Annotated in this window: 45 protein-coding genes (1 of these 45 running past the window's edge); 12 read left to right on the forward strand and 33 right to left on the reverse strand. The window is 63.2% G+C overall.

Annotated features, from left to right (window positions below; translation table 11 throughout):
• The 29 genes from flgD to NKI73_RS20235 form a co-directional block, all read right to left on the reverse strand.
• Positions 1-153 carry the 5' end (the start) of a flagellar hook assembly protein FlgD gene (flgD, locus tag NKI73_RS20095; RefSeq protein WP_352632652.1) on the reverse strand. It extends 255 nt beyond the left edge of the window, so the window shows 153 of its 408 coding nt (coding positions 1-153); the start codon lies at positions 151-153; its stop codon lies off the left edge, out of view.
• Positions 153-596 (reverse strand): flagellar biosynthesis repressor FlbT, encoded by a 444-nt coding sequence (flbT, locus tag NKI73_RS20100; protein WP_352632653.1) that lies wholly within the window; start codon positions 594-596, stop codon positions 153-155. Before flbT ends, flgD begins: the two co-directional genes overlap by 1 nt.
• Positions 593-940 carry a flagellar biosynthesis regulator FlaF gene (flaF, locus tag NKI73_RS20105; protein ID WP_352632654.1) on the reverse strand — a complete coding sequence of 116 codons (348 nt, stop codon included), beginning with the start codon at positions 938-940 and terminating at the stop codon, positions 593-595. Before flaF ends, flbT begins: the two co-directional genes overlap by 4 nt.
• A 31-nt stretch (positions 941-971) precedes the next feature.
• On the reverse strand, positions 972-2,015 hold the full coding sequence (locus NKI73_RS20110; protein WP_352632655.1) for a flagellar hook-associated family protein: 1,044 nt from the start codon (positions 2,013-2,015) through the stop codon (positions 972-974).
• A gap of 3 nt (positions 2,016-2,018) precedes the next feature.
• A complete protein-coding gene (gene flgK, locus NKI73_RS20115; RefSeq protein WP_352632656.1) occupies positions 2,019-3,473 on the reverse strand; it encodes a flagellar hook-associated protein FlgK in 1,455 nt (484 codons plus the stop codon).
• 27 nt (positions 3,474-3,500) lie between these two features.
• Entirely contained in the window at positions 3,501-4,760 is a 1,260-nt protein-coding gene (locus NKI73_RS20120; protein WP_352632657.1) for a flagellar hook protein FlgE, read from the reverse strand.
• A 79-nt stretch (positions 4,761-4,839) separates the two neighbouring features.
• Complete coding sequence (locus tag NKI73_RS20125) at positions 4,840-5,508, reverse strand: response regulator transcription factor (RefSeq protein WP_352632692.1); 669 nt, start codon at positions 5,506-5,508, stop codon at positions 4,840-4,842.
• Positions 5,509-5,729: 221 nt separating this feature from the next.
• On the reverse strand, positions 5,730-6,317 hold the full coding sequence (locus NKI73_RS20130) for a transglycosylase SLT domain-containing protein (RefSeq protein ID WP_352632658.1): 588 nt from the start codon (positions 6,315-6,317) through the stop codon (positions 5,730-5,732).
• Positions 6,247-7,626 carry a flagellar hook-length control protein FliK gene (fliK, locus tag NKI73_RS20135; protein ID WP_352632659.1) on the reverse strand — a complete coding sequence of 460 codons (1,380 nt, stop codon included), beginning with the start codon at positions 7,624-7,626 and terminating at the stop codon, positions 6,247-6,249. Before fliK ends, NKI73_RS20130 begins: the two co-directional genes overlap by 71 nt.
• A gap of 55 nt (positions 7,627-7,681) precedes the next feature.
• The gene (locus NKI73_RS20140) at positions 7,682-9,109 is read right to left on the reverse strand and encodes a MotC family chemotaxis protein (protein WP_352632660.1); all 1,428 of its coding nucleotides are present in this window, start codon (positions 9,107-9,109) and stop codon (positions 7,682-7,684) included.
• Positions 9,106-10,446 (reverse strand): MotB family protein, encoded by a 1,341-nt coding sequence (locus tag NKI73_RS20145; protein ID WP_352632661.1) that lies wholly within the window; start codon positions 10,444-10,446, stop codon positions 9,106-9,108. The genes NKI73_RS20140 and NKI73_RS20145 overlap by 4 nt, the downstream gene beginning before the upstream one ends.
• Entirely contained in the window at positions 10,443-11,069 is a 627-nt protein-coding gene (locus tag NKI73_RS20150) for a hypothetical protein (RefSeq protein ID WP_352632662.1), read from the reverse strand. Before NKI73_RS20150 ends, NKI73_RS20145 begins: the two co-directional genes overlap by 4 nt.
• A gap of 3 nt (positions 11,070-11,072) precedes the next feature.
• A complete protein-coding gene (gene fliF / locus NKI73_RS20155; protein ID WP_352632663.1) occupies positions 11,073-12,719 on the reverse strand; it encodes a flagellar basal-body MS-ring/collar protein FliF in 1,647 nt (548 codons plus the stop codon).
• Positions 12,720-12,848: 129 nt separating this feature from the next.
• The gene (locus tag NKI73_RS20160) at positions 12,849-13,913 is read right to left on the reverse strand and encodes a flagellin N-terminal helical domain-containing protein (RefSeq protein ID WP_352632664.1); all 1,065 of its coding nucleotides are present in this window, start codon (positions 13,911-13,913) and stop codon (positions 12,849-12,851) included.
• Positions 13,914-14,178: 265 nt separating this feature from the next.
• Complete coding sequence (locus NKI73_RS20165; RefSeq protein WP_352632665.1) at positions 14,179-15,165, reverse strand: flagellin N-terminal helical domain-containing protein; 987 nt, start codon at positions 15,163-15,165, stop codon at positions 14,179-14,181.
• A 235-nt stretch (positions 15,166-15,400) separates the two neighbouring features.
• Complete coding sequence (gene fliP, locus NKI73_RS20170) at positions 15,401-16,132, reverse strand: flagellar type III secretion system pore protein FliP (RefSeq protein WP_352632666.1); 732 nt, start codon at positions 16,130-16,132, stop codon at positions 15,401-15,403.
• Positions 16,129-16,623, reverse strand: coding sequence for a flagellar basal body-associated FliL family protein (locus tag NKI73_RS20175; protein ID WP_352632667.1), 495 nt, complete (start codon positions 16,621-16,623; stop codon positions 16,129-16,131). The genes fliP and NKI73_RS20175 overlap by 4 nt, the downstream gene beginning before the upstream one ends.
• Positions 16,624-16,642: 19 nt before the next feature.
• The gene (gene flgH / locus NKI73_RS20180; RefSeq protein ID WP_352632668.1) at positions 16,643-17,353 is read right to left on the reverse strand and encodes a flagellar basal body L-ring protein FlgH; all 711 of its coding nucleotides are present in this window, start codon (positions 17,351-17,353) and stop codon (positions 16,643-16,645) included.
• Positions 17,350-17,931, reverse strand: coding sequence for a MotE family protein (locus NKI73_RS20185; protein WP_352632669.1), 582 nt, complete (start codon positions 17,929-17,931; stop codon positions 17,350-17,352). Before NKI73_RS20185 ends, flgH begins: the two co-directional genes overlap by 4 nt.
• 9 nt (positions 17,932-17,940) lie before the next feature.
• Complete coding sequence (locus NKI73_RS20190) at positions 17,941-19,182, reverse strand: flagellar basal body P-ring protein FlgI (protein ID WP_352632670.1); 1,242 nt, start codon at positions 19,180-19,182, stop codon at positions 17,941-17,943.
• On the reverse strand, positions 19,179-19,730 hold the full coding sequence (gene flgA, locus NKI73_RS20195) for a flagellar basal body P-ring formation chaperone FlgA (RefSeq protein WP_352632671.1): 552 nt from the start codon (positions 19,728-19,730) through the stop codon (positions 19,179-19,181). The genes NKI73_RS20190 and flgA overlap by 4 nt, the downstream gene beginning before the upstream one ends.
• A gap of 3 nt (positions 19,731-19,733) precedes the next feature.
• The gene (gene flgG, locus NKI73_RS20200; protein ID WP_013529795.1) at positions 19,734-20,522 is read right to left on the reverse strand and encodes a flagellar basal-body rod protein FlgG; all 789 of its coding nucleotides are present in this window, start codon (positions 20,520-20,522) and stop codon (positions 19,734-19,736) included.
• A gap of 11 nt (positions 20,523-20,533) precedes the next feature.
• Positions 20,534-20,854, reverse strand: a complete 321-nt coding sequence (gene fliE, locus NKI73_RS20205; protein WP_352632672.1) for a flagellar hook-basal body complex protein FliE — start codon at positions 20,852-20,854, stop codon at positions 20,534-20,536.
• On the reverse strand, positions 20,854-21,270 hold the full coding sequence (gene flgC / locus NKI73_RS20210) for a flagellar basal body rod protein FlgC (protein WP_352632673.1): 417 nt from the start codon (positions 21,268-21,270) through the stop codon (positions 20,854-20,856). The genes fliE and flgC overlap by 1 nt, the downstream gene beginning before the upstream one ends.
• A gap of 2 nt (positions 21,271-21,272) precedes the next feature.
• Positions 21,273-21,653, reverse strand: coding sequence for a flagellar basal body rod protein FlgB (flgB, locus tag NKI73_RS20215; RefSeq protein ID WP_109659404.1), 381 nt, complete (start codon positions 21,651-21,653; stop codon positions 21,273-21,275).
• Positions 21,654-21,733: 80 nt separating this feature from the next.
• The gene (locus tag NKI73_RS20220; RefSeq protein ID WP_352632674.1) at positions 21,734-22,411 is read right to left on the reverse strand and encodes a hypothetical protein; all 678 of its coding nucleotides are present in this window, start codon (positions 22,409-22,411) and stop codon (positions 21,734-21,736) included.
• Positions 22,398-23,801, reverse strand: a complete 1,404-nt coding sequence (gene fliI, locus NKI73_RS20225) for a flagellar protein export ATPase FliI (protein WP_352632675.1) — start codon at positions 23,799-23,801, stop codon at positions 22,398-22,400. The genes NKI73_RS20220 and fliI overlap by 14 nt, the downstream gene beginning before the upstream one ends.
• Before the next feature lie 3 nt (positions 23,802-23,804).
• On the reverse strand, positions 23,805-24,527 hold the full coding sequence (flgF, locus tag NKI73_RS20230) for a flagellar basal-body rod protein FlgF (protein WP_352632676.1): 723 nt from the start codon (positions 24,525-24,527) through the stop codon (positions 23,805-23,807).
• A 7-nt stretch (positions 24,528-24,534) separates the two neighbouring features.
• Positions 24,535-25,656, reverse strand: a complete 1,122-nt coding sequence (locus NKI73_RS20235) for a DUF1217 domain-containing protein (RefSeq protein ID WP_352632677.1) — start codon at positions 25,654-25,656, stop codon at positions 24,535-24,537.
• A gap of 148 nt (positions 25,657-25,804) precedes the next feature.
• On the opposite strand from NKI73_RS20235, the gene motA reads away from it, so the two are divergent.
• The 6 genes from motA to NKI73_RS20265 are packed head-to-tail and all read left to right on the forward strand — an operon-like array spanning position 25,805 to position 30,683.
• Positions 25,805-26,680, forward strand: a complete 876-nt coding sequence (gene motA / locus NKI73_RS20240; RefSeq protein WP_352632678.1) for a flagellar motor stator protein MotA — start codon at positions 25,805-25,807, stop codon at positions 26,678-26,680.
• 32 nt (positions 26,681-26,712) lie between these two features.
• Positions 26,713-27,660 (forward strand): FliM/FliN family flagellar motor switch protein, encoded by a 948-nt coding sequence (locus NKI73_RS20245; RefSeq protein WP_352632679.1) that lies wholly within the window; start codon positions 26,713-26,715, stop codon positions 27,658-27,660.
• Between the two features lie 17 nt (positions 27,661-27,677).
• Positions 27,678-28,064 (forward strand): flagellar motor switch protein FliN, encoded by a 387-nt coding sequence (gene fliN, locus NKI73_RS20250; RefSeq protein WP_023761675.1) that lies wholly within the window; start codon positions 27,678-27,680, stop codon positions 28,062-28,064.
• 43 nt (positions 28,065-28,107) lie between these two features.
• Positions 28,108-29,118, forward strand: a complete 1,011-nt coding sequence (locus tag NKI73_RS20255; RefSeq protein WP_352632680.1) for a flagellar motor switch protein FliG — start codon at positions 28,108-28,110, stop codon at positions 29,116-29,118.
• A 9-nt stretch (positions 29,119-29,127) separates the two neighbouring features.
• Positions 29,128-30,210: a flagellar biosynthesis protein FlhB gene (flhB, locus tag NKI73_RS20260; RefSeq protein WP_352632681.1), complete on the forward strand. Its 1,083-nt coding sequence runs from the start codon at positions 29,128-29,130 to the stop codon at positions 30,208-30,210.
• Positions 30,207-30,683: a BspJ family T4SS effector nucleomodulin gene (locus tag NKI73_RS20265; RefSeq protein WP_352632682.1), complete on the forward strand. Its 477-nt coding sequence runs from the start codon at positions 30,207-30,209 to the stop codon at positions 30,681-30,683. Before flhB ends, NKI73_RS20265 begins: the two co-directional genes overlap by 4 nt.
• 5 nt (positions 30,684-30,688) lie before the next feature.
• Here NKI73_RS20265 and NKI73_RS20270 read toward each other — a convergent pair whose 3' ends face one another.
• On the reverse strand, positions 30,689-31,459 hold the full coding sequence (locus NKI73_RS20270; RefSeq protein ID WP_352632683.1) for a helix-turn-helix transcriptional regulator: 771 nt from the start codon (positions 31,457-31,459) through the stop codon (positions 30,689-30,691).
• Positions 31,456-32,166 carry a helix-turn-helix transcriptional regulator gene (locus NKI73_RS20275; protein ID WP_023761670.1) on the reverse strand — a complete coding sequence of 237 codons (711 nt, stop codon included), beginning with the start codon at positions 32,164-32,166 and terminating at the stop codon, positions 31,456-31,458. Before NKI73_RS20275 ends, NKI73_RS20270 begins: the two co-directional genes overlap by 4 nt.
• A 586-nt stretch (positions 32,167-32,752) precedes the next feature.
• On the opposite strand from NKI73_RS20275, the gene NKI73_RS20280 reads away from it, so the two are divergent.
• Complete coding sequence (locus NKI73_RS20280) at positions 32,753-33,946, forward strand: TMEM43 family protein (protein ID WP_352632684.1); 1,194 nt, start codon at positions 32,753-32,755, stop codon at positions 33,944-33,946.
• Positions 33,947-33,985: 39 nt separating this feature from the next.
• Here NKI73_RS20280 and NKI73_RS20285 read toward each other — a convergent pair whose 3' ends face one another.
• Entirely contained in the window at positions 33,986-35,017 is a 1,032-nt protein-coding gene (locus NKI73_RS20285) for a histone deacetylase family protein (RefSeq protein ID WP_352632685.1), read from the reverse strand.
• A gap of 23 nt (positions 35,018-35,040) precedes the next feature.
• On the reverse strand, positions 35,041-35,799 hold the full coding sequence (locus NKI73_RS20290) for a TetR/AcrR family transcriptional regulator (RefSeq protein WP_352632686.1): 759 nt from the start codon (positions 35,797-35,799) through the stop codon (positions 35,041-35,043).
• Between the two features lie 151 nt (positions 35,800-35,950).
• Here NKI73_RS20290 and NKI73_RS20295 point away from each other — a divergent pair, with 151 nt between their 5' ends.
• From NKI73_RS20295 to NKI73_RS20315, 5 genes are all read left to right on the forward strand, one after another.
• Positions 35,951-37,630, forward strand: coding sequence for an amidohydrolase (locus tag NKI73_RS20295; RefSeq protein WP_352632687.1), 1,680 nt, complete (start codon positions 35,951-35,953; stop codon positions 37,628-37,630).
• Positions 37,631-37,771: 141 nt separating this feature from the next.
• On the forward strand, positions 37,772-38,866 hold the full coding sequence (locus NKI73_RS20300; protein ID WP_352632688.1) for an ABC transporter ATP-binding protein: 1,095 nt from the start codon (positions 37,772-37,774) through the stop codon (positions 38,864-38,866).
• A 2-nt stretch (positions 38,867-38,868) separates the two neighbouring features.
• Positions 38,869-39,789, forward strand: a complete 921-nt coding sequence (locus NKI73_RS20305) for an ABC transporter permease (protein WP_352632693.1) — start codon at positions 38,869-38,871, stop codon at positions 39,787-39,789.
• Entirely contained in the window at positions 39,782-40,582 is an 801-nt protein-coding gene (locus tag NKI73_RS20310) for an ABC transporter permease (protein WP_352632689.1), read from the forward strand. The genes NKI73_RS20305 and NKI73_RS20310 overlap by 8 nt, the downstream gene beginning before the upstream one ends.
• Positions 40,583-40,604: 22 nt before the next feature.
• The gene (locus NKI73_RS20315; RefSeq protein WP_352632690.1) at positions 40,605-41,639 is read left to right on the forward strand and encodes an extracellular solute-binding protein; all 1,035 of its coding nucleotides are present in this window, start codon (positions 40,605-40,607) and stop codon (positions 41,637-41,639) included.
• The last annotated feature ends 139 nt before the right edge of the window (positions 41,640-41,778 follow it).

Here is a 41,778-nt window from a genome sequence, read left to right on the forward strand (position 1 = left end):
CTGCGTCGAGTCCATCGGCTTGGTCGGATCCTGGTTCTTCATCTCGGCGATCAGAAGCTTAAGGAAGGACTGGTAGTCGACCGCGGTCTTCGAAGTCGACGCGGTAGCCTGGTTGGCGCCGGTCGGTATCGTCGTCGTCATGTCCACGTTCATCAGTATCGTGCTCCCACAGCCAGCGGGCGCTCGGCACCCGGAACGTCGTCATTACCACCAAGCGCGCGGCGTTCGAGCGGATAAAGCGCGCGGATCGCCTTCAGCGCCTCGTAGATATGATCCTCACCGACCATGCGGTCGATCTGTTTCAGCGCGCCGCAGATCTGGTTGTCCTCGAAGCTTGCCAAAAGCAGCGGCAGCGAACGGCGGAACATATCGCGCGCGGCCGCCGCGCCGGCCGGATTCATCAGCATGACCTGCAGGATGAAATACAGCTGCTTGAGCGGCGTCGAGGCATCTTCGGCCTGGATCACGTGGCTTTCGAGCAGGAACTGCACGTCGTTCATCAATTCGACCGTGACCTTGCGGTCGACACGGATGACGGCGCCGTTGATGTAGATCTTTTCGTTCGGCTTGAGCGATATCTTCAGCGTGTTGGTCATTGAATGCCGTCCCTGATGATCTGGGACACTTCGATCAGCCCTTCGAAATTGTTGGTGCGGCCCTGGCGAACGTCTTCCGCCTCGCGCAGCAGCCACAGGCCGATGGAAATCAGGTTGGCCCGCAGTTCCTTGGGCAGGGCGTTGTCGCTGGAGCCGAGATCCTCGACGAAGGCGGTCCAGACGCGATTGGTGAAATGCAGCGCCTCGATCGCTTCCATCGAACCGTGGCCCGCCGCCGCCGCCGCCGCCAGCATGTCGATCGAGCGGGTCAAGAGTTCGCGCTCGCGGTCCTTCGCGTCGGCAACGGAGGTGCTCTGGATGTCGGCGTAGGAGAATTGGTACATCGTTGGGGCTCTACCGTTCCGTTTAGAGTTGTCAGGTCAGGTAATTCAACAGGCTGAGTTGCTGCAGGCGTGCGGTCAGCGCGAAGGATGTTTCGATGTGCTGTGTCAGGTCGGCGACCCGGGTCGCGGCTTCGGCCGGATCGACGGCTTCCAGATCGAGAATGTGCCGTTCGAAAAGATCGACCTGCGTTTTCATCCGGTCGTTTGCATCGGAAACCCGCTTCTGGACGATGCCGGTCTCGGACTGAACCTGGGCAATGCCGCTCAGCGCTTCGCCGACGATTGCCGTCGAGCGGCTGACGACCGTATTTTTCGCTGCCTGGCTGATGTTGCTGGACATCAGGCTGGAGACCATGGCTGCGGCCATTGCGAGCTTTTGAATGCCGTCGCTGTTGGCGCTGGTCGAGGTCGGTGTGGTTTCGTTGAGGGCGATGCGGCTGACGATCTGCTGGTCGGTGGCATTCGACCAGTTGCCTTGCCAGCCCGCGCCCATGAATTGCGGTACGACGTCGTTGGTGATGAAATCGTCCATCTGGGCGGCGGTGATGTCGGCCGCGAGCGGGTCGTCCTGGGTGAAACCGAAATTGGCGACGAAGGAAGCATCGAACGCCGCCTTGGCGGGCGAGCCGGCGGCGGTGAAGTCGTTGATCGGCTTGACGTCGGTGTTGGTGCCGGCGAACAGGTATTCGCCATTGACGCTGGTGTTGAGGATCGAGGTCAGCTGCTGGATGGTCGCCTTGCCGGAGGATTGGGTGAGACTGTTGGAAGAATCGCTTGATGAAGCGGTGGTCAGGGCGGACAGAAAGGTCTGCGCTGCGCTGGACAGCTGGCTAAGCGAGGTCTGCGTCGAGGAGAGCCGGGCGCCGACCAGGCCGTTTGAATCGATGATGACATTGAGCCGGTCGAGATCACGCGAGAATGTGACGGACTGGGCTGTGCGCCCTCCGAGAGCCAGGCCGACATCGGCGACCCTGCCGGTCGAGGCTTCCTTTGTGACTTTGACAAGTTCTGCCTGCATGCGCATCTGCTGGGAGCGCATCGCGTTCGATATGGCCGCTGACGAGACTGAAGTCATGGATTATCCCACCGCGTTGAGCAAGGCAGTCAGCATGTCGTCGACGGTTTTCATCATCCGGGCCGATGCCTGATAGGTGTGTTCGAGGTCGAGCAGCAGCGACATTTCCTGGTCGACATTGACGCCGGTTGCGTTGGACAGCGCCTCGGCGCTGCGCGAGGCCAGCGCTTCCTTGGCGTCGGAAGCGGTCGACGCCTGCTGACGCACGCCCTCGAACCAGCCGATCGAATTGGCGGCGTAGTCGGAAACGCTGGACGTTGCCGAAACCCCCGCGGCGGGGTCGAAAGTCATCGGCTGGTCGAGCCGGTCGCCATAGGCAACCAGAAGGGTGGAATAGGACGCGCCGCCGCCGGTGTTGGCGACATAGGCGGCACCATTGGCACCGCCGTCACGCAGCAACGTCGGATTGCCACCGCTGCTCGGGTCCATCGCCGCATTGACGCTGATGGACGCGGCAAGGCCGTTGACCAGCGTGCCCGCGGCCGGGATGGCCGGCGCGCCCGACCAGGTGAACAGGCCGGTTTTGTTAGGCTGCGATGGCGCCGTTTCGGCGAAGGCAGTGATCAGGCCACGCGCGGTCTCATCGAGCTGGCTCTGCATGGTCGAGGCGACGCCGTCGCGCAATTGCAGCAGGCCGGCGAGTGTGCCGCTGGCGCTGGTGTTGCCGCCGGCTCCCGCCGAGATCGGCACATTGTCGATATAGACGGCATTGCCGGCGGCACCCGCGGTATAGCCGGCCGACGCTGCGAAGGTGACCGTGCGCGGTATCGTCTCGAACAAAGTCGTGCCGTCACCGGTGGTGATGACCATGTCGTTGTCGCCACGCGTGAAGGTCGACACCGGGACATAGTTCGAAATCTTCTTCAAAAGCGCGTCGCGCTGGTCGAGCGCGTCGGAAACGTCGGTGCCGGAACGGGTTCCGGACATGACCGCGGTGTTGGCATCCTGGAACTGGCTGAGCAGCGAGTTCAAGTCGTCGACCGCCGTGGCGATCTGGCCGTCGGTCTGGGTGCGGAAATCCTGGACGGCCTTGGAGCCCTCATTGAGCGAGCGCACGACCTGTTTGGCTGCGTCGATGACGCTGGCGCCGAGGTTCTGGTTGGACGGCGAGGTGGCGTAGAGCTGCAGCGCCTGCTGCAGGTTGCCGATAGCGGTCGAGGGCGAGGACGCATTGTCGACGCCGTTGACCGCAACGCCCAGCTGATCCATGCCGCTGTAGAGCGCGTTCTGGCCGCTCCAGGTAGACAGCGCGGCGAGGTTCTGGCGGAACAAAAGGTCGTTGGTGGCGCGCTGGATATCAACCGAACGCGCGCCCGGCGCCGTGCTGGTGACGACGGCCTGGCGGCGCGAATAGTCCGGATTGGAGGCGTCGGCGACGTTGCGCGAGACGACGCTGGTCTGTCGCGCGGTGTTCATAAGCGCCGACTGGGCGATACTCAATGCGGTAGACAGTGACATGCGCGTCTTTCGCGGGCGGTGCCCGTCTTATCTCTTCAGGTTGACAAGGACGTCCATCAGATCGGAACCGGTCTGGAAGACTTTCGAATTGGCGGTGTAGCTGCGCTGCGCCGCGATCATGTTGGTCAGTTCTTCGGCGATATCGACGTTGGAATTCTCGAGTGCGCCGGAGATGATGGAGCCGAGCTTGCCCTCATTGGCAAAGCCGACACGGACTGCGCCGGATTCGGTGCCCTGCGAGTAGACATTGCCGGGCAGTGCGGTGAGCTGGTCCGGGCTCTGCACGTCGGCCAGCGGAATCTTGTAGAGCGGCTTGGTGGAACCGTCCTTGTACTGGGCGTAGATGGTGCCGTCCTTGCTGATCTGGACCTTATCGATGGTGCTCGGCGCGTTGCCGTTGACCTGGGCGTCGGAAACGGTGAAGCCGGTGCCGAGCTGGGTCAGCGCCGACAGGTCGAGATTGAGGCTGGCGCCGTTCGGCACGGTAAATGAAACGCCGGTGGGCGTGCCGGTGAGCTTGCCGGTGGTGGTATCGAAGGTCAGGTTGGCCGAGCCCAGAAAGCCGCCGGCGGTATAGGGGAACGATGTTCCGGGCGTGGCCTTCGACTGATCGAAGACCGCCACCTGCCAGGTGCCGGTGCCGGTGTTGGTGAAGTAGACGTCGAGCAGCTTCTTATTGCCGAGGTTGTCATAGGCGACCATCGAGGACTTCGACGTGTATTGCGCGGACGCAGCATTGGCGGCAGGCAGGTTGGCGGTCGCGACCGGTGTCGCGCCTGCCGGCAGGTTGCCGGCATAGCTAGCCTCGGTGCTCGGCGTTGCGGTCATTCCCTGGTCGGAGATGACAACCGGAACCAATCCCTCGAAGCCGTTGACCGTCGCTGCGGGCACGCCATTCTCGTAGCTATAGGCCATCAGCTGGAAGCCGGCCGAGTTGACCAGCCTGCCCTGCCCATCGGGAACGAAGGCGCCGGCGCGGGTCAGGTAGGGCGTACCGCTCGGATCCTGAACGACAAAGAAGCCATCGCCGCTGACGGCAAGGTCGGAGACCGAGGTCGTGTACTGAAGCACGCCTGGATCGCTGACCGCCTGACGGATCGTCGTGGTGACGCCGCCGGAATTGTAGGCACCGCCCGTCGACGGCATGACCAGCGTCGAAAATTCGGCGGAGGACCGCTTGTAACCGGTGGTGTCGGAATTGGCGATGTTGTCGGCGACCGTCGATAGGCGGTTCGCCTGCGCGTTCATGCCGGAAACGCCGGTCCGCATCATTCCGTAGAGGCTCATCGAAACGTCTCCGCTGTGTCCATGCCACTGGCTACGAGGCTACGCGTGTTTTCTTGCGCGAGGCTGGCGCGGCGCTGCATCAGAAGACGAGCCGGTAGCCAAGGAAACGCTTGGAATCGATCGGGTCGGTGCCCAGCTTTTCGCGCAGCTTCTTGCGCAGTTTGCTGATGTGGCTTTCCACCACGTTCTCCTCGACCTCTTCGTCGAAGATGCCGTAGATGGCATTGAAAACCTGGGTCTTGGTGACGCGACGCCCGCGATTGCTCGCCAGATATTCGAGGATGCGGCGCTCGCGGCGCGGCAGGGGCAAGGGCTGACCATCGATCTCGGGGTCGCGCCCGTCCATGAAGATACGCATGGCGCCGATCTCGGTGTAGGCGACGTCTTCCTGGGCGCGGCGGCGGATGGCGGTGATGCGGGCCAGGATCTCGCGGATGTGGACGGGCTTGCGAATGACGTCGTCGACGCCGCTCTCGAACAACCGCAGCGTGTTCTCTAGGGAATGCTGTTCGCTGAGCGCAATGACCGGAGCGCCGGTGCGGTCGCGGATCTGGCGGGGAGAGATGGAGCCTTCGCGGCAGTCGCCGATGAGGAAGGCTCGGACCGAGCGCAGATCGGTGTCGGCGGCCGAGCTCACCCACTCACCGAACTCGCCGGACGCAAAGCCCGCACAGGCGATGCCCTCACGATCGAAAAGTGAATTGTATCCCTCTGTTACGAGCTCGCGCTCGTCAACGATAACAATCATCGGCCCCGCCTTCCGAATCAAATCATTTGCCCCGTGAAGAGAGGCGTATCCGCTGGCGAGAATCCTGAACAACCGTCATTTCTTGTAGCTAGTTTCTTGGGAGTCTCGAATCGTATCGGTTGCATTAGCGTGCAGCCAGATACGCCTTCGGTGGCAAGTTTTGACCAAGTGAACCGACAATTCCGGGTTGTGCGGTTGCTTTATTAGAAGCGGAAATACGCTTATGGGTTGCAGAAGCCGCGGGCGTTCGCGGTCCATTTTCCAAAGCCGGTAGCGACCATATTGGCAATGACGCGGCAGACATAGATCTTCTGCGCCGGATCGTTGTCGGGACCGGCATGATAGCGGGCGACGGCCATCGACCAGGTCTCATGACGGGCATGGAGGCTGGCCAGGAAGCGCGCCGCATAGTCGACGTTCTGACGTGGGTCGAGCATGTCCTCGACGCTGCGAAAATGCGACGCGTGGTAGTGGTGGTTGATCTGCATGCAGCCCAGATCGATCAGCGTCTTGCCCTCGCGCCGCGCATTGGCGAAAGCGGCAAGGGCCTCGGTCCGGCTCTTCGGAAAGACTGCTTTTCCCTCTATATTCAAGGCGTTGGGCTGAAGGCTTCCCTTGTTGCCGGTCTCCGTCAAGCCAACCGCATAGAGGATGCCTGCGGGCACGCCATAGCGATCGGCGGCGCGCAGGATCTCCGGCTCGCAAGGGTTGGTCGCGGCTGCGGCAGCGCTTGCCGCGCTAGATAAAGATATCGCCGCCAGCGCGCTCGCGAGAAGGCGAAGTGCCGCGGCCGTAGTCCTGCGCGTCATCGTTGCGTTTCCCTGCGGATTGCTGACCCGGTTGCTGGCTGCCCGCTCCACCATTGCCGCCGCCCGAACTCCCCGGTTGGAAAGATGATGGATCGCGGCCTGTTGCCGCCGGCAAAGGGGCGGTTGCATCGGCGCGGGTTGCGGCAGGAATTGCAATCGAAGGTTGCAGGATTGTGACCTTGTCAACCTCGAAGCCGAGCCCGCGCAGCGATTTGATGATGGCCTCGCTGTCGGCGGACAACCGGCGGTAGGCGTCGTGTGTTTGAGGCTTCAGCTCAATCGAAAGTTGTTCTCCGGAGAGGCGGAGATGGGCCGTCACCATGCCGAGTTCGGCGGGATGAAGTTCGATCTTCAACACATGTGTCGGAACGGCAACAGGGCTGGCCAGCTGGGCGGCCGCGGATGAGGCCGAAAGCGCCTTTTGCGGGCCGCTTTCGGCGGCTATGGCGTTGATCACATTGAGGGCTGCCTGGCTGACGGGACTCTGCGGCGGTGCGGGAAAGCTCTGTTCGGACACCACGTCCATGCGCGCGGACAGGGACTGTTTTCCCGCTTCGGGCCGTATCGCGGACTGGACGTCCTCGATGCTTTTCATCGCCGGCCCGGCGTGCTTCGACTGTACCCCGGGCACGTCGGCAGCCGGGGCGTCCGGCAGCTTCAGGGCCGCCACGGTATTGTCGCGTTTCGGCGCGCTTGAGGCAGCGCTTGGCGGTTGACTGTCGAGTTCCGCCAGAGGCCCGTCGACGATCGAAGCCTGCTCCGGCTTCGACACGGTGTCGAGAGCCTCGCGTCCGGCCGTAGACTTCGACCGGTAGGTCTTTGGCAGTGGAGCCTGCCCGTCGAGTGCCGGGTCCGACGGGCTCTCGCCGGATGCCGCGTCGCGCCCGGATGCCTTGGCCGATGTCGAGAAATGGCGCAGGTCATGAAACGCGATCAGCAGCGGCAGGTCGTCCTGAAGCGGCACGGCATCGGCGTCCGGCGCCGCGTCTTCGGCGTCGACTTCGTCCTTGTGCGCCTTTGCTTCCAGGCCGTCCTTGCCGATTTTCACGGTCTGCGCTTTGGCTGAGATAACCTTTTCAGGCTCGGCCTTGCCGCCATGCCCGGCAAGGCCGGCGGCGAGCTTGCCCCAACGCTGCTCGCGCGATCCTGCCTCGGTCGTCGGCTGCCGTTCAGGGCGAGCAGGCGCCGTGTCGCCGCGCAGCATCTTGCCGAAACCGGCGTCATCGTTCCTGCCATTCGCGGCAGGTTGATCCGACGTCGCGCGCGCGGAGGCAAATCCCGGCAAGGCCGAGCCGAGGCTGGTGGTCATTTGGGGGCGGCTCCAAGCATCTGGTCGATCAAGTCGAGCTGTCGACGTGTTCTGGTCATGGCGGCGTCGGTCGGATCGGCGGGCTCCGGCCCGGTAGCGGGCGCCGGTGCCGAGGCCGGCATGACGGTCGCGGCGCCGGCCGCTTGCGCGGGCACCCCCCGCGCCGCCGGCGCACTGGTGGGGGGGCCCGCCGGCGGCCGGGGGCGGCGGGGCCGGGGCGGTTCTGCGGGGGCGGGCGCCGGGGGGTGGCCGCGCCCCCCGCGGCCGCGTCCGGCGCATTCGTGGCTGGTCCGCCGGAGGCCGCGGTGACGGCAGGTTGTTCCGAGATCGCGCCTTCGACCGGTGGCAGTCCGCTGTCATCGGCGCCTTGCGCCGTGGCGATCTCGGGCGCCAGAGGCTGCTCGGCCGCAGCAGGGACAGGCTTTTCCTCGGGAAGGGCGGCCGGCGGTGCGACGACTTCGCCGGCAATGGCCTGCGCGGCGTCGAGCAAGGCGCGGTCGCCTTCCGACAGCCTGCCGCGGTCGATCTTGCCGAGCCTGACGCGGACGTCCTCGATGGTGCCGGAGGTGACGGTGGAAAGGCTGGCATAGAGCAGGGCGCGTGGGTCGTCCTGGTTGGTGTTGCCGTTGCGACCCTGCTCGGCCCGCGCCGAAGCAAAGGCCGACAGGTCGTTCAGGCCGTCGATCGCGGCGCGGCGGGCGATGCGCAGATAGATTACCTTCTCGCGCTCGGGATCCATCATCGAGGTGATGTCGGCCAGCTTGTCCTGGCTGATCGACATGTGCAGCGCGATGACGCCGGAGACGAAAGAGTCGGCGAATTGGCTGGCATAGGGCGAGTAGAGGTAGCGCTCGACATACTGGGTGGAGGCAAGCGCAAAGCGTGCCGCGTCACCTTGCGCGACAGCAATGCCGACCGAACGGCGAAGTGCTGCTTCCTCGACCAGCGTGCCGGGGCTGAGCAATCTTGCCTCATCGAGCAGACCGAGTGCGGCCGCCGGCTGGTCGCCGGCAAGCAGCGAGCCTTTGACCAGGGCAAGGAAAGCGCCGAGATCGGGAGGCAGCACCATCGGATCTGTCAGCCTCAAGGCTTCGATCGCCTCGCCGGGCCGGCCGTTGAGGTAGTCGATCACGCCTTTGGCTATGGCAAGGCTTTGCGGGTCGGTCGTGGCGCGCGACGTGGCGGCCTCGACGGTCACCGGGTTGCCGCCGCTCATGCCGTAGACAAGCAGGGCGCGAAAGTTCTTTGGGTCCTTGTAGTCCTCGGCATCGGCCGCGCGCAGGCGCGCATCCGCCATCTCCAGCAGCTTGGCCTGCATCGGCAAGGCGGCATGATCACCGGCGGCTATGCGGTCCTGGATGAGCTGCAGCGAGCGCACCAGCTGATACGGCTGCAGTGCATCCTGGGCGAAGCCCGCCGACGGGTGTCCGCCGGCCAGCAGCAACAGGCCAATCAGCCGGCTGGTGACGGCCGCTCGCCTCATCCGCCGGTCGCCATCAGGATTTCGATGCGGCGGTTCACGGCCGCCAATGGATCCGCGGCGTCCTTCGGCTGGCGGTCGGCGAAGCCGGCGACCTCGGTGATGCGGCGTTCGTCGACGCCGCCACGCACGAGCATGTAGTAGGCGGAATGCGCGCGCGCCGTCGACAGTCGCCAATTGTCGTAGCTGTCGCTGCGGAACGGCCGGGCATCGGTGTGGCCGTTGATGCTGATGGTGCCCTTCTGGCTGTTGACGATGCGGCCGATCTTTTCCATCGCCAGCACAAGTTCGCGGCTCGGCAGCACCGAGCCGACCTCGAACATGCCGAAGTCGAACTGGTCGGTGATCGAGATGACGACGCCCATGTCGGTGGCTTCGACCGAGACGCCGTCGTGCAGCTTGTCGCCGGGTTTGAAGGCATCGGCCAGCTGCCGCTTGACATCGGCCGCGGCCTTGATAGCGGCGGCGGTCGGCGCCTTCTCCCCGGTGTCGGGCTTGGCGGCCTCTTGCGCCTCGGGCCCGGCCTTGGCCGCGTCCGCGGTTTTTGTATCGTTTGGCTTGATGTCGCCGGCCTTGGCCATTGCCGTGGCGGGGTTCGCGGCCTGCTTGCCGGCAGTGTCCTTGGCCAGCGGCTCGAGCGGTGCGGCCGCGACAGGCGGCACGGCTTTGACTTTGAGCGCTTGCGTTTCGGCGGTCTTGTCGCCGGGCTTGGCCGGATCGCCCTCGATCCTGGTGCGTTCGGCACTAGCCTCGGCGCCGGGCGCCGCCACCTGCTGCGACCAGAAATCAGGCTCGAAGGGATCGCGATAGGAGGCGCCGCCAGAGGCGCCTGTCGCCGGGCCGGCGGCCTGCACGCCGCCGTCGCCCTTCTGGCTGACATTCTGCATGACACCGGTGTCGGTGGCGATTTCCGAAAGCACCGCGTAGGGATCGGCGAACAGATGCTCGTCGGAGTGTTCCGCCTGCGGGAGTTCTTGCTTGTCCTGTTTGCGGTCCGCCGAGCCATCGCCGTCCTGGCCGGCCTTGTTGGTCGCCTTTTGCGGATTGTCGGCCGTCGTCCCGATCGCGCGCGGACCGTCGCCGAGGTCCTCCAGGCCCTTTCGGCTCGAATTGCGGTCTACCAGCTTGACCGGGTTGAAGTAGCTGGCGACGGCTGCCTTGGTCTGTTCGTTGGCGGCGTTGATCAGCCACATGACCAGGAAGAAACACATCATGGCCGTCATGAAGTCGGCAAAGGCGATCTTCCAGACGCCGCCATGGTGGGCCTCGTCGTGGTCGTCATGACCGCGCCGCACGATGATGATTTCGTGGGGTGTGTGTCCAGCCTCGGCGACGCTCATGCCAGGACCTCTGAAAGGGTCGTCGACCATTCGGCCATTCGCGTCTCGAACACCGCCTCGTCGATGGCGACGGTGAGGTCGAAGCCCGGTGCCTCGACGAAGTCGAGATTGGCGGTGCGGGGCCCGAGCGATGCCTTCAGTGTCTCGAACAGCGAGAGCGGCCCGCGCACGACGATGCGCACCGCTTCGGCATCGCCGACCGCCTCGCGTATCGCGCTGGCGAGCACCTCGATCGAGCGTTTCTGCAGATCGTCGCTGACGATGCCGCCGATGATGCGGGCGACCGTGGTGGCGACAAGCCCGGTCACACGCGCCTCCATGGCATCGATGCGCAACGAGACCGCCTTGCCGACATCGTCGCCGAGGCTTTCGAGAAATACCCTTGCCTCCTCTGCATGGGCCTGGCGTTCGGCTTCAAGCGCGGCTTCATGCGCGATCGACAGGCGTGTCTCGAGCGCCGCCTCGGCCTGGACGACCGCTTCCGCGATCAGCGTGCCGATATCTGCTTGCGGGGCAGGCGTCTCGGGTTTGTGTTGGGGATCGACTGCTGCCCGGGGCTGACCGGCACGTTGCGTGCGGGTACCGAAATCAGGCAGAAGGTCGAAGAGGGCTGCGGAGACCATGGTTTATACCGCGACTTCCTGGGCAGCCCATTTGCGCAGGATCTGCGCGGTGCGTTCCTCGTTGAGGTCGACCATTCGGGCAAGCCGATCCTGCGGCGCTGGCCTGATCTTCTGGCGAAGATCGTCGAGCGGTGTGGGACCCGGGCGCGTGCCGGGCAAGGCGGCAACCGAGGCACTCTCGGCGGCGGCGGTTGCTTCCGGCGTCGGTAGCGACCGCTGGACATCATCGAAGCTGGGGCCTGACAGAGCCGGTGTCGCTTTTGCCGTCAACGCCGACGCCATCGGCCTCAGGCCAAAGAAAGCGACCAGGAATACGACGACGATGAAGGCACCGGCGTTGATCAGGGTGCCGGCATGCTGGCCGATGGAATCGAGCATTCCCGCCTGCGGGATCGCCTCGCCATCCAGCCCGTCGATGAACTCGACCGCCGAGACATCGATGACGTCGCCGCGCTTTTCGTCGAAGCCGGTGGCGGAGGTCACCATCTTCTGGATGTCGGCGACGCGCTTGGCAATCTGCTCCGGCGTGGCGTCCTTGCCAAGGATGGCCGTCAGCCGCTGCTGGTTGACGACGACGGAGATTGACATCTTGGTGACGCTGTAGCCGTTCGAGACGGTGGCGATCTTCTTCGAATTGATCTCGTAATTGGTGATCTCTTCCTTGCGGTCGTTCTGCGAGGAGGATTGCGGACCATCGGTGGCGGTTGCCTGGGCCTCGGGCAGGTTCTGCTCGACGCTGGCCGGGGTGGAGGCCTGCTTCTGATTGTTGTTTTCGTTGGCGCGCACCGACTGCACCGAGCGCTCAACGCGGGAATTCGGATCGAAAATGGTTTCTTCGGTCTGACGGGTGTCGGTGTTGACCTCGGCCTTGACGCTGGCGCGGAAGTTGTCGGGGCCAAGATAGGCCGTCAGCGCACGGCGGATGTTGTCGCCGATCTGCGCCTCGACGGTCTGCTCGACGCCGAGCGTGCGGGCGGCGCTGGTGTTGGAAGGATCATCGCCCGCGGCCAGTAGATTGCCGCTGGAATCGAGCACCGTCACCTTGTCGGCCGACAGGCCGGGGACGGCGGCGGCTACGAGATGGCGGATCGACATAGCGCTCTTCTCGGCGTCGATGCCGGCGTAGCGGATGACCACCGAGGCGGAAGGCTGCTGCTCATCGCGGCGGAAATTGGCGCGTTCGGACATGACGATGTGGACGCGCGCCGCCTTGATGCCCGATATCGACTGGATGGTGCGGGCGATCTCGCCTTCCAGCGCGCGCACGCGGGTGATCTGCTGCATGAAGGAGGTGAGGCCGAGCGAGCCGACATTGTCGAACAGTTCGTAGCCGGCATTGGCGCTCGTCGGCAGACCCTTTTCGGCAAGCAGCATGCGCGCCTGTGCGGTGGTGCCCGCCGGCACCAGCACGGAGGTCCCGTCGGCGCCAACGTCGAAGCCGATGCCGGCTTCGCCCAGCACCAGCCCGATCTGGTTCACGTCGGCGCGGTCGAGCCCGACATAGAGCGTGTCGTAGGCGGGGCGGTTGAGATAGACCGAGGCGATGCCGATGACGCCCATCACCAGAACGGCGATGCCCGCCAGCATGGCAAGGCGCTTCACGCCAAACCCGCGGAGATTCGAGATGATGCTCTGGATCTGTTCCGGCACGGTTCAACGACTCCCAGCATGATTGTCCGCCGGAACAGTAGTCCTCGAAGCTTGTGCGAAAATGAAATCGGGCCGCGCTTGCGGCGCGGCCCGTCAATCGAGCAGGGATCGCGCCGATGGCGCCCGCGATCAGCTCTTGAACAGCGACAGGATCGACTGCGAGGCGCTGTTGGCGATCGACAGCGCCTGGATGCCGAGCTGTTGCTGAACCTGCAGCGCCTGGAGGCGGGTCGATTCCTTGTTCATGTCGGCATCGACGAGCTGGCCGACGCCGCGGTCGATGGAATCGATCAAGCTCTGGGTGAAGGTCTTCTGCAGGTCGATGCTGCTCTTGGCCGAACCGAGGATGGTGGCGGAATCGGTCAACTGAGCCATGACCTTGTCGATCCTGGTCACCATCTGCGTGATGATGTCGTCGGTTACGCCGGCCGCCGTGATGTCGAGGTTGTAGGCGGAAATATTGTCGACCTTGGCGACTGCTCCCGCCGCCGTCTGGCCGGCGGCGTTTGCGGCGATGTCCGTTCCTCCGCCCGCGATCGAGGCCGTATAGGCGGTGTCATAGAGGGTCTGGGCGGCTCCCGTGGCATAAATGGAGGTCTGGCGATCGAGGGTGCCTTGGTTCTTGACGTCGGTGGCCAAGCCGTAGTCGAAAAGCTTGGTGCCCTCGACATCGATATTGATCGTTCCGATCGAGATGGCGCCGGATGAGGAGCGATTGAACGAGGACACGATTTGGGAGTCGGCCTGGACGCCATCGTTGGCGGCGGCGACCTGCTTGGAGGTCACCGCGAGGAAATTCGAGCCCGAGAAGGTCGCCGCATCGGCAAATGACTTCATCTGCGCCTGAAGCGCCTTGATCTCGGTCTGGGTTTTTGCCTTGGCGGCATCCGTTTGACCGACCATGGACAGCACCTTGGTCTTGATCTGGCCGATCGTCGTCAGCACATTGTTCATGCCGGTATAGGCGGTATCGACTTTCGAGGCGCCGAGGCCGAGTGCATCCTGCACCGTCGACAGGGCCTGGTTGTCCGAGCGCATCGTGGTGGCGATCGACCAATAGGCGGCGTTGTCCGAGGCCTGCGAGACCCGGTAGCCGGTCGATATGCGGGCCTGCGTCTGCTCGAGCGATTTGTTGGTGGCGCTGAGGCTTTGAAGTGCGGTTAACGCCGAAGCGTTGGTCATGATGCTCGCCAAGAAAGTCGCTCCTTCTCAAAAGCCGACATGCTCAGACATGCCGGATAGGCCTGTTCAACGGGTGGCATTCTGCCGAGAGGCCGATTCGCCAACTGTCGTAAGCTATTGGTTAACCATAACTAGCGCGGCATGGTTAACAGCCTGTTAAAAGCTGGCTTTTGAGAGTTAAGGAACGAGGATTGCGCGAGGCTGGAGCAAACGCAAATCGGGCCGCGCTTTTGGCGCGGCCAGATTTTTAGTGCGAACTGTGGTTGAGCGGAAGCGATTAGCCGCGGAAGAGCGACAGGATCGACTGCGAGGAACCGTTGGCGATCGACAGCGCCTGGATGCCGAGCTGCTGCTGGACCTGCAGCGCCTGCAGACGGGTCGATTCCTTGTTCATGTCGGCATCGACGAGCTGGCCGATACCGCGATCGATGGAGTCCATCAGGCTCGAGGTGAAGGTCTTCTGCAGGTCGATCGAGCTCTTGGCGGCGCCGAGCTTGGTGGCGGCGTTCGTCATATCCTTGAGTGCGGCATCGACGACGTTCATCATCTGCTGGATCTGGGTGTCGCTGGCGGCAACGCCGCCCACGGAGATGGCCAGGCCGGCGACCGAATAGGTGTCAGTGGCCGCCGCGGCAGCACCCAACGTCGGGGCCGAGGCGGTGGCGACGGCAGCGCCGGTGGTGCCGAGGCGGGCCGTGTCGAGGATGCCCTTGGCGGTCGGCGCGGCGCCGGCATCATAGAGCTTGATGCTTTCCACGTTGACGTCGATTGTCGAGATCGAAACCGCACCGGTGGCGCTGCGGTTGAAGGCCGAAACGATCTTGATGTCTGCCGCCGTGCCCGAAGCCGTGGACACCGACAGCATGTTGGTGCCGGAGAAAGTGGCGCCGTCGGCGTAGGCCTTCAACTGCTTCTGAAGAGCGGCGATTTCGACCTGGGTCTTTTCCTTGGCGGCGTCGGTCTGACCGTAGGAGCCGGTCAGCTTCTGCTGGATCGCGTTGATGGTGGTGATCGCGCTGTCCATGCCGGTGTAGGCGGTGTCGACCTTCGAGGCGCCGAGGCCGAGCGCGTCCGAAACGGTGGACATAGCCTGGTTGTCGGAACGCATCGTGGTGGCGATCGACCAGTAGGCGGCGTTGTCGGAAGCCTGCGAGACCTTGTAGCCGGTCGAGATGCGGGACTGGGTGGCTTCGAGATTCTTGTTGGTGGAGTTCAGGCTCTGCAGCGCCGTCAACGCGGCGGTGTTCGTCATGATGCTGGACATGGCTACTCGTACCTTGATTTTACAGGTGTTCTTTTTACATACCGGGCTTCCCGGTATGACGGTGCGGCATCATGCCCATGATCTCTGAAATCGATCACCCGCCATCTGCGAGCGAATATGCGGGCAAGTCCCTACCAAAGGGATAAACCGGACGGTTAATCGAAAATATATTGCTTGAAATTCCGCGCCTGACCAGCGAGGCAGCGACCAGTTGCCAGGGATACGTTGCCGGCGGTCAGTTGAACGAGCGCACCAGGCTGCCGACAAGCAGATTCCAGCCGTCGATCAGGACGAAGAACAGGATCTTGAACGGCAGCGACACCACCGTCGGCGGCAGCATCATCATGCCCATCGCCATGGTGATGGTGGCGACGATCAGGTCGATGACCAGGAATGGCAGCACGATCAGGAAGCCGATCTCGAAGCCGCGCCGGATCTCAGAGATCATGAAGGCGGGCACCAGGACACGCAGGTCGACAGTGTCGCGCGAAACGGTCTGGCCGCGCTCGCGGGCGAGATCGGCGAAGAGGTCGAAGTCCTTGTCGCGCACATTGCGCAGCATGAAGGTGCGGAACGGATCCGAAATCTTGTCGAAGGCTTCGGTCTGGGTGATCTGGTTGTCCATCAGCGGCTTGACGCCGGTGTTCCAGGCCTGATCGAAGGTCGGCGCCATGACATAAAAGGTCATGAACAGCGACAGTGAAATCAAAATGAGGTTTGCCGGCGTCGACTGCAAGCCGATGCCAGCGCGCAGGATCGAGAAGGCGATGACGAAGCGAGTGAAGCTCGTCACCATGATCAGCAGGCCCGGCGCCACCGACAGCACGGTCAGCAGGCCGAACATCTGGATGATGTAGCCGACGGTGGTGCCATCAGCCTTGCCGATGCCGCCTAGATCGAGCTGCTGGGCCGTCGCGACGGATGTGGCGGCGGCGATCATCGCCGTGGCGAGAAGGAACTTTCTCATTCGAGCAGCAATGTCCTGATGAGAACCTGTTTGGCGTGACCCTGGCTGCGGATCGAGGCGCGTTCCTCGAGATCGGCCTTCAGGTGCTGGTAGCCGCTGGCGCCCTCGATCTGATGCATCTTCAAGGTGCGCACCAGAGCCAGAAGGTCCTGGTGGATATCATCCGACATAGCCTGTGGCTGCGGCTCGTCATAGACGACGGACACCTCCATTCTGATCCAGGTATCGGCAGGCGAGGCGATGTTGGTGGTGATCGGCGCCAGCACGACGAGCGTCGGCCCCACGCCTGGCTGCTCGGCCGAAGCCGGCTGCTCGGTCTTGCCCTCGTTCTCGGGCGCGACCGGTACCGACGGCGGTGCGTCGACGCCCTTGAGGTACCCGCCGGACATCCAGCCCATGCCGATGGCGGCCGCCGTCACAACCAGCAGCATGCCAGCCTGGATGGCGAGCGAAGGACCCTTGCGCGACTGAACCTGTTCGACATTTGCCACGGTGCCGTGTTCCCCAATCCTAGAACGGAAGAACCTGGTCGAGAATCTGCTGGCCGTAGGCAGGTTGCTGGACCTCGGTGATGCGGCCGCGTCCGCCGTAGGAGATGCGCGCTTCGGCGATGCGTTCGTAGGGGATGGTGTTCTCGGCGCCGATATCGGCCGGCCGCACGATGCCGGCGAGTGTCAGCACCCTGAGTTCGGCGTTGACGCGCACTTCCTGCGACCCCTTGATCATCAAATTGCCGTTCGGCAGGACATCGATGACGATGGCGGCGACATTGAGTTCCAGGGTTTCCGATCGCTTGATCTCGCCATCGGCCGTCGTGTCCGTGGTGGAGTTGAGAGCGCCAGCACCTTTGCCGGCGGTGCTGCCAACCTTGTCCCATTGCGCGCTGATGTCGAAACCGAGCTTGCGGTTGGCGGTGCGGCTCCTGTCGTTCTGGTTCTTGAAGTTGGCCCGGTCATTGATCTTGATCTTGACGGTCAGGATGTCGCCCTGGGACAGCGCCCGCGGGTCGGTGAACAGCCGGCTCTGGCGGTCATCCCACAACGAGAATTTCTTGGGCGGCGTCGGCGGCGTTTCTGGATAGCGATAGAGGGAGCCAGTGCTGGCGTCGTCGATGCCGGAGCCGACCGGTGACAGAGCCGGCTCCCTGCCGACTTCCTTCAGGTTGGTTCCGCAACCGGACAGCACGGCGACCGCGCACAGGACGAGCATTTTGCGGATCATGACGGATCTACCCTTCGGGCTGCGCTGGCCATGATGCCGGTGAGCGTCGCCGCAGCCTTCTGGTCCATTTCGTTGAGGATAACGCTCGCCTTGCGTGAATCGAGCTTCATCAATATGGCCGCCGCCAGATCGGCGTTGACGATGGCCAACCGCTCGGCGGCGGCGTCGGGTTTCATGCCGGCATAGATCTGGACGACGCCGTCTTCGGCCCGGGCCAGGAAAACCTCGCGCCGTTTCAGCCAGGTCTCGTATTCAGCTTTCTTTGCATCCAAGGCTTTCATGCGCTCGTCAATGCCGGCCTGGAGCTGCTTCAGTTCCTCCGCCTGCAAGACATAGCGGCGGTCGCGGGCGGCGTCGGCGATGTTGGAGCAGAAGCGCTCGATCTCGCTTTGGTCGGGTGCCTTTTCCCGCGTCAATTGCTGCGGCGCCGCCGCGACCGGTGCTCCCGGCAAGACCTGGCGGACCGTTTCCTCGCCGCGTGCGGTATCGCCGGCGAAGAGCAGAGCCGCGAGAACGGCGGTCGCGAGCAGAATCGCGGCGGGGCGATGTCTTTCATGGCGTGAGAAGGAGCGCGTCATCGGCATCGCCTATTGCAGAACCAGGTCGGCCTGCAGGGCGCCGGCCGATTTGATGCCCTGCAGAATGGCGATGATGCCGTCCGGCTTGACGCCGAGACGGTTGAGGCCGGAAACGAGGGTCTGGAGATCGGGTCCGTCAAGCACGGCGACGCGGGCATCGGGCCGGCTGGCTTCGATGGCGGTGAACGGTTCGACGGCGGTCTCGCCCTTGGAGAAGGGCTCGGGCTGGACGACGCGTGGTGCTTCGGTGATGCGCACGGTGAGCGTGCCGTGGCTGATGGCGACCCGCGAGATCTTGACGTCGTTGCCGATGACGATGGTGCCGGTGCGCTCGTCGATGACGACACGGGCCGGCGTGTCGGATTCGACCACCAGGTTCTCGATCTCGGCATAGAAGCGAGCCGCCGAAACACCCTTTGGCCTTCTGATCTGCACGGTGCGCGAATCGCGCTCGGCCGCCACCCGCATGCCGAAGCGCTGGCTGGTGTAGTCGTTGATGGCGTCGGCAATGCGGATTGCGGTCGAGAAATCGGGATTGCGCAGTTGCAGCGTCAGTGTCGCCTGGTCGTCGAACTCGGCCTGGACAGCTCGCTCGACAATGGCGCCGTTCGGCACGCGGCCGGAGGTCGGCACGCCTTGCGTCAACTGCTCGGCCTGGCCCTTGGCGGTGAAGCCGGACACGATGACCGAGCCCTGACCGACGGCATAAATTTCGCCGTCCGCCGCTTTCAAAGGCGTCATGATCAGCGTGCCGCCGGAAAGCGAGGTCGCGTCGCCCATTGAGGAGACGTCGATGTCGATCCGGGCGCCCGACTGCACGTAGGGCGGCATGTTGGCGGTGACGATGACGGCGGCGACGTTCTTGGCGCGCGCGCGACCGCCTTCGGTGGCTATGCCGAGATTCTCGAGCATCGCGCGGATCGACTGTTCGGTGAACGGCGAGTTGCGCAGACTATCGCCCGAACCGGCAAGGCCGATGACCAGGCCGTAGCCGACCAACTGGTTGTCGCGCGAACTCTGCAGCTGGGCGATGTCCTTGATGCGCGACGCGACCTGGCCCGGCGGCAGCGAACTCGGCCCGGACGAAACCCGGAACATGCGGCTGGTGGTGGCCGGATTATATTCGGGATCGTCGTAGACGCCGCCATTCTTGGCGGCGAGCTCGCGCTTGGCCTTCGGCGTCAGGCCGTCGGCTAGCGCCGGCTGCAGGCCAATCACGGCGGCCAATATCAGGGCAAGGCCGCGCATCATGAAGCGCTGACCTGGATGGTTCCGTCCGCCATCACCGTGCCGGACAGGATCTTGCCGCTGTCGATGTTGCGAACCTTGACGAGGTCGCCCGCTGCACCTGGCTGCAACGTCACGGCGGTTGCCGAGATCGTCAATCCGCCGGCGATGAAGAAGACCTGCACGGACGCACCCTGTTCGACCAGCCAGGCTTCGCGGATGGCGGTGGAAGGGATGTAGCGGCCGGGCAGCAGCGTGCGCTTGGCGATCTTGCCGTCGAGTTCCTCGGCCCGTGTGACGACCGCGTCCGGCTTGTGCTTGCCGGCGATGAGGGTCACCTGTTTCAGGGCTGTGAGCCCGATGGTCTCGCCGGGATAGATGACCCGGTTGGGAATCAGCACCACCTCGCCGACAGATTGATTGCTGGCGATCTGAGTGGCCGATTGGCTTGTCGATTGGGTTGTCGATTGGTTTGTCGATTCCTGGGCAAAAGCCGGCATGCCGCCGGTCACCAGCGCAAGGACGAGCGCGGTGCGGCGAAATGCGGACAGGAGGCCGGGCGTCGACATCATGCGTTACCGGATGTTCTTGGAGACGACAGAGGCCATATCGTCGGCGGCCTGAATGACCTTGGAGTTCATCTCATAGGCGCGCTGCGCCGAGATCAACTCGGTGATTTCCTTGACCGGGTCGACGTTGGAGGCTTCGAGATAGCCCTGCTGGATGGTGGCGAAGCCGGGGTCGCCCGGGACACCGACATTCGCCGGCCCCGAAGCCGTGGTTTCCTGGAACAAATTGTCGCCGAGCGGCGCCAGGCCTGCCTCGTTGGCGAAGTTGGCGATTTGAAGCTGGCCGAGGTTCTGCAGGTCGGTCTGGCCGTCGATGCGGGCGAAGACCTGCCCCGTCTTGTTGACGATGACCTCGACGGCATCGACGGGGACGTTGATGGCCGGAATGACGGCAGCGCCGTCGACCGTGACCAACTGGCCGGTGGCGTTGGTGTTGAGGGCGCCGGCTCGGCTGTAGAGCGTGCCGCCGTCTGCACCCTCGATCTGGAACCAGCCCCTGCCGGTCAGCGCCAGGTCGAAACTGTTGCCGGTGCTGGTCAGTTCGCCCTGCGTGTGCACGTTGCGCACGGCCGTCGTCTTGACGCCGAGACCGATCGACACGCCCTCCGGCACCAGCGAGGCGTTGGAGCGGTTGGGCACACCCTGCGTGCGATCGACCTGATAGAGCAGGTCGGAAAATTCGGCACGGGCGCGCTTGTAGCCGGTGGTGTTGATGTTGGCGATGTTGTTGGCGATGACTTCCAGATTTGTCTGCTGGGCATTCATGCCGGTGGCGGCGATGGCGAGTGCTTTCATGGCGGAATTCCTCAGATGCCCATTCGACTGACTTCGAGATAGGCGGAAACCACCTTGTCGCGGATGGCGACGGCGGTCTGAAGCGCCTGCTGCGCGCTCATCACGGCGTCGACCACCTGACGAGTGTCGGCGTCGCCCTTGAGCGCCTGCATCGACACCTGCTCGGCATTCTGCAGCGTGCTGACGGTCTTGGAGGCCGCCTGGCTCAGCGCCTCGGCGAAGGAGGTGCCGACATTGCCACCGGGTGTCGCGCCGCCCTGCAGCAGGCTTGTCACCGCGTCGTCACCGCCGATCGACGATTTGAACTGAAGGGCTCCGATGCCGCTGATCATTACTGGTTCCTCATCAGGTCGATGGTCATGGAAATCAGGTCGCGCGCCTGCTTGACGACCTGAAGGTTGGCCTCGTAGGAGCGGTTGGCCTCGGTCATGTCGGCCATTTCGATCAGCACGTTGACATTGGGCATCTTGACGTAGCCCTTCTCGTCGGCGGCCTCGTTGCCGGGCTGGAACTCGACCGGAAAGTCGCCTGGATCACGGTCGATCGAGTTCACTGCAACCGTCGAGCTGCCGGAGGTCCGATCGAGTTCGGAGACGAAGCTGATGGTCTTGCGACGATAGGGGTCGGAGCCGGGCGCGGTGCCGGTCGACTGGGCGTTGGCGAGGTTTTCGGAAACGACGCGCAGGCGCTCCGATTGGGCGCCGAGGCCGGACGCTGCGACTTTGAGGGCTGCGGTGAGCGCGTCCATGGTCAGCTCTTAACCGCCATCATCATCATCGAATGGAACGCCTTGACGATCGCCGTGTTGAGTTCGAAGGAGCGGCGCACCTCGCCGGCCTTCAGCAATTGGTCTTCCAGCACGACCGAGTTCTTGGACGGCATGACGACGCCGTCATCTTCCTGCGGCTTGATGGTGAAGCCGGCATTGGTCGCGGCGTTGCCGAGATGGCCGGCCTGCGTGGCCTGCAGCGATACAGCGGTACGGTCGAGCACCTTTTCGAACGGCTCGACGTCGTTTGCCGTGTAGCCCGGCGTGTTGGCGTTGGCGATGTTGCCGGCGACGGCGGACTGGCGCACGGCCAGCCACTGGGCTTGCTTGGCGGCGAGGTCGAAAAGGGAAACGGGCTCCATGAGAATCTCCGAGCAGGTACTCAGAGACTAGGCCGCGAGTCTTGCGCGGGCCTTGCGAACGACCAGAGGCCGGAGGGCTGTTATCGCGAAAGCTCGATCACCTGGTCGGTGCTGGTGACCATGACCCATTTGCCTTTGCGTTGCTCGATGGAAGACACCAGGCTGGAATCCGGCAGTATCGAGCCGCGCTGGACGATCCAGAGGCCGGCATCGTCCTCGATCATCGCGCGGCCATTGGCGACATGGACCATGCGAAATTTCGCGGCGTCGGCCGGAAAGGGTTGATCGTCGGGTGCCGACACGGGATCGGCATCGTCCTGCACCGCTCCCGTGGCGAGCAGATCGAGATTGGCGGCGGGAACGTCCTTCGCCGTCAGCGGCGCACTGCGTTGGGCGACCACACCGCCGCCCGCCCGTCCCGAATTGGTTCCGGAGCCGCCGAACTTCATTGCCTGGACGCCAAACTGTTCCTGGTTGAAGAAGATGTACCAGGGAAACAGGGCGCAGATCAGCCCGAGCGTGATGCCGAGCGCTGCAATGACGACATCGCTGCGTCGGTCGGACTTTTTCTTCAGCCTGGGAAACTGCGCCTTTGGCGGCTGCGGCCATTCGTGCCCGGAAGACTGCTGCCATTTCCGCGGCGAAAACAGGTCGTTGATGGCCGAGTCGCGGCTGGCCTCGGTCTCCTGGGCGGCCTTGGCTTCGGCGATCATGTCGCGCAGGACGCGCTCGGTGTACTGGCGTTCAGTCTCCGGCATCGGCGTTCAACTTGCTCTTGAGGTGGCGGGCGAGGTCGGAGAACGGATCGGCTGACGGGCGGTCCTTCGGCGATTGCGTCAGCGCTTCGTAGATCAGCGGCACCTGGCGCACGGCAATATCGAGTTCGGCGTCGACACCGCCCTGATAGGCACCCAGCAGGCGGATATCGCGCGTGTCCTCGAAGCGCGAGATCATCGACTTCAGCCTTGTCACCAGTGCGCGCTGTTCGGTGCTCCAGGCCTTGCCGGCCAGCCGCGATATGGACGACAGCGGATTGACCGGTGGGTAGCGGCCCTGTTCGGCGATGCTGCGATCGAGCACGACGTGACCGTCGAGGATGCCGCGCACGGAGTCGGCGACGGGGTCGTTGTGGTCGTCGCCGTCGACCAGCACGGAAATAATGGCTGTGATTGATCCTTTGCCTTCGGTGCCTGGTCCGGCGCGTTCAAGCAGCTTGGGCAGTTCGGTGAACACCGAAGCTGGATAACCGCGGGCGACCGGCGGCTCGCCGGTTCCCGTCGCCACCTCGCGCAACGCGTGGGCGAAGCGGGTGATAGAGTCCAGCACCAGGAGCACGCGATGGCCCTGGTCGCGAAAATGCTCGGCGACGCGCATGGCGGTGTCCGGCGCGCGCCGGCGCATCATGGCGCTCTCGTCGCTGGTGGCGACGACGGCGACGGTCTTGGCCATGCTGTTGCCGATCGTGTCTTCGAGGAATTCACGCACTTCGCGGCCGCGTTCGCCGATGAGCGCGACGACGACGGTGTCGAATGCGTCGGCGCCGGCGAGCATGGCGAGCAGCGTCGACTTGCCGACGCCGGAACCGGCGAAGACGCCGAGGCGCTGGCCGAAGCAGAGCGGCGTGAAGATGTCGATGACCTTGACGCCGGTCATGAAGGCGGTGCCGACACGCTGCCGCGCCATGGCGCCGGGTGTCTTCTGGGCGCCGCTCGACGCATCGTCACCCCTGACGAGCGGCATGCCGCCATCGATTGCCCGGGTGAGCGCGTCGATGGTGCGGCCGCGCCACGAGGCATGCGGCGCCACCGCAAGCGGACCGCGGCGGAACACGGCATCGCCGATGCCGGCATCGGCGCTGCGTTCAAAGGGGGCTACTACAACCTCGTCGCGGCTGATCTTGACGATCTCGCCGCGGCGCGTGCCGCCATGGCCGCGCTGCTCGACGATGTCGCCCAGCCTGGCGAAGTCGGAAAGGCCGTGCACCTTGTAGTGCGTGGGCGTGACTTCGGTAACGCGGCCGCCGCGCTTGAGCAGCGCCTCGGCGTCGGCGAAACGCCGCCATACGCGCTCCAACGCGGCAAGCCGGTCTTCCGGCGCCGGCTGGAGCTGTTTTTCGAGAGCGCGGATAGATGGCTGGCCGAGCGACATGGGCTATTTCGAGCCAAGCGTCTTGATGGCCTCGTCGGTGGAGGAGTCGGTCTGCCGCATCAGCGCGGCGGTGTTCTCGAAGGCGCGCTGAACCATGATCAGCCGGGTGATCTCCAGCACCGGATTGACGTTGGATTCTTCGAGAAAACCCTGGGCGACGCCAATATCGGAGCGATCGGTGACAGGCTCGGGCGTACGCGCCGGAACGATGCCGGAATTGCCGTAACGGACGAAATTCTCGCCCGGATCGAAATTGTAGAGGCCGATGGAGCCGACAAGCTGATCGTTCTGGCGCAGCGAACCGTCGGCCCCGGCCTTGGGCGGACCGTTGCGGGGGTCGAGTTGGATCGGCGAGCCGCCGGCGTCGAGCACCGGGTGACCCTCGATCGACATCAGCTCGCCGTTCTCGTTCATCGAAAAGCGCCCGTCACGGGTCATGACGGTGCCGACCGGCGTCTCTATGGCGAACCAGGCATCGCCCTGGATGGCGAAATCGAAGGGATTTCCGGTCTCGCTCAAAGCACCGTGGGCGCCGGAAAGATAGGTCTTGCCGGAGGACGCGAAGGACACCGATTTCTGCCCGATGCCGGAGACGACGTCCTCGAACTTCACGCCGGTGGCGCGAAAGCCGATCGTCGAGGCGTTGGCGACGTTGTCGGCGATCGTGTCGAGGCGGCGCTCGAGCGCGATCTGCGAGGAAAGGGCGACGTAGAGGCTATCCCGCATGATGTTCTCAGAACCTCAGTTTCTGCATGGCCATCATTAGGTCGGTGGAGATGCCGACCGTGATCGGCTGCGCGAAGAGCACGCTGACCGAGGTCACGGCCGATGAGGTCGGGTTGTTGATCTCGTACATGCTGGTGAAGCGCGTCAGGAACTTGCCGAGCTTCTCGGGGTCGGAGAAATCCGAGATGTCGAGTTTCTGCTCGAACAGCTGCGCCTGCTTGTCGACATCGGCAGTGGCGAAGGAATCGGGCAGCCCGAGCACGGTGCGCACGACGGTGGCCAGCGCGGTGTCGGCCAGCACGTCGTACCAGCTGGTGATAGCCGATGCCTTGCGGTCGAAATACAACGCCAGCCGCACGCCCTGGTTGGTCTTGCCGGCGTCCTCTTCGAGGGTCTGGCGCATGTATTTGTCGACGGTCGGTTGCTGTGCCGGATTGATGGTGGTGGCCGCTTCGCCGTATTGTTCGAAGTTGAAGGCGGAGGCAAGTGCGGCGTAAGTTTTGTCCGTCATCTTGTTGGCGACGCTGCCAGGATCGCGGACGCCACTTTGCAGAACCCGCTTGATGAGGGCCTTGTCCTCCGTCGCCGAATCGAGACCGAATGACGCCAGCGCGTATGTGTAGAGCCGATTGTTCGACATCAGATCGTCGATCGACTTCACCTTGGTAATGTTGGCGAGATAGTATGTCGTCTCGCCTTTCACATAGTCCGAATTCGGATCGAGGCCGGCGATTTTCGCCTGGATGGCGTAGTTCTTGGTCACCATCTGCTGCGTCTTGTTGTAGATGGTCGCATCGGCGCCGTTGGCGGCGAAATTGAAGGCGCTGACGAAATCGGCGTAGCGCTTGTCGGTCAGCTTGTTGGCGAAGCTGTCGGGATCGGAGACGCCTTCCTTCAGTGCCTTGACCATGAAGGCCTTGGCGTAGGCCATGTCCTCGAGCCCGTAGGCCTTCATGGCATATTTGAACAAACGGTCATTCTTGACGAAATCGTCGATCGATTTCACCTTGGTGATGTTGGCGAGATAATATTTGGTATCGCGATCAACCACAGGCTGCTGCTCGATCCTGTCGAGCGACTTTGAAATGTCCTTGGTGATGAGCTGGTAGCTGGTAAAGGTGTTAAGCAAAAGACGTGCCTCCGGCCGAAGCTATGTCGGGACAATACCCCTACTTCCTTGCGCGAAACTGAATCGGATCCAGTGGCTTCGATTCAAGCCTCACACAAGGCACGGGGGCTATCCCTTGCTCGCGATGTGAAATGCGGAAGGACCTGTCGTGGGTATTCTGATTGGACTGGTGGTGACGCTCGGCTGCGTCCTTGGCGGCTTCATGGCCATGGGCGGTCATCTTCGCGTGCTGATACAGCCATGGGAGGCCGTGATCATTTGTGGCGCGGCTTTTGGCACCTTTCTCGTCGCCAATCCGATGAAGACGGTCAAGGACACCGGCAAGGGCATTCTCGAAGCCTTCAGGCAGGCGGTGCCGAAGGAGCAGGACTATCTCGAAACGCTCGGCGTGCTGCACTCACTGATGCGCGAGTTGCGGTCGAAATCCCGCAGCGAGGTCGAGGCGCATATCGACAATCCGGAAGAGTCGGCGATTTTCCAAGCGTTTCCGACTGTGCTGCATAACCATGACCTGACACATTTTATCTGCGACTACTGCCGCATCATCATCATCGGCAACGCCCGCTCGCACGAGATCGAGGCGCTGATGGACGAAGAAATCCAGACCATCAAGTCCGACAAGATGAAGGCCTATCACGCGCTGGTGGCGGTGGGCGATGGCCTGCCGGCGCTCGGCATCGTCGCCGCCGTGCTCGGCGTGGTCAAGGCGATGGGCGCGCTCGACCAGTCGCCGGAAATCCTCGGCGGTCTGATTGGTGCCGCACTTGTCGGAACGTTCCTCGGCATCTTCCTGTCCTATTCGGTGGTCGGGCCTGTCGCCACCAAGATCAAGACGGTGCGTGAGAAGAAGAATCGCCTCTACATCATCGTCAAGCAGACGCTGCTGGCCTACATGAACGGTGCGCTGCCGCAGGTGGCGATCGAGTTCGGCCGCAAGACCATATCGTCGTATGAACGGCCGACGATCGACGCCGTCGAGCAGAGCACGATGAACACCGGCGCCGTCGAAAAGAAGGCCGCCTGAACGATGCGCGACAGAATGGTCCCACCACTGTCATGACCAGTCCAGGCAGCCCATCGGAAGCGCGTTCGCTGATCATCGAGCGCCTCGTCGGTGACAGCGGCGAGGCCGCGCAGGTCATCGATGCAGGCCGCGCCATGGCCGAGCGCGCTGTGCCGCTGCTGCAGAAAAGCCTGACTGGCGAACTTGGCGTTCCGGTCATTGTCGATCTCAAAGCGATCGAGATCAGCCGCGTACCCGAGGCGCGTTCCCGCGCCGGTGAGAATTTCGCGATGACCGTCGTTGCCTCGCCAGCGTCTTCCGATGCAGTGACCCTCGTCATCGATGGCGCCGCGATCGCCATCATGGTCTCGACGCTGTTTGGGGGTGACCCGGATATGCCGGTGTCGCCGATCGAGCGTGATCTGTCGCCGATCGAGACCGACGTCTCGACGATGGTGTTTCAGCAAGTCGCGCAGGCGCTGAACGGATCTGGTCGGCGCTCGCTTGAGCTACGGCTTCCCGCGCCGCGGGCGATGTCTGGCATGGAGGCCAAGCGACACGTGCTGCGCGACGGCGCCGCACTGCGCATCGTCCTCGGCATCTCGACGCCGGCCGACAGCGGCAGCATCACCGTGACGATGCCACAACGTATCGTGCTGGCCGGTCGGGACAGCGCTGCCGCCGTCAGCGAGAAGGATCAAAACGCCAGCTGGCGCGCGCGCTTTTCGGAAGAGGTTATGCGCTCAACGGTAGCGCTCGAAGCCACCATGCCGCTGGCCCGGCTGACGCTCGGCGACCTCGCCAACTTCGACGTCGGCCAGGTCATCGAATTCGAGGAAACGGCGCAATCCCAGGCGCGTCTCAGTGCCCGCGGCAAGACGCTGTTCGTGTGCGAGTTCGGCAAACTGGGACAGAATTACACCGTCCGAATCAGGCATCCCTACGATGCAGGGCAGGACTTTATCGAAGCGCTGATGCCGGCTTCTGCCGGCCGCGCCTGACATTTGGAGACGATTTGATGGCCAAGACCAAGGTGGAAGCCGACCTCGACCAGCCGGACGAGCAGCTCGACCGTGCCATCGAAGAGTTGCGCGGGGTCCTGCACGAAGAGGAACAACGCCCAGACGCGGCGTTCAGGGCCGCTTCCGGCGCCAATTCGAGCGTCATCATGAACATCCCCGTCGATGTCCAGATCATCCTCGGCAGCACCGAGATGCCGGTCTCCGATCTGATGGCGCTGCAGAAGGGGTCGACGGTGGCACTCAATCGCCGTATCGGCGAACCCGTCGACGTCGTGGTCAACGGCCGCAAGATCGCGCGCGGCGAGATCACCGTGCTGGAGAGCGATCCGTCGCGCTTCGGCATCAGGCTGACCGAGATCATCGCCGGCACGAAGGGCGCCTAGATATGGATTGCGGAGCTTGCCGGTGGCAGCAGAGGCGAGTGGCATGACGACGCCGGTTACCTTGACCCGCGCGCAGAAGGCAGCCGCCATTCTGGTGGCGATGGGCAAGCCGTCGGCCAGCCGCCTGTTGAAATTCTTCAAGCAGGAAGAACTGAAGGCGCTGATCGAGGGCGCCCGCCTGCTGCGGACGATTCCGCAAAGCGATCTCGAGCGAATCGTGGCCGAGTTCGAGGCCGAGTTCACCGAAGGGGCGGGATTGCTCGATTCCGCCGACAGGATGGACACCATCCTCAATGAGTCGCTGTCGCCCGAAGAGATGAGCGCGATCATGGGCGACAAGAGATTCGAGGTCGCCCCGGAAGGCCCGCCGCCGATCTGGCCAGAGCTCGAAAAGCTCGAACCGGCGCGGCTTGGCGCCTTCCTGGCCGGCGAGCATCCGCAGACCGCGGCCATGGTGCTGTCCAAGCTGGCGCCGCAGGTGGCGGCGAGCGTGCTGCTGACACTGACCAAGCCGATGCGTGGCGAAATCATCAAGCGCATGGTGACGATGGCCAATGTTCCGGACACCGCCAGCAAAATCGTCGAAAACCGGCTGCGCACCAGCGTGCTGGCGGAAACCTCGACCAAAGACACTTCTGCCGGGCAGGCGCGTGTCGCCAGCGTTCTGAACGAACTGGACAAGCCGCTGCTCGAGGAGGTCATGCAGGATCTGGAGGCTGCCGGCACGCCCGACCTCGATGGTGTGCGGGCCCGCCTGTTTGCCTTCGACGACCTGCCGCTGCTCACCCAGAAGGCACGGGTGCTGCTGTTCGACGGGCTGTCGACCGAACTGGTCACGCTGGCCCTGCGCGGCGCGCAAGCGGGACTTGCCGAATCCGTGCTGTCGGCGATCGGCGCGCGGTCGCGGCGCATGATCGAAGCCGAACTCGGACAAGGTTCGGAAGGGATTCCTCTCGCCGATATCACAGCAGCACGCAAGACGATCGTGACGACGACGATCCGGCTGTCGCGCGAAGGCGCCTTCGAACTTCCGTCGACCCAAGACGCCGCCTAAAGCCGCGCCATGGCTGACGCGGTCGACAAGGATTCGAAAACCGAAGAGGCGACGGAAAAGAAGATCCGCGACACTGTCGAACAGGGCAAACTGCCCCATTCGCGGGAAACGGCGCTCCTTGCATCGTTCGTTGCCATACTGGTGTTCACCGTTTTCTACGCCAAGGACGCGATCATCGATCTCGGCATGTTCCTGTCGATGTTCCTGGAGAAGCCGGAAGCCTGGCCGATGGACACCGAGACCGATGTCATCGCGCTCTACAAGATCGTCCTCCTCGAAGTGGGTCGCGCCGTCCTGAGCCTGATGGTGCTGCTGACTGTCGCCGGTATCGGCGCCTCGGTGTTCCAGAACATGCCGCAATTCGTCGGCGAGCGGGTGCGGCCGCAACTGTCGCGTATCTCGATCGCCAAGGGCTGGAACAGGCTGTTCGGCATTCAGGGTTGGGTCGAGTTCCTGAAATCACTCGGTAAGGTCGGCTTTGCCATCGTCGTGCTGAGCTTCACTTTGTCGGAAGATCACCGCAAGCTGCTCGCCGGCATGATCACCAATCCGGTCGCTTTCGGACTCGTCATCCGCGGCATTGCCGTCGACATACTGGTGGCGATCGTCTTCGTCATGGGGCTGATCGCGGCGGTCGACATCGTCTGGTCGCGCTTCCACTGGAGGCAGGATCTGCGCATGAGCAAGCAGGAGGTCAAGGACGAGTTCAAACAGTCCGAAGGCGACCCCATCGTCAAGTCGCGGCTGCGCTCGCTGGCGCGCGACCGGGCGCGCAAGCGGATGATGACAGCGGTGCCGCGCGCGACGCTGATCATCGCCAACCCGACACACTTCTCGATCGCGCTCAAGTACGTGCGCGACGAGGACTCGGCACCAATGGTGTTGGCCAAGGGCCAGGATCTGGTGGCGCTGAAAATCCGCGAGATCGCACGCGAAAACAACATTCCGATCTTCGAGGACGTGGCGCTCGCCCGCTCCATGTACAAGCAAGTTTCGGTCGATAGTGTGATCCCATCGCAATTCTATCAGGCCGTCGCCGAACTGGTGCGGATCGTCTACTCGAAAAAGGCTGAGCGCAGACAGATTTCATGAACCGTCAACCGCACGCAAAATCCCGCGAGATCATCGTTGCCAGCGCCATCGAGCAAGTGGTGGGGGAACTGAGGCTGATCGATGTCGCCGACTATATCGCCTTCATCCGGCTGGAGCATTTCGCGTGCCTGTCGGATCTGGTCGATTCAGCGGTGGAGCTGTTCTTCATGCCAGGCACGCTGCGGCTCGGCCATGGCGGCGAGGCGCATGTCGACTGGAGCGGCAGCCCGCGCATCGTGCTTGATCTGGAGCTGAGGCCGCCTGGCGTCACCGTCTATTTCCAACTGACGCTGAGCGAGAACGGCGCTTCGGTGGTGGTCAACTACGTGTCGTTCGAGAAGCCGGGCGAAGACCCGGAGCACAACACGGCGCTGCTCGAGGCGGTGATCGAACAGGCCCGTATCCGCAAGGTCGAGCCGCTGGCCTTTCGCGGAACATCGATCGCTTCCGACGGCCGCCGGCCAATCCTCTAATTGCTTTATTCGATAAGCCCCAGCCGCAGCGCCTTGGCCACGGCCTGGTTGCGGTTGACCGCGTTGAGCTTTTGGGTCGACTGGGTCAGATACTGGTTGGCAGTGTGCACCGACAGTTTCAGGAGCCGGGCGATCTCCTCGCTGGTGTTGCCATTGGCGGTCAGTTTCAGGCATTCGAGTTCGCGCTTGGAGATCGCGCGCGTCCTGCCGGCATCGCCAGGGCGGATGCGAGCGACGGCGGCGAACAGCGAGAAGCAGCGGGCGTGGATCTCGTAGAGCGCGTCCTGCGGCAAGGTGATCTCCGATCCGAGGAACACGACAAGGCCGCACTGCCCACGGTCGGCGTGGACGGGAAACGCGATGCCGCTGGTGCCGGGCGCCAGCGGCGCCATCTGCTCGGTCCAGGTGAGATTGCCGAACATCTCCGCCATGCCGGCGAGGCCATCGTCTGTCCACCAGCGCGGTTCGGTCGAGATGCGGGTGTGGCGCACGACCTCCTCGCCATTGGCGCCTGAAATGAATTTCGTCGCCACCGCAATGCCGGGGTAGTCGGAATCAAGGCAAGGGACGAGCCGTGCGCGTTCGGGCGAGGGGCTGACGAAGAACAGGCCAAAGGCGAGGGCGTTGATGTCGACAGCGATCCAGCGGCAGCGCCGCACGGCATCGGGAATGGTGACGGCGTGATGGGTTTCGGAGCCGAGCGAAAAGGCGCCGAACGGATTGCGCTGCTCGTTGAAAAGGGCTTCGGCAGCCTCCTTGATGTCGGCGTGTTTCAAATGATGCCGCTCCTGATCGCCGTGGCGATGGCCATCGCGCGGTTGCTGGCCGCGAATTTCTGGATGGCGTGGGTGATGTAGCTGTTGACGGTGTTGGAGGAGACGCCAAGAATGACGGCGACCTCGTCGGTGGTCTTGCCCTCGGAGACCCAGAACAGGCATTCGCGCTCGCGATCCGACAGCGGATCCTGCATGGCGGCGGCGGCGATCAATTGCGGGATATGCGAAAGCGCGTAGCAGCATTTCAGCTGCGCCCTCATCAGCGCCGGCTGGTCGATGCTACCGGCAGTCGCCGCGGAGAACAGGGCGAACAGGCGCTGGCGGCCGACATTGAGGCGCAGCGAATAGATCTCGGCATGGCCAAGCACGTCGAGAAGGCGCGCTTCCTCACCGGTGATCAATCCGTCAGTCTCGGGCGCCTGGGATGCCACCAGAGCGATCGGGCGGATACCGGGTGCAACGGTGAGCGCACCTTGCGCAAGCCCGGCGATCAGCCGCTTGCCGATCAGCTCGATGGCATCGAAAATCCAGTTGGAGGAGACGATGCGCGCATCGTTGCGGTCCTGGTCGTGGACGATGGCGACCAGCATATAGCTGTCGGCGCCGATCTCGGCGGTCAGTTGCATGAAAAAGCTGGTGAGATCGCCGCGCGACGTCAGGCGCGAGCCCAATGTGTCGGATTGAAGTAGCGCGGCGGGACTGCTCATTCTTGTTGCTTTTGGCCGGAATCGTTTCTGCTGTCCGGATGCTGGAAGCCAGCCGCCGAACCCGAATACGCATTACTTTGACGAAGACACACGCGTGGCGCAGGGCTGCGCCAACCAGATCCGAATCCATTCAGGGAACGCGAAGCCGTCCGCGTCTGGTGCCGGAAAAGCTCCGGAACAAGAGACTTTGGGTGGTCGCCGCGCCCCCCGAGGACCGGCTGATTCGGGTCTAATCTACCCGCAGTTGAATCCGACATCAAACGCGATTTGACAAAATCGAATCCGGTGGACTCACGTACGACTCAGAGGCGGACTCCAAGCCGTTTTGCCGCCCTGACGCACCTGAAACGTCGGCACAAAAAAGCCGGCCTTGGTGCAAAGCTGCCGTATCGAAGACTGATCGATTCCGATAGGTTTTCGCTGATCGACAGGGATGGGCGTTCCTTCGATCCGACCGGGCAAGATGGGTAGCCCTTGTTAGCGGCCATCGGCATGGGGCGATACGCAGATCCACGCTGATTGATAGGTTCAATGCGCGGCCGCCGGCCACGCTCAAATTTTAGCACCAGTGGTTTCGGGGGAAACAATGAGCGATTCATTTCGGGAAGTAACATCCGTCTCGTGGTTCGGGCGGATCAAGCGCGCGGTCGGCGGGGTCATCTTCGGCCTGCTTCTGGTCGTGCTGATGGTGGTCGGGCTGTTCTGGAACGAGGGCCGCGCGGTGCAGACGGCACGCTCGCTGGCCGAAGGGGCCGGCACCGTGGTTTCGGCCAGCGCCGACAGCGTCGATGCCGCCAATGACGGCAAATTGGTGCATGTCAGCGGCCCGGTGACGGCGGATAGTGGTCTCGCGGATCCGGATTTCGGCATTGCGACGCAAGGGCTGCGGCTGTCGCGCGGCGTCGAAATGTACCAGTGGAAAGAAGAGTCCAAATCCGAGACCACCAAGAAGCTTGGCGGCGGCGAGGAGACGGTAACCACCTACAGCTATTCGAAGGTGTGGGACGACAGCCAGATCGACTCATCGGATTTCAAGAAGCCGGACGGCCACCAGAATCCACCGATGGCGATCCACAGCCGGACCTTCCAGATTCCGGAGGGCAAGCTTGGCGCTTTCACGCTCGATCAGCCGGTGCTTGATCGCATCGAGGGCGACAAGGACTATTCGCTGTCGCCCGACCAGTCAGCCGCGATCAAGGCCGCCTATACCGGCACCAGGCCGCTCAGCGTCGCTGACGGCAAGATCTATCTCGGCGCCGACACGACAACGCCGACGCTGGGCGACTACCGCATCGGCTATGAGCTGGCGCCGCTCGGCGTGATCAGCATCGTCGCGCGCCAGGCCGGCAGCCGGTTCGAGCCCTACCAGACAGAGGCGGGCGATGCGTTGCTGATGGTAGACACCGGCGCTATCCCGGCCGACAAGATGTTCGCCGAGGCGGTCAGCGCAAACACGCTGATCACCTGGCTGCTGCGCGCCGCCGGCCTTTTGTTGCTGACGATCGGCTTTGCCCTGTTCCTCAGCCCGATCGGCGTGATCCTCGACGTCATCCCGTTCCTCGGCAGCATGGCGCGGATGGGAACCGGCATCATCGCCTTCTTCCTGGCGATCCTGGTCGGCACGACGACGATCGCCATTGCCTGGTTCTGGTATCGGCCCGTTCTGGCGGCGGGTATCCTTGCGGCCGGTGTCATCGCGGCGACGGCGGTCTACTACCTCGGCCACTCGCGCAAAGCAGCTGCACCGGTTGCAGTGCCGAACACCGGAGCGGCAACCTAGGTCGAACGCCGAACGGCTACCGCCGTTCGGCGCTCATTCTTACCGATCCTCGAAACCGGTCAGCACACCGACGGCGTTGACGCCGATCTCCTCGACGGCATAGCCGCCTTCCATGACGAACAGCGTCGGCAGGCCGAGCTTGGCGATGCGGCGGCCTATCTTGGGGTAGTCGGATGTTTTCAGCTTGAACTGGCTGATCGGGTCTTTCTCGAAGGTGTCGACGCCCAGCGAGACGATGACGACATCCGGTGCATAGGCTGCCAGCTTAGCGCAGGCGCCCTCAAGCGAGGCGTTCCAGGCGTCCCAATCGGTGCCGAAGGGCATCGGATAGTTGACGTTGAAGCCTTCGCCGGCGCCCGCGCCGCGCTCGTCGGCGTGGCCGAGGAAGAACGGGTACTCGACCAGGGGATCGCCATGCAGGTTGAGCACCTGGACGTCGGCACGGTCATAGAAGATCTCCTGCGTGCCGTTGCCGTGGTGGTAGTCGACATCGAGGATCGAGATGCGATTGGCGCCTTGGTCGCGGAACCATTGGGCGGCGACAGCGGCGTTGTTGATGTAGCAATAGCCGCCCATGAAGCCTGCACCGGCATGATGGCCGGGCGGACGGCAGAGCGCGAAGGCGGAAGCCTCGCCGTCCTTGACCAGGCCGGCGGCGGTCAGCGCCACGTCATAGGACGATTTGATAGCGGCCCATGTGCCTTCGACGAAGGTGGCACCGGCGTCGAAGGAATAGTAGCCGAGCAGGGCATCGACGCGCTTCGGCGGCACGTCGCCGCGCAGGCCGCGCGTCGGCCAGGTAAAGGGCATCGCCGTGCCCGTCAGGCCGGCTTCCACCCATAGCGGCCAGACCGTCGGCAGGAAGTCGATATAGTCTGACTTGTGGATGCGCTTGGCGGCGGCGAGATCATGCTCGAGCGGCAGGACGATCGGCCCCAGTTTCTCGCTTTCGACCCGCGCCTTGATGAATTCGGCCCGCGAGGGCTTTTCGAAACCCGGAACGATGGCCGAGGTGACGAGTTCCATCTGGCCGGCATGGCCAGCATGAAGCGGCGAATAGACAGTCTTCATGAAATTCCTCTTGAAGTGCGAAGTCAGTCAAGGTTGAGATAGGGGCTCACCAAAGCGAGCCACATTCTTTCCACATCGTCTTCGATGAGGTCGTATGTCTTGCGGTCTCTTTTTAGCCCAACAAGCCGGCAGGCGTGCCCGACGTCCATCATCAGCACACCCAGCCGGCTGGCGATCTTGTCTTCAAGAGCCGGGTTCACATGCTGCAGCCAGGCGGCGTAGAGGGCGATGATCTGCTCGTCATATTCGTCCTGGATCGGCCTGAGGTCGGCATTGCCAGATATGGCCTCGATCACCGGCATCAGGGTGGCGTTTTCGAGATATATCCTGGAGGTATCGACGAAGAGCTTCCGCACTTCCCGCCGAAACTCTTCGCGGTTGGTGGGCCGGGTGGCCTTGATGCGCCTCGCGATGACCTCGGGAAAGGATGACAACCAGCGCCGGGCGAGGTCCAGAAGAATGGCTTCCTTGTTGGGAAAGTATTGGTAGATCGAACCGACCGACAAGCCTGCGCGCTGCGCAATGGCGAGCGTCGTCGGCGTCCTGGTTCCTTGCTCCCGCGTCAAGATCAGCGCCGCGTCGAGAATCCTGTCGACCACCTTGCTCGACCGTTGTTGCCGCGGCTGCTTGCGCGGTTCGAGCGCTATCCTGGTTTTGCGGTCGAGACTGCGCTTCACGGCTTGATGTCCTCGTTCCCCGCCCGGTCTCAACATGGGCAGAGCGTGCTGTCCACAATACATTCCAGATTCCGCATGTTGACAAACGCGAATAATCAGTCGCATTCTTTATCCCACGCTGCCTCTTGGGATGACAAGGGGAATTTCCAAGACAGCGCACTGGCATTCTTTTTCGTCCGAGGCGCCGCTCCGGTGGAGTGGCAGGTCGTTGGACAAGTCTGTCGGTCCAGTCAGTCGTCAAAAGCGCGGAGTCGCGATGTCTGTCACAGGTGCGGGTCACAATGCGGATCTGATCGTCATCAACGGTCGTGTGCAGACTATGGACGACGACAACCCCGCCGCCGAAGCCGTTGCCGTCAAGGACGGCGCCATCGTCGCCATCGGCAGCCGCGCCTCCATCGAAGAGCTCAAGGGACCGGCTACCAAGATCATCGACGCCAAGGGCGGCTCGGTCTTGCCGGGCTTCATCGAAGCCCACATGCATCTGTTTTCAGGCGGGGCAGAGCTTGCTCATCTTCAACTCACCGGTATTCATGGCTTCGAGGCGCTGCAAAAGGCGATCCGCGACTATGCGCCGACGCAGCCCGATGCTCCGATGCTGGTCGGCCAGGGCGTTGACTACACCGTACTCGGCAGCGAGCGGGTGACGCGCCATCACCTCGACGCCATTTTGCCTGATCGCCCGTTCTGTATGGCCGCGCCTGATCATCACACCATGTGGGCCAACACCAAGGCGCTGGAGATGGCCGGCATCCTGCACGGACGCACGCTTGGTCCGGGCAATGAGATCGTCATGGGTGATGATGGCCTGGCCGCCGGTGAATTGCGCGAAGGCGAGGCCTTCGGCCCGGTGCTCGACCTTGCCGGCGAAAGCCGGGTGCGGCTAGGGCTGTCGACCGGCGGCGAGCCGGATCCGATGCCGACGGCGGCCGAGCGCGCCTCCGACCGCGATATCATGCGGCGCGGGCTCGCCTGGTGCGCGCGCCATGGCATCACCTCGATCCAGAACATGGACGGCAACCTCTATCAGCTTGAACTGCTGGCCGAGATCGAAACCGAGGAAGGTTTGCCCTGCCGCGTCCAGATCCCGTTCCACTACAAGAACTTCATGGCGCTCGACATGCTCGACAAGGCATCTGATATGGCCGAACGCTACAACAGCGAATGGCTGTCGTCGGGCATGGTCAAGGTGTTCTACGACGGCGTGCTCGATTCCTGGACGGCTGTCATGGTCGAGCCCTATGCCGACCGGCCCGACTGGGTGGGCGAGCCTCTGTTCACGCCGCAACAGTTCATCGACCTTGCCGTCGCGGTCGACAAGCGCGGGCTGCAGATGGCCGTGCATTCGATCGGTGACGGCGCGGTGCGCGCGGTGCTCGACGGTTATGAAGCGGCGCAGAAGGCGAACGGCAAGCGCGACAGCCGCCACCGGGTCGAGCACATCGAGGTCACCACCACATCAGACGTGCCGCGTTTCGCCGAACTCGGCGTCATCGCCTCCATGCAGCCGCCGCATCCGCCAGGGGCCATGGACTTTCCGCTGGAGCCGACGGTGTCGCGCATCGGGCCGTCGCGCTGGCCGCTGAGCTATGCCTGGCGAACACTGAAGAATGCCGGCGCGCATGTCGTCTTCGCATCGGATTGGCCGGTGTCGCCGATCGATCCGATCCTGGGCATTCAGGCGGCAGTGTTGCGCAAGCCGTGGGCAGAAAGCGACCCGGACCAGAGTTTTTCACTGCATGAAGCGATCGCCGGTTACACGGTCGAGGGCGCTTACGCCGAATTTGCCGAACGCCGTAAGGGCACGCTGAAGTCAGGCTACATGGCCGATCTGGTGGTTTTGTCGATGGATATCGAGAACACCGCCCCGGCCGATCTGCACAAGGTCCGACCGGTGACGACGATTTGCGGCGGCAAGATCACCTATCAGGCCTGACTATGGCATGGGGCTTGCAGGCCTCGATGACTGACTGAACTGTGACCCAATGCCGGGCTTGCCAACCCACCGGCCATGTGGTCACATCGAACAGGGGAAGAACTCCGCCAGCAAGAGCGGGGTCAACAGTGAGGCGTAATCGTGCCGGACAAACCGGATCGGAATGCGATTGAAGTAGTAAACGTCAGCAAAATTTTCGGATCAGGTGAGGGGCAGGTCGCTGCCCTCGACACGGTCTCGGTATCCATCCGCGAGAACGAGTTCTTCACGCTGCTTGGCCCATCCGGCTGCGGCAAGACCACGTTGCTCAGGCTGATCGCCGGCTTCGACTTCCCAACCGCTGGTGAAATCCTGCTCTATGGCCAGGACATCGCCCTGCTGCCGCCCTTCAAGCGGCCGGTCAACACTGTTTTCCAGTCCTATGCGCTGTTCCCGCACATGACGGTCGCCGACAATATCGGCTTTGGCCTGGAAATGCTGGGCAAGCCGAAAGCCCAGATCAAGGCGCGCGTCGCCGAGATGCTGAAGCTGGTCAAGATGGAGGCACTCGCCGGCCGTCGCACCAGCCAGATCTCCGGCGGCCAGCAGCAGCGCGTGGCGCTGGCGCGGGCGCTCGCACCTCAGCCGAAAGTGCTGCTGCTCGACGAACCCTTGTCGGCGCTCGACTACAAGCTTCGCAAGGAGATGCAGATCGAATTGAAGCGGCTGCAGCACGAGACCGGCATCACCTTCATCTTCGTCACCCATGACCAGGAGGAAGCGCTGACCATGTCGGACCGCATCGCGGTGATGTCGTCCGGAAAGATCCTGCAGGTCGGTTCGCCCTGGGATATCTACGACAAGCCTGCCGAACGCTTCGTTGCCGACTTCATTGGCGAAACCAACTTCCTTACGGCCGCCATCAGCCAGATGGCCAACGGCAAGGCGCGCGCGACGCTCAAATCCGGAGCGACCATCGAGGCGACCGTGGCCCAAGGTTTCCAGCCCAAGGCCAACGCCACGGTCGTGGTTCGGCCCGAACACGCCAAGCTGACCAAGGGCAAGGGCGAATTGTCCGGAACAGTCGACAACATCGTCTATTTCGGCACCGACACCCACATCCATGTTCATCTCGAGAGCGGCGAACTCTTCACCGTACGCCAGCAGAACACGCGCAGCGCGGGCTGTGGTTTCGAGAAGGGCGACACGATCGGCATCCTCATCGGCAGCGATGCCGCCCAGGTCCTGAAGGACTGATGATGGCGACCGCGGAAGAAGTCGCCAAGGCAGCGGAACGGCGCGATATCCGTGACCGCTGGCTTTTGTCAGCCCCAGCGCTGTTGACCATTTTTCTCGCCGCGACCGGCCCGTTGCTGATCGTGCTCGTCTATTCGTTCCTGACACCAGGCTCCTATGGCGACGTGAAGTGGCAGTTCTCGCCGGAAGCCTGGATAGCGGTGTTTCTGGAGCGCGATATCTTTGACGATACGCTTTCGATTGCCGCCGCCCACGTCACCATCTTCCTGCGCTCCATCAAGCTCGCAGTGGTGACGACCATCGCCACCTTGGTGCTTGGCTTTCCGACCGCCTATTTCATGGCGACGCGCAGTGAAAAGACGCGCGATCTCTGGCTGTTCCTGATTACCATTCCGTTCTGGACCAACCTGCTGATCCGCACCTTCGCGGTGCTGCAGATCATCCGCAACGAAGGCATCATCAACACGATCCTGCTCAAGCTCGGCATCATCTCGGCGCCGATCCAAATCCTCTACACCGACATGGCGATACTGATCGGCATGGCCTATGTCTATCTGCCGCTGATGGTGCTGCCGATCTACGCCAGCATGGAGAAGCTCGATTTCCGCCTGGTCGAGGCGGGCTACGATCTTTACGCGACGCGCTTCCAGGTGCTGCGGCGGATCATCTTTCCGTTGGTCAAGCCGGGTGTCATTGCCGGCTCGATCCTGGTCTTCATTCCAGCACTTGGTGCCTATGTGACGCCGAGCGTGCTTGGCGGCGGCAAGAACATGATGCTGTCCAACCTGATCGAATTGCAGTTCGGGCAGGGTCGCAACTGGCCGCTCGGCTCGGCGCTGTCGATCGCCGTCATGATCATCGTCATGGTGGCGCTGCTTGCCTATGTGCGCAATGCCGGCAAGTCGGGGGTGCGTCATGGCTAAGAACTTTTCCATCAAGCACCAGCCTGGGTTCACCGCGATCGCCGCGACCTGCTTTATCGTGCTCTATCTGCCGATCATCGTGCTGGTCATCTATGCCTTCAACGCGGCGAGCTCGACCTCCGAATGGGGCGGCTTTTCGCTGAAATGGTTCCAGTCGGCATGGCAGAACACGCAGGTCATCGATGCCACCCTGCGTTCCTTCCAGATCGGCTCCGTCGCGGCGGTACTTTCCACCATCTTCGCCACCATGGCGGCGCTCGCCACCACGCGCACCGCACCCTATCCCGGTCTCACCTTCAAATATGCGGCGATCAACCAGCCGCTGATGGTCCCCGAGATCGTCACCGGCGTGGCGCTGCTGATCTTCTTCTCGCGCATCAAGATCTTCACCGGCTATTCCGGCATCGGCTATCTGATCGCCGCGCACACGGCGTTCTGCATTCCTTTCGCCTACCTGCCGATCCGGGCGCGGCTTGAGAATATGGACCTGACGCTGGAGCGTGCCGCCGCCGACCTCTACGCGACGCCATGGAAAGCCTTCCGCCGCATCACGCTGCCGCTTTTGTGGCCCGGCATCCTGGCCGGGCTGATGCTGGCCTTCGTCATCTCGCTCGACGACGTCGTCATCACAGAGTTCGTCAAATCGGGCGGCCAGGATACACTGCCCACCTACATGCTCGGCCAGATCCGCCGCGGCATCACACCCGAGATCAACGCGATATCGACCGCCTTCCTGCTGCTTTCGGTCGCGATCGTCACGTTGTTTTTCTTCATCAGCAGGAAACGAGACTGAACCGAAAATGGGAGTTAAAACCATGAACTGGAAGACAACAGCAACCGCCATGGGGTTGGCGTTGCTCGCTTCGACGAGCCTGGCCCGCGCCGACGGCGAACTGAACATCTACAATTGGGGCAACTACACCAGCCCCGACGTGATCAAGAAGTTCGAGGCCAAATACAACATCAAGGTGACCATCACCGACTATGATTCCAACGACACGGCACTCGCCAAGGTTCGCCAGGGCGGCACCGGTTTCGACATTGCGGTCCCGTCGCAGACCTACGTGCCGATCTGGATCAAGGAAGGCCTCGTCCAGGAGACCGATCCGGGCAAGATGGAGAACTTCAAGAATGTCGCGCCCGAGTGGGCCAATCCGGAATTCGACCCGGGCCGCAAATATTCGGTGCCGTGGGCTCTGGGCACTGTTGGTGTCGTCGTCAACACCGACGCCTACAAGGGACCGGCCGACAGCTGGGGCATCATCTTCAACGTCCCCGACGAGCTGAAGGGCAAGGTCAATGTCGTTCCCGAAATGAACGACGTCATCTTCGCCGCGATCAAATATGTCGGCGGCCAGCAATGCACCACCGACAAGGAAGTGCTGAAGAAGGTGCGCGATACGCTCGTCGCGGCAAAGCCGAACTGGATCGCGATGGAGTACAATACCATCGAGAAGATGGGCGCCGGCGACTTCAAGGCGACCAGCGACTGGAACGGCTCGGCGCTGCGCCAGCGGCTGGCCAACCCGGCCATCCACTACAACTATCCGAAAGAAGGCTTTGGCCTGTGGAGCGACAACGTCGTCGTTCTGAAGGAGGCCAAGAACGTCGAGAACGCCAAGCTTTTCCAGAACTTCATCATGGACCCGGAAAATGCGGCAGGTCTCTCGGCCTTCCATCGCTATGCCAACGCCATCACCGGATCGGACAAGTACATGCCGGCAGACATGAAGGACGCGCCGGAAGTTGTCATCCCGGCAGCCGACAAGCCGCATGCCGAGTTGCAGCAGATGTGCGCACCGGAAATCCAGGAGATCTACACCAAGATCTGGACCGAACTGCAGAAGTAACTGCGTTTTCGACGGGCCCCGCGGGGGCCGCCCCCGGGGGGGGGTTTTAGGTGGAGGGGGGGGGGGGGGGGTGGTTGCGAACCGCCAGCCCCACCCCGGCCGCCGCTGCATCCCGGGGGGCGCGCCCCCCGGGGGCGCG

Origin of the sequence: Mesorhizobium sp. M0496, assembly GCF_040321205.1 — a bacterium.
Lineage (GTDB): Bacteria > Pseudomonadota > Alphaproteobacteria > Rhizobiales > Rhizobiaceae > Mesorhizobium.

Excerpts from the sequence above, each read along its gene's own strand:
- flbT (WP_352632653.1), bottom strand. The coding sequence starts at position 596 with ATGACCAACACGCTGAAGATATCGCTCAAGCCGAACGAAAAGATCTAC.
- flaF (WP_352632654.1), bottom strand. The coding sequence starts at position 940 with ATGTACCAATTCTCCTACGCCGACATCCAGAGCACCTCCGTTGCCGAC.
- NKI73_RS20110 (WP_352632655.1), bottom strand. The coding sequence starts at position 2,015 with ATGACTTCAGTCTCGTCAGCGGCCATATCGAACGCGATGCGCTCCCAG.
- flgK (WP_352632656.1), bottom strand. The coding sequence starts at position 3,473 with ATGTCACTGTCTACCGCATTGAGTATCGCCCAGTCGGCGCTTATGAAC.
- NKI73_RS20120 (WP_352632657.1), bottom strand. The coding sequence starts at position 4,760 with ATGAGCCTCTACGGAATGATGCGGACCGGCGTTTCCGGCATGAACGCG.
- NKI73_RS20125 (WP_352632692.1), bottom strand. The coding sequence starts at position 5,508 with ATGATTGTTATCGTTGACGAGCGCGAGCTCGTAACAGAGGGATACAAT.
- NKI73_RS20130 (WP_352632658.1), bottom strand. The coding sequence starts at position 6,317 with ATGACGCGCAGGACTACGGCCGCGGCACTTCGCCTTCTCGCGAGCGCG.
- fliK (WP_352632659.1), bottom strand. The coding sequence starts at position 7,626 with ATGACCACCAGCCTCGGCTCGGCCTTGCCGGGATTTGCCTCCGCGCGC.
- NKI73_RS20140 (WP_352632660.1), bottom strand. The coding sequence starts at position 9,109 with ATGAGGCGAGCGGCCGTCACCAGCCGGCTGATTGGCCTGTTGCTGCTG.
- NKI73_RS20145 (WP_352632661.1), bottom strand. The coding sequence starts at position 10,446 with ATGAGCGTCGCCGAGGCTGGACACACACCCCACGAAATCATCATCGTG.
- NKI73_RS20150 (WP_352632662.1), bottom strand. The coding sequence starts at position 11,069 with ATGGTCTCCGCAGCCCTCTTCGACCTTCTGCCTGATTTCGGTACCCGC.
- NKI73_RS20165 (WP_352632665.1), bottom strand. The coding sequence starts at position 15,165 with ATGTCCAGCATCATGACGAACACCGCCGCGTTGACGGCGCTGCAGAGC.
- fliP (WP_352632666.1), bottom strand. The coding sequence starts at position 16,132 with ATGAGAAAGTTCCTTCTCGCCACGGCGATGATCGCCGCCGCCACATCC.
- flgH (WP_352632668.1), bottom strand. The coding sequence starts at position 17,353 with ATGATCCGCAAAATGCTCGTCCTGTGCGCGGTCGCCGTGCTGTCCGGT.
- NKI73_RS20185 (WP_352632669.1), bottom strand. The coding sequence starts at position 17,931 with ATGACGCGCTCCTTCTCACGCCATGAAAGACATCGCCCCGCCGCGATT.
- NKI73_RS20190 (WP_352632670.1), bottom strand. The coding sequence starts at position 19,182 with ATGATGCGCGGCCTTGCCCTGATATTGGCCGCCGTGATTGGCCTGCAG.
- flgA (WP_352632671.1), bottom strand. The coding sequence starts at position 19,730 with ATGATGTCGACGCCCGGCCTCCTGTCCGCATTTCGCCGCACCGCGCTC.
- flgG (WP_013529795.1), bottom strand. The coding sequence starts at position 20,522 with ATGAAAGCACTCGCCATCGCCGCCACCGGCATGAATGCCCAGCAGACA.
- fliE (WP_352632672.1), bottom strand. The coding sequence starts at position 20,854 with ATGATCAGCGGCATCGGAGCCCTTCAGTTCAAATCGTCGATCGGCGGT.
- flgC (WP_352632673.1), bottom strand. The coding sequence starts at position 21,270 with ATGGACGCGCTCACCGCAGCCCTCAAAGTCGCAGCGTCCGGCCTCGGC.
- flgB (WP_109659404.1), bottom strand. The coding sequence starts at position 21,653 with ATGGAGCCCGTTTCCCTTTTCGACCTCGCCGCCAAGCAAGCCCAGTGG.
- NKI73_RS20220 (WP_352632674.1), bottom strand. The coding sequence starts at position 22,411 with ATGCCGGAGACTGAACGCCAGTACACCGAGCGCGTCCTGCGCGACATG.
- fliI (WP_352632675.1), bottom strand. The coding sequence starts at position 23,801 with ATGTCGCTCGGCCAGCCATCTATCCGCGCTCTCGAAAAACAGCTCCAG.
- flgF (WP_352632676.1), bottom strand. The coding sequence starts at position 24,527 with ATGCGGGATAGCCTCTACGTCGCCCTTTCCTCGCAGATCGCGCTCGAG.
- NKI73_RS20245 (WP_352632679.1), top strand. The coding sequence starts at position 26,713 with ATGACCAGTCCAGGCAGCCCATCGGAAGCGCGTTCGCTGATCATCGAG.
- fliN (WP_023761675.1), top strand. The coding sequence starts at position 27,678 with ATGGCCAAGACCAAGGTGGAAGCCGACCTCGACCAGCCGGACGAGCAG.
- NKI73_RS20255 (WP_352632680.1), top strand. The coding sequence starts at position 28,108 with ATGACGACGCCGGTTACCTTGACCCGCGCGCAGAAGGCAGCCGCCATT.
- flhB (WP_352632681.1), top strand. The coding sequence starts at position 29,128 with ATGGCTGACGCGGTCGACAAGGATTCGAAAACCGAAGAGGCGACGGAA.
- NKI73_RS20265 (WP_352632682.1), top strand. The coding sequence starts at position 30,207 with ATGAACCGTCAACCGCACGCAAAATCCCGCGAGATCATCGTTGCCAGC.
- NKI73_RS20275 (WP_023761670.1), bottom strand. The coding sequence starts at position 32,166 with ATGAGCAGTCCCGCCGCGCTACTTCAATCCGACACATTGGGCTCGCGC.
- NKI73_RS20280 (WP_352632684.1), top strand. The coding sequence starts at position 32,753 with ATGAGCGATTCATTTCGGGAAGTAACATCCGTCTCGTGGTTCGGGCGG.
- NKI73_RS20285 (WP_352632685.1), bottom strand. The coding sequence starts at position 35,017 with ATGAAGACTGTCTATTCGCCGCTTCATGCTGGCCATGCCGGCCAGATG.
- NKI73_RS20290 (WP_352632686.1), bottom strand. The coding sequence starts at position 35,799 with ATGCGACTGATTATTCGCGTTTGTCAACATGCGGAATCTGGAATGTAT.
- NKI73_RS20295 (WP_352632687.1), top strand. The coding sequence starts at position 35,951 with ATGTCTGTCACAGGTGCGGGTCACAATGCGGATCTGATCGTCATCAAC.
- NKI73_RS20305 (WP_352632693.1), top strand. The coding sequence starts at position 38,869 with ATGGCGACCGCGGAAGAAGTCGCCAAGGCAGCGGAACGGCGCGATATC.
- NKI73_RS20310 (WP_352632689.1), top strand. The coding sequence starts at position 39,782 with ATGGCTAAGAACTTTTCCATCAAGCACCAGCCTGGGTTCACCGCGATC.
- NKI73_RS20315 (WP_352632690.1), top strand. The coding sequence starts at position 40,605 with ATGAACTGGAAGACAACAGCAACCGCCATGGGGTTGGCGTTGCTCGCT.